The sequence below is a fragment of the Pseudomonas sp. UYIF39 genome (assembly GCF_029963765.1).
Classification (GTDB): Bacteria; Pseudomonadota; Gammaproteobacteria; order Pseudomonadales; family Pseudomonadaceae; genus Aquipseudomonas.
On record NZ_JALBYU010000010.1, the window covers coordinates 55,718 to 111,881 of the forward strand.

57 protein-coding genes (2 of these 57 cut by a window edge) are annotated in these 56,164 nt (G+C 59.6%); 44 read left to right on the forward strand and 13 right to left on the reverse strand.

Translation table 11 applies throughout. The features are described from left to right. From MO767_RS15700 to MO767_RS15770, 15 genes are all read left to right on the forward strand, one after another. Positions 1–600: the 3' portion of a TatD family hydrolase gene (locus tag MO767_RS15700; protein ID WP_282481247.1), read on the forward strand. The gene continues 186 nt to the left of window position 1, outside the view; the window shows 600 of its 786 coding nt (coding positions 187–786); its start codon lies off the left edge, out of view; the stop codon is at positions 598–600. A gap of 342 nt (positions 601–942) precedes the next feature. Further along, positions 943–1,581 carry a TetR/AcrR family transcriptional regulator gene (locus MO767_RS15705; RefSeq protein WP_007945721.1) on the forward strand — a complete coding sequence of 213 codons (639 nt, stop codon included), beginning with the start codon at positions 943–945 and terminating at the stop codon, positions 1,579–1,581. 139 nt (positions 1,582–1,720) lie between these two features. Continuing rightward, positions 1,721–2,689, forward strand: a complete 969-nt coding sequence (locus tag MO767_RS15710; protein WP_282481248.1) for a radical SAM protein — start codon at positions 1,721–1,723, stop codon at positions 2,687–2,689. 87 nt (positions 2,690–2,776) lie between these two features. Next, positions 2,777–3,385: a DUF4823 domain-containing protein gene (locus MO767_RS15715; protein ID WP_282481249.1), complete on the forward strand. Its 609-nt coding sequence runs from the start codon at positions 2,777–2,779 to the stop codon at positions 3,383–3,385. Positions 3,386–3,402: 17 nt separating this feature from the next. Then, complete coding sequence (locus MO767_RS15720; RefSeq protein ID WP_282481250.1) at positions 3,403–3,963, forward strand: DUF1285 domain-containing protein; 561 nt, start codon at positions 3,403–3,405, stop codon at positions 3,961–3,963. A 142-nt stretch (positions 3,964–4,105) separates the two neighbouring features. Further along, positions 4,106–4,822 (forward strand): FadR/GntR family transcriptional regulator, encoded by a 717-nt coding sequence (locus tag MO767_RS15725; protein WP_282481251.1) that lies wholly within the window; start codon positions 4,106–4,108, stop codon positions 4,820–4,822. Positions 4,823–4,847: 25 nt separating this feature from the next. Next, a complete protein-coding gene (locus MO767_RS15730; RefSeq protein ID WP_282481252.1) occupies positions 4,848–5,723 on the forward strand; it encodes an SMP-30/gluconolactonase/LRE family protein in 876 nt (291 codons plus the stop codon). A gap of 198 nt (positions 5,724–5,921) precedes the next feature. Beyond that, positions 5,922–6,740, forward strand: coding sequence for an SDR family oxidoreductase (locus MO767_RS15735; protein ID WP_282481253.1), 819 nt, complete (start codon positions 5,922–5,924; stop codon positions 6,738–6,740). A 114-nt stretch (positions 6,741–6,854) separates the two neighbouring features. After that, positions 6,855–7,859: a substrate-binding domain-containing protein gene (locus MO767_RS15740; protein ID WP_282481254.1), complete on the forward strand. Its 1,005-nt coding sequence runs from the start codon at positions 6,855–6,857 to the stop codon at positions 7,857–7,859. A gap of 64 nt (positions 7,860–7,923) precedes the next feature. Continuing rightward, entirely contained in the window at positions 7,924–9,468 is a 1,545-nt protein-coding gene (gene araG / locus MO767_RS15745) for an L-arabinose ABC transporter ATP-binding protein AraG (protein ID WP_282481255.1), read from the forward strand. 9 nt (positions 9,469–9,477) lie between these two features. After that, complete coding sequence (gene araH, locus MO767_RS15750; RefSeq protein WP_282481256.1) at positions 9,478–10,446, forward strand: L-arabinose ABC transporter permease AraH; 969 nt, start codon at positions 9,478–9,480, stop codon at positions 10,444–10,446. A gap of 211 nt (positions 10,447–10,657) precedes the next feature. After that, complete coding sequence (locus MO767_RS15755) at positions 10,658–11,371, forward strand: GntR family transcriptional regulator (protein WP_282481257.1); 714 nt, start codon at positions 10,658–10,660, stop codon at positions 11,369–11,371. Next, the gene (locus tag MO767_RS15760) at positions 11,368–12,366 is read left to right on the forward strand and encodes an ADP-ribosylglycohydrolase family protein (protein WP_282481258.1); all 999 of its coding nucleotides are present in this window, start codon (positions 11,368–11,370) and stop codon (positions 12,364–12,366) included. Before MO767_RS15755 ends, MO767_RS15760 begins: the two co-directional genes overlap by 4 nt. A 221-nt stretch (positions 12,367–12,587) precedes the next feature. Continuing rightward, positions 12,588–14,054, forward strand: a complete 1,467-nt coding sequence (locus tag MO767_RS15765; RefSeq protein WP_282481259.1) for a cytosine permease — start codon at positions 12,588–12,590, stop codon at positions 14,052–14,054. Further along, a complete protein-coding gene (locus tag MO767_RS15770; protein WP_282481260.1) occupies positions 14,047–14,976 on the forward strand; it encodes a PfkB family carbohydrate kinase in 930 nt (309 codons plus the stop codon). The genes MO767_RS15765 and MO767_RS15770 overlap by 8 nt, the downstream gene beginning before the upstream one ends. A gap of 45 nt (positions 14,977–15,021) precedes the next feature. Here MO767_RS15770 and MO767_RS15775 read toward each other — a convergent pair whose 3' ends face one another. The 3 genes from MO767_RS15775 to MO767_RS15785 form a co-directional block, all read right to left on the reverse strand. After that, positions 15,022–15,276 (reverse strand): hypothetical protein, encoded by a 255-nt coding sequence (locus MO767_RS15775; RefSeq protein ID WP_282481261.1) that lies wholly within the window; start codon positions 15,274–15,276, stop codon positions 15,022–15,024. A gap of 32 nt (positions 15,277–15,308) precedes the next feature. Next, positions 15,309–16,583 carry an MFS transporter gene (locus tag MO767_RS15780; protein WP_282481262.1) on the reverse strand — a complete coding sequence of 425 codons (1,275 nt, stop codon included), beginning with the start codon at positions 16,581–16,583 and terminating at the stop codon, positions 15,309–15,311. Between the two features lie 112 nt (positions 16,584–16,695). Beyond that, on the reverse strand, positions 16,696–17,349 hold the full coding sequence (locus MO767_RS15785; protein ID WP_282481263.1) for an HD domain-containing protein: 654 nt from the start codon (positions 17,347–17,349) through the stop codon (positions 16,696–16,698). Between the two features lie 143 nt (positions 17,350–17,492). Here MO767_RS15785 and MO767_RS15790 point away from each other — a divergent pair, with 143 nt between their 5' ends. The 6 genes from MO767_RS15790 (at position 17,493) to MO767_RS15815 (ending at position 23,365) form a co-directional block, all read left to right on the forward strand. Then, complete coding sequence (locus MO767_RS15790; protein ID WP_282481264.1) at positions 17,493–17,972, forward strand: GNAT family N-acetyltransferase; 480 nt, start codon at positions 17,493–17,495, stop codon at positions 17,970–17,972. A 192-nt stretch (positions 17,973–18,164) separates the two neighbouring features. Beyond that, positions 18,165–19,157 (forward strand): 2-dehydro-3-deoxygalactonokinase, encoded by a 993-nt coding sequence (locus MO767_RS15795; RefSeq protein WP_282481265.1) that lies wholly within the window; start codon positions 18,165–18,167, stop codon positions 19,155–19,157. Between the two features lie 19 nt (positions 19,158–19,176). Then, positions 19,177–19,797 carry a 2-dehydro-3-deoxy-6-phosphogalactonate aldolase gene (locus MO767_RS15800; protein WP_282481266.1) on the forward strand — a complete coding sequence of 207 codons (621 nt, stop codon included), beginning with the start codon at positions 19,177–19,179 and terminating at the stop codon, positions 19,795–19,797. Positions 19,798–19,843: 46 nt separating this feature from the next. After that, the gene (dgoD, locus tag MO767_RS15805) at positions 19,844–20,992 is read left to right on the forward strand and encodes a galactonate dehydratase (protein ID WP_008152275.1); all 1,149 of its coding nucleotides are present in this window, start codon (positions 19,844–19,846) and stop codon (positions 20,990–20,992) included. 198 nt (positions 20,993–21,190) lie between these two features. Beyond that, positions 21,191–22,501, forward strand: a complete 1,311-nt coding sequence (locus MO767_RS15810) for an MFS transporter (RefSeq protein WP_282481267.1) — start codon at positions 21,191–21,193, stop codon at positions 22,499–22,501. A gap of 60 nt (positions 22,502–22,561) precedes the next feature. Then, positions 22,562–23,365: an IclR family transcriptional regulator gene (locus MO767_RS15815; protein WP_008152270.1), complete on the forward strand. Its 804-nt coding sequence runs from the start codon at positions 22,562–22,564 to the stop codon at positions 23,363–23,365. Here the strand turns inward: MO767_RS15815 and MO767_RS15820 are convergent. Further along, a complete protein-coding gene (locus MO767_RS15820; protein ID WP_282481268.1) occupies positions 23,362–24,414 on the reverse strand; it encodes an NAD(P)-dependent alcohol dehydrogenase in 1,053 nt (350 codons plus the stop codon). The genes MO767_RS15815 and MO767_RS15820 overlap by 4 nt on opposite strands. Before the next feature lie 190 nt (positions 24,415–24,604). On the opposite strand from MO767_RS15820, the gene MO767_RS15825 reads away from it, so the two are divergent. Next, the gene (locus MO767_RS15825) at positions 24,605–25,495 is read left to right on the forward strand and encodes an AraC family transcriptional regulator (protein WP_282481269.1); all 891 of its coding nucleotides are present in this window, start codon (positions 24,605–24,607) and stop codon (positions 25,493–25,495) included. A gap of 51 nt (positions 25,496–25,546) precedes the next feature. On the opposite strand, the gene MO767_RS15830 is transcribed toward MO767_RS15825, so the two are convergent. After that, positions 25,547–27,211 carry an electron transfer flavoprotein-ubiquinone oxidoreductase gene (locus MO767_RS15830; RefSeq protein ID WP_282481270.1) on the reverse strand — a complete coding sequence of 555 codons (1,665 nt, stop codon included), beginning with the start codon at positions 27,209–27,211 and terminating at the stop codon, positions 25,547–25,549. 549 nt (positions 27,212–27,760) lie between these two features. Between MO767_RS15830 and MO767_RS15835 the strand changes: the two genes are divergently transcribed. The 10 genes from MO767_RS15835 (at position 27,761) to MO767_RS15880 (ending at position 37,180) form a co-directional block, all read left to right on the forward strand. Beyond that, complete coding sequence (locus tag MO767_RS15835) at positions 27,761–28,510, forward strand: electron transfer flavoprotein subunit beta/FixA family protein (RefSeq protein WP_056745417.1); 750 nt, start codon at positions 27,761–27,763, stop codon at positions 28,508–28,510. Next, positions 28,511–29,440 carry an FAD-binding protein gene (locus MO767_RS15840; protein WP_123364825.1) on the forward strand — a complete coding sequence of 310 codons (930 nt, stop codon included), beginning with the start codon at positions 28,511–28,513 and terminating at the stop codon, positions 29,438–29,440. 80 nt (positions 29,441–29,520) lie between these two features. Continuing rightward, positions 29,521–30,357 (forward strand): transporter substrate-binding domain-containing protein, encoded by an 837-nt coding sequence (locus MO767_RS15845; protein ID WP_282481271.1) that lies wholly within the window; start codon positions 29,521–29,523, stop codon positions 30,355–30,357. Positions 30,358–30,366: 9 nt separating this feature from the next. After that, the gene (locus MO767_RS15850; RefSeq protein ID WP_282481272.1) at positions 30,367–30,723 is read left to right on the forward strand and encodes a DUF4398 domain-containing protein; all 357 of its coding nucleotides are present in this window, start codon (positions 30,367–30,369) and stop codon (positions 30,721–30,723) included. Further along, positions 30,720–31,532, forward strand: coding sequence for an OmpA family protein (locus tag MO767_RS15855; RefSeq protein WP_282481273.1), 813 nt, complete (start codon positions 30,720–30,722; stop codon positions 31,530–31,532). The genes MO767_RS15850 and MO767_RS15855 overlap by 4 nt, the downstream gene beginning before the upstream one ends. A gap of 201 nt (positions 31,533–31,733) precedes the next feature. Next, positions 31,734–33,173: a PLP-dependent aminotransferase family protein gene (locus MO767_RS15860; RefSeq protein WP_008146981.1), complete on the forward strand. Its 1,440-nt coding sequence runs from the start codon at positions 31,734–31,736 to the stop codon at positions 33,171–33,173. Between the two features lie 89 nt (positions 33,174–33,262). Next, the gene (locus MO767_RS15865) at positions 33,263–33,736 is read left to right on the forward strand and encodes a translation initiation factor 2 (RefSeq protein WP_282481274.1); all 474 of its coding nucleotides are present in this window, start codon (positions 33,263–33,265) and stop codon (positions 33,734–33,736) included. Positions 33,737–33,899: 163 nt separating this feature from the next. Then, positions 33,900–34,154, forward strand: coding sequence for a YkgJ family cysteine cluster protein (locus MO767_RS15870; protein WP_056745406.1), 255 nt, complete (start codon positions 33,900–33,902; stop codon positions 34,152–34,154). Positions 34,155–34,195: 41 nt separating this feature from the next. Then, positions 34,196–34,801, forward strand: coding sequence for an START domain-containing protein (locus MO767_RS15875; RefSeq protein ID WP_282481275.1), 606 nt, complete (start codon positions 34,196–34,198; stop codon positions 34,799–34,801). A gap of 285 nt (positions 34,802–35,086) precedes the next feature. After that, positions 35,087–37,180, forward strand: coding sequence for an LTA synthase family protein (locus tag MO767_RS15880; protein WP_282481276.1), 2,094 nt, complete (start codon positions 35,087–35,089; stop codon positions 37,178–37,180). 61 nt (positions 37,181–37,241) lie between these two features. On the opposite strand, the gene MO767_RS15885 is transcribed toward MO767_RS15880, so the two are convergent. Then, positions 37,242–37,400, reverse strand: a complete 159-nt coding sequence (locus MO767_RS15885) for a DUF3309 family protein (RefSeq protein WP_172901242.1) — start codon at positions 37,398–37,400, stop codon at positions 37,242–37,244. Here MO767_RS15885 and MO767_RS15890 point away from each other — a divergent pair. The 4 genes from MO767_RS15890 (at position 37,393) to csrA (ending at position 39,232) form a co-directional block, all read left to right on the forward strand. After that, entirely contained in the window at positions 37,393–37,608 is a 216-nt protein-coding gene (locus MO767_RS15890) for a hypothetical protein (RefSeq protein ID WP_129437380.1), read from the forward strand. The genes MO767_RS15885 and MO767_RS15890 overlap by 8 nt on opposite strands. Before the next feature lie 71 nt (positions 37,609–37,679). Continuing rightward, a complete protein-coding gene (locus tag MO767_RS15895; protein WP_140894278.1) occupies positions 37,680–38,495 on the forward strand; it encodes an SDR family oxidoreductase in 816 nt (271 codons plus the stop codon). 65 nt (positions 38,496–38,560) lie between these two features. Then, positions 38,561–38,893 carry a YnfA family protein gene (locus MO767_RS15900; RefSeq protein WP_282481277.1) on the forward strand — a complete coding sequence of 111 codons (333 nt, stop codon included), beginning with the start codon at positions 38,561–38,563 and terminating at the stop codon, positions 38,891–38,893. A 153-nt stretch (positions 38,894–39,046) separates the two neighbouring features. Then, the gene (csrA, locus tag MO767_RS15905; protein WP_282481278.1) at positions 39,047–39,232 is read left to right on the forward strand and encodes a carbon storage regulator CsrA; all 186 of its coding nucleotides are present in this window, start codon (positions 39,047–39,049) and stop codon (positions 39,230–39,232) included. 5 nt (positions 39,233–39,237) lie between these two features. On the opposite strand, the gene MO767_RS15910 is transcribed toward csrA, so the two are convergent. The 5 genes from MO767_RS15910 to mnmC all read right to left on the reverse strand — a co-directional run bounded on the left by MO767_RS15910 (position 39,238) and on the right by mnmC (position 46,536). Then, positions 39,238–39,465 (reverse strand): YheU family protein, encoded by a 228-nt coding sequence (locus MO767_RS15910; RefSeq protein WP_025212539.1) that lies wholly within the window; start codon positions 39,463–39,465, stop codon positions 39,238–39,240. Positions 39,466–39,538: 73 nt separating this feature from the next. Further along, positions 39,539–40,729 carry an osmoprotectant NAGGN system M42 family peptidase gene (locus MO767_RS15915; protein WP_282481279.1) on the reverse strand — a complete coding sequence of 397 codons (1,191 nt, stop codon included), beginning with the start codon at positions 40,727–40,729 and terminating at the stop codon, positions 39,539–39,541. A gap of 179 nt (positions 40,730–40,908) precedes the next feature. Continuing rightward, the gene (gene ngg / locus MO767_RS15920) at positions 40,909–42,654 is read right to left on the reverse strand and encodes an N-acetylglutaminylglutamine synthetase (RefSeq protein ID WP_282481280.1); all 1,746 of its coding nucleotides are present in this window, start codon (positions 42,652–42,654) and stop codon (positions 40,909–40,911) included. Between the two features lie 3 nt (positions 42,655–42,657). After that, positions 42,658–44,430 (reverse strand): N-acetylglutaminylglutamine amidotransferase, encoded by a 1,773-nt coding sequence (locus tag MO767_RS15925; protein WP_282481281.1) that lies wholly within the window; start codon positions 44,428–44,430, stop codon positions 42,658–42,660. A gap of 123 nt (positions 44,431–44,553) precedes the next feature. Beyond that, entirely contained in the window at positions 44,554–46,536 is a 1,983-nt protein-coding gene (mnmC, locus tag MO767_RS15930) for a bifunctional tRNA (5-methylaminomethyl-2-thiouridine)(34)-methyltransferase MnmD/FAD-dependent 5-carboxymethylaminomethyl-2-thiouridine(34) oxidoreductase MnmC (protein WP_282481282.1), read from the reverse strand. A 160-nt stretch (positions 46,537–46,696) separates the two neighbouring features. Here mnmC and pap point away from each other — a divergent pair, with 160 nt between their 5' ends. Both pap and MO767_RS15940 read left to right on the forward strand, forming a co-directional pair. Then, positions 46,697–48,220 carry a polyphosphate:AMP phosphotransferase gene (gene pap / locus MO767_RS15935; RefSeq protein WP_282481283.1) on the forward strand — a complete coding sequence of 508 codons (1,524 nt, stop codon included), beginning with the start codon at positions 46,697–46,699 and terminating at the stop codon, positions 48,218–48,220. 101 nt (positions 48,221–48,321) lie between these two features. Next, on the forward strand, positions 48,322–49,506 hold the full coding sequence (locus tag MO767_RS15940) for a thiolase family protein (protein WP_282481284.1): 1,185 nt from the start codon (positions 48,322–48,324) through the stop codon (positions 49,504–49,506). Between the two features lie 122 nt (positions 49,507–49,628). On the opposite strand, the gene MO767_RS15945 is transcribed toward MO767_RS15940, so the two are convergent. Then, a complete protein-coding gene (locus MO767_RS15945; protein WP_282481364.1) occupies positions 49,629–49,823 on the reverse strand; it encodes a DUF6316 family protein in 195 nt (64 codons plus the stop codon). A 211-nt stretch (positions 49,824–50,034) separates the two neighbouring features. Between MO767_RS15945 and MO767_RS15950 the strand changes: the two genes are divergently transcribed. After that, a complete protein-coding gene (locus MO767_RS15950) occupies positions 50,035–50,994 on the forward strand; it encodes a DMT family transporter (RefSeq protein WP_282481285.1) in 960 nt (319 codons plus the stop codon). Positions 50,995–51,098: 104 nt separating this feature from the next. On the opposite strand, the gene MO767_RS15955 is transcribed toward MO767_RS15950, so the two are convergent. Continuing rightward, positions 51,099–52,493 carry a class II fumarate hydratase gene (locus MO767_RS15955; RefSeq protein WP_282481286.1) on the reverse strand — a complete coding sequence of 465 codons (1,395 nt, stop codon included), beginning with the start codon at positions 52,491–52,493 and terminating at the stop codon, positions 51,099–51,101. Positions 52,494–52,686: 193 nt separating this feature from the next. Between MO767_RS15955 and MO767_RS15960 the strand changes: the two genes are divergently transcribed. The 5 genes from MO767_RS15960 to MO767_RS15980 all read left to right on the forward strand — a co-directional run. Then, entirely contained in the window at positions 52,687–53,211 is a 525-nt protein-coding gene (locus MO767_RS15960; protein WP_046056536.1) for a DUF2059 domain-containing protein, read from the forward strand. A gap of 12 nt (positions 53,212–53,223) precedes the next feature. After that, positions 53,224–53,523, forward strand: a complete 300-nt coding sequence (locus MO767_RS15965) for a BolA family protein (protein ID WP_008151216.1) — start codon at positions 53,224–53,226, stop codon at positions 53,521–53,523. A 187-nt stretch (positions 53,524–53,710) separates the two neighbouring features. Next, the gene (locus tag MO767_RS15970; RefSeq protein ID WP_282481287.1) at positions 53,711–54,652 is read left to right on the forward strand and encodes a rhodanese-related sulfurtransferase; all 942 of its coding nucleotides are present in this window, start codon (positions 53,711–53,713) and stop codon (positions 54,650–54,652) included. Between the two features lie 3 nt (positions 54,653–54,655). Further along, a complete protein-coding gene (locus MO767_RS15975) occupies positions 54,656–55,294 on the forward strand; it encodes a DsbA family protein (protein WP_149629279.1) in 639 nt (212 codons plus the stop codon). Further along, a protein-coding gene (locus MO767_RS15980; RefSeq protein WP_282481288.1) for an ABC transporter ATP-binding protein crosses the window boundary here: on the forward strand, positions 55,287–56,164 show its 5' portion. Its footprint extends 940 nt past the window's final position; 878 of the gene's 1,818 nt are visible here — the first part of the coding sequence; the start codon lies at positions 55,287–55,289; the stop codon falls past the right edge of the window. Before MO767_RS15975 ends, MO767_RS15980 begins: the two co-directional genes overlap by 8 nt.

Genomic DNA, 56,164 nt, shown 5'->3' on the forward strand with positions numbered 1-56,164 from the left:
GTCGGTGTACATCCGCTGGACGTGCAGCCGGGCGCCGCGCCAGCACTGGATTGGCTGTTGCGCGAGCTCAACCACCCGCGTGTGGTGGCAATCGGTGAAACGGGCCTGGATTACCACTACGAGCCGGAAGCCGCGGAGTTGCAGCAGGAATCGTTTCGCCTGCATCTGCAAGCGGCGCAGCAGACAGGCAAACCGGTGATCATTCATACCCGTGGTGCCCGCGCCGATACGTTGAACCTCCTGCGTGAAGCGGCGCTGCCCCAGGCGGGCGTGCTGCATTGCTTTACCGAAGACTGGGACATGGCCAAAGCGGCGCTGGACATGGGGTATTACATTTCCTTGTCCGGGATTGTCACTTTCCGCAATGCCGATGCGCTGCGTGACGTAGCCAGTAAAGTGCCGGCTGACCGATTGCTGGTGGAAACCGACTCGCCTTACCTGGCTCCGATTCCGCATCGCGGCAAGCCGAACCTGCCGCAGTATGTGCGGGAAGTGGCAGAGTTTCTGGCGATGTTGCGAGGTGAGCCCTACGAGCGGTTTGCCGAGCAAACCACCGAGAATTTCAAGCGACTGTTTCCGCTGGCGCATGTGAAAGGTTAAATCGCAGGCAAAAAAAACCCGGGTTCTGGGGGGGGAATCCGGGTTAAGACCATTAGGAGTAAAACAAAGGCACGCGGTCCGTTGGTACCTATATCGGCGCAACACTTGGGGGAGATGTCTCGCCGACAGTTGAAGTATTGATCAGTATTGCGCCGAGTCCAGTTTACCGGCGCCGGTTTTTAAACAAATTTGGAATACGGGCGCTTCGGTTGAGTTCTCATCAATCTGCGGGGCTGCCGGAATTCATCAAGAAACACATATATGGTCGGATGATCCGTGCATTTTTGCGCAAGTTAGGCATAATACGCGGCTTCGAATTTTGACCCCTACAGACCTTTTCTTATGCACAAAGAACCTCGTAAGGTCCGTGAGTTTCGTCGCCGCGAGCAAGAAATTCTCGATACCGCGCTCAAGCTGTTCCTCGATCAAGGTGAAGACAGTGTCACCGTCGAGATGATTGCTGATGCCGTCGGTATTGGCAAAGGCACGATCTACAAGCACTTCAAATCCAAGGCTGAGATCTATCTGCGCCTGATGCTCGATTACGAGCGCGATTTGAACGAGCTGTTGCATTCGGCCGATGTCGACAAGGACAAGGAAGCCCTGTCCCGGGCCTACTTCGAATTCCGCATGCGCGACCCGCAACGCTATCGGTTGTTCGATCGCCTGGAAGAGAAGGTGGTCAAGGGCAATCAGGTGCCGGAGATGGTCGAGGAGCTGCACAAGATCCGCGCCTCGAACTTCGAACGCCTGACCCTGCTGATCAAGGGCCGGATCAGCGAAGGCAAGCTCGAAGATGTTCCGCCTTACTTCCATTACTGCGCATCCTGGGCGCTGGTGCACGGCGCCGTGGCGCTGTATCACTCGCCGTTCTGGAGCAATGTGCTGGAAGATCAGGAAGGTTTCTTCCAGTTCCTGATGGACATCGGCGTGCGCATGGGCAACAAGCGCAAGCGCGATAGTGACACCCCTAGCAGCTGAACCATTCAGTTGCCTTATTGCGCCATTATTTCGCTACGTGGTGCAGTACCGCAGGAATATACTCAGGCATAGGACTTGCTAAAACTTGATTTGTGAGTCAAGTTTTAGCGGTCCGAATATTCTTCCGCCGGAGTCATCCATGATCGTTGACCGTCAAGGCAGGCGTTTTCGCAATTTGCGAATCAGTCTGACTTCAGCCTGTAATTACGCTTGTACCTACTGTGTGCCCAACGGCAAGCGGTTGGTGGCTGCGCAGGATGAATTGTCGGCCGAGGCCATGGCACGTGGCGTGGCCTATCTGATTGAATCAGCGGGCATTGAGCGATTGCGCATCACTGGCGGCGAGCCGCTGGTCAGTCCCAAACTCGAAACTTTCATGACCGCTGTCGGGCAGATGGGCCTGGCGGACATCAGCCTGACCACCAATGGTCAGCTGCTGGCGAAAAAGCTGCCACTGCTGGTGGATGCCGGCATTCGTCGCATCAACGTTTCCCTCGATACCCTGGATGCCAGCGCCTTTCGCAGCATTGCCCGTGGCGGCGATCTGGCGACTGTGCTCGACGGTATGGATCAAGCCAGCGCCGCTGGCCTGAAGATCAAGGTCAATATGGTGCCGCTGCGTGGGCAGAACCTCGATCAAGTGATGCCGCTACTCGATTACTGTCTGGAGCGCGGCTTTGAGCTTCGCTTCATTGAGTTGATGCGTATGGGTCATCTGGCCAGCGATTCCAATGCGTTCCTGCAACAGTTTGTCAGCCTGCAGCAGTTGCTCAGCCTGATCGGCGAGCGCTACGAGTACCTTCAGGCCGATGCGCCAGTAGACGCCACCGCCGTGCGTTACGAAATTCCGGGGCAGGGCTACTTCGGCGTTATCGCCAACGAAAGCGTTCCTTTCTGCCGCACCTGTTCGCGGCTGCGCCTATCGTCCACGGGCTGGCTGCATGGCTGCCTGTCGTCGAGCAACCGCCACTATGTCGGCGACCTGCTGGACAAGCCGCGTCATCAGGCATTGCCTGCCTTGCAGCGACTCTTGATGAAAGCCTTGGGCGATAAGCAGGAAGTGGCATTTTCCGGTGGTGCGACCGTGATGAAAATCATCGGCGGCTAAACGCTGATCCTGCCACACCGAGCTGGCGCGGAAGCTGCATCCAATGGCCATTCGCCGGTTTTCCGTCACCGGCCTCTGGAGGGTAGGATGCGTAGCCTGGTTTTGCTGCTGGCCGTTTTGGCGCTTGGTGGCTGCATGAATGTCAGCGATCTGGCTGAAGGGACTCGCTACCACATGAGCGACGCGGGGTTGCTCGACCATAGCGACAGCCGCCGCGTGAATAACCTGCGCATCCAACCGGACTCATTCGTCTATATCGCCCAGGGCGCCTTTGTGCCGCCAGGCAGTACTGTCTACCCACGACCTAACGTGATCGCCGAAGTCGCCTTCGATGGCTTTGTCGAATACTTTCCCATGGTCCGCCGCGCCCGTGCCCCGGAAGGTCTTGATCAAGCCATGGGCGAAGCCCGTGCCGCCGGTGCCCATTACCTGCTCTATACCCGGTTCGCCAAGTCTGATGACCGTATCGGCAACTCGGACGAATGGCTCGATCAGGAAGCCCTGGATCGCCTCGGTATCGATGGTGGTGTCATTCAAATCATGTTGATCGAGACCAGCACCCAGTATTTGATTGATACTGCACGGATCCAGGGTCGTGGCGGTTTACTGACGTTCCACGACAAAAAGCCAGAAGACCTGATGGGCCCGCCGCTTGAACAATACGCGCGCGGCCTGCTGGGGCTCAGCGACCAGTAATTCAAAAGGAGAACGCCATGAGTGGCCCGCAAAAAGCCAACGATCTGTTGGGGCAAATCCCCAAAACCAAAGGCTTGCCGCCGGTCCACCTGTGGAATCCCGACTTCTGCGGCGACATCGACATGCGTATCGCCCGTGACGGCACCTGGTATTACCTAGGCACGCCGATCGGGCGCAAGCCGATGGTCAAGCTGTTCTCCACCATCATTCGTCGCGATGGTGACGATTACTTCCTCATCACCCCGGTCGAGAAGGTTGGCATCAAGGTCGACGACGCGCCCTTCGTGGCGATTGCCGTGGAGGTCGAAGGCGAAGGTGAAACCCAAGTCTTACGCTTTACCACCAATGTTGACGAGACCGCCGAGGCCGGCACCGAACACCCCATGCGCGTGGTGATCGACCCGGTCACGCAGGAGCCGGCGCCCTACGTGCATGTGCGCACCAACCTTGAAGCCCTGATCCACCGCAACGTGTTCTACCAACTGGTGGAACTGGCCGTCACCCGCGAGATCGACGGGCGACGCTGGCTGGGCGTGTGGAGCGCTGGCGAGTTCTTCCCCATTGGGCTTGAGCCCTAATCGATCAAAAATGTGGGAGCAAGCTTGCTCCCACATTTGTTTTGTATTGGCTCTAAAAATTCAAATTGACACTCAATCGTATGATGATTAGCGTGGACACCCATCGCGAACGGCTTTGTGCCGTCCCTGAATCGAGGTGTCCATGTCCAGCAGTTTTCATGCGTCGACGGTCGATTGGCTGGGTTGCTGGATCGCCACGGGGCAGGTCAAGCCAGGTGAGACGCTCAAGGTCGAAGCCGATCTGGGCGAGCAGCTCGGTGTCAGCCGCACCGTTATCCGCGAAGCCATCAAAACCCTGGTCGCCAAAGGCATGCTCGAAGTCGGGCCGAAGGTCGGCACGCGGGTGCTGCCAGTGCGCCGCTGGAACCTCTTCGATCCGCAAGTCGTAGGCTGGCTGTCGCGCAGCGGCTTGCCGGAAAACTTCGTCGACGACTTGCTCGATCTGCGCCGCACCATCGAACCCATGGCCGTTCGCTGGGCTTGCGAGCGCGCTACCGTCGAGCAGGTTAACGCCATCCTCCAGGCTTACAACGCATTGGAGCGGGCAGTGGACAGCGGCATTGATTACAACCGTGCCGACCAGTTCTTCCACGAGTGCATCCTCGCTGCCAGCCACAATCAATTTATCGAGCAAATGGTCCCGGCCCTTGGCGCGTTGCTGGCGGTGTCGTTCGAAGTGTCCGCCGCCGACCCGGACGAACTGCGCCGCACACTACCGATTCACAAAGACATGGCCGAGGCCATCTCCGCCCGGGATGCCGCGCGGGGAGTCTGGGCCTGCATGACCCTGATCGATAACGCCGACCTGGCCATCAAGCGCTTCTACCCGCAAGTCATGGCCGACAAGAAGGCCAGCTGATAACAATAAAAAAGCAGGAGGTTTCATGACGTGGACTGCGGTTACCGAACACCGGGCACGGCTGGGTGAAGGCCCGTTCTGGGACGCGCCGACCCAGGCGCTGTACTGGGTTGATATCGCCGGTCAGCAGGCGCTGCGGCTGATTGGCGCCAACGTGCAGATCTGGCAGATGCCCGAGCACGTCTCTGCGTTCATCCCCTGCGAAAGCGGCGATGCGCTGGTGACGTTGAACAGCGGCGTGTACCGACTCGATCTGGATTCCCCGGGCCTGGAGCCGCGACTGACCTTGTTCTGCGTCGCCGATCCGCAACCCGGCAATCGCGCCAATGAAGCCCGCTGCGATGCTCAGGGCCGACTCTGGCTCGGCACCATGCAAAACAACATTGGCGAGCAGGGCGAAGACGTGCCCATTGTGCGGCGTTCCGGTGGCCTGTTTCGCATCGATCGCGATGCTCGGGTGACGCCGTTGCTGCGCGGGTTGGGCATCCCGAACACGTTGCTGTGGAGCGACGACGCGACCACCGTGTATTTCGCCGACAGCCTCGACAACACGCTCTACCAGCATTTCATCCGCACCGACGGCAACCTCGACCCGGCCCACTTCTGGTTTGGGCCCCATGAACGCGGCGGCCCGGATGGTTCGGCAATGGATGCCCAAGGTTACCTCTGGAACGCCCGTTGGGATGGCAGCTGTCTGCTCAGGCTGACCCCGGACGGGCAGGTTGATCGGGTGATCGAGCTGCCAATCAGCCGTCCCACCAGTTGCGTATTCGGCGGTGAAGACCTGAAAACCCTTTACATCACCAGCGCCGCGAGCCCGCTCAACCATCCGCTGGACGGTGCGTTGCTGTCGATTCGAGTCGATGTGCCCGGAAAAGCCTGTACTCGGTTTGCGGGATAAATCCTAATATATGGGATGTAAAATTATATATTGAGATTATTTGGCGGTCGGGTTTATAGTCGGCTCCATCAGTTACACGCACTCACACTTAAAAAAACAAAACAGGTGAAGTGATGCAGCGATTTTCCAAAAAGCCTTTTGACCGGACATCGACAGATGCCCGGTTTTTGTCGTGCTTTCAAAAAGGAGTCTTGATCCATGGCTGAACCTCTTTCCTTGCCACCGGTGCCCGAACCGCCGAAGGGTGAGCGCCTGAAAAACAAGGTCGTGCTGCTGACCGGCGCCGCTCAGGGTATAGGCGAGGCGATTGTCGCGACCTTCGCTTCCCAGCAGGCCAAGCTGATCATCAGCGATATCCAGGGTGAGAAAGTCGAAAAAGTCGCGGCTCACTGGCGGGACAAAGGTTCTGACGTGCAGGCGATCAAGGCCGACGTATCCAACCAGCAAGACCTGCACGCCATGGCCAAACGGGCGATCGAGCTGCATGGTCGGATCGACGTGCTGGTCAATTGCGCCGGGGTCAATGTGTTCCGCGATCCGCTGGAAATGACCGAGGAAGACTGGCGCCGCTGCTTCGCTATCGATCTGGACGGTGCCTGGTATGGCTGCAAAGCGGTGCTGCCGCAAATGATCGAGCAGGGCATTGGCAGCATCATCAACATCGCCTCGACCCATTCCACTCACATCATTCCCGGCTGTTTCCCGTACCCGGTGGCCAAACACGGTTTGCTCGGCCTGACCCGCGCCCTGGGCATCGAATATGCGCCGAAGGGCATTCGCGTCAATGCCATCGCGCCGGGCTACATCGAAACCCAGTTGAACGTCGATTACTGGAACGGTTTTGCCGACCCGCATGTCGAGCGTCAGCGCGCTTTCGATCTGCACCCGCCACGTCGCATCGGCCAGCCGATTGAAGTCGCCATGACCGCTGTTTTCCTGGCCAGCGATGAAGCGCCGTTCATCAATGCTTCGTGCATCACCATCGATGGCGGTCGCTCGGTCATGTACCACGACTGAGTCAATCGGGTTTCAGGTGCTGAACTACGTCTGAAATCCAATCATCATACGATATGACTATTTGCAGTACCGGCTTTCAAATAACGCTCAAAAAAAATAACAAGGAGTCAGCTTATGAATCGTCGTCGTGGGATCCGTTCCCTGTGCTGTGCCGCTTTGGCGGTCACCGCGGTCAGCCTGAGCAGTACGTTGCTGGCGGCCGAGGAAGTGAAGATCGGCTTTCTGGTCAAGCAGGCGGAAGAACCCTGGTTCCAAACCGAATGGGCATTTGCCGAAAAGGCCGGGAAAGAGAAGGGCTTCACCGTCATCAAGATCGCCGTGCCAGACGGCGAGAAAACCCTCTCGGCCATCGACAGCCTCGCCGCCAACGGTGCCAAGGGCTTTGTGATCTGCCCGCCAGACGTATCCCTGGGACCTGCGATCATGGCCAAAGCCAAACTCAACGGTTTGAAAGTCATCGCAGTCGATGACCGCTTCGTTGATGCCAGCGGCAAGTTCATGGAACACGTTCCTTACCTCGGTATGGCCGCGTTCGAAGTCGGCCAGAAACAAGGCAACGCCATGGCCACCGAAGCGAAGAAACGCGGCTGGGACTGGAAAGACACCTACGCGGTGATCAACACCTACAACGAACTCGATACCGGCAAGAAACGCACCGACGGTTCGGTCAAAGCGCTGGAAGACGCCGGCATGCCCAAAGACCACATTCTGTTCTCGGCACTGAAAACCCTCGACGTACCGGGCAGCATGGACGCCACCAACTCGGCGCTGGTGAAACTGCCGAGCGCAGCGAAAAACCTGATCATCGGCGGCATGAACGACAACACCGTGCTGGGTGGCGTGCGCGCCACCGAAAGCGCCGGTTTTGCCGCGGCCAACGTGATCGGCATCGGCATCAATGGCACCGACGCCATTGGCGAATTGAAGAAGGCCAACAGCGGCTTCTTCGGCTCGATGCTGCCGAGCCCGCACATCGAGGGCTACAACACCGCCAGCATGATGTACGAGTGGGTCACCACCGGCAAAGAACCGCCGAAGTACACCGCGATGGACGACGTGACGCTGATCACTCGCGAGAACTTCAAGCAGGAACTGGAAAAGATCGGCCTCTGGAACTGAGGGCCGGTTGATTTCATCGGTGGCCCTGGCGACGGGGCTGCCTGATCTGTGTGAGAGGTGGGTTATGCACGCGCAATCAAAAACACAACAACATATTGCCGGCGGCAGTTTGCGCTTCAACGGGATCGGCAAGACCTTTCCCGGGGTGAAGGCGCTCGATGGCATCAGCTTCGTCGCCCACCCGGGGCAGGTTCACGCCTTGATGGGCGAGAACGGCGCCGGCAAATCGACCCTGCTGAAAATCCTCGGCGGTGCTTACACCCCGAGCAGCGGCGATCTGCAGATCGGCGAGCAGGCGATGGCCTTCAAGTCCACCGCCGACAGCATCGGCAGTGGCGTCGCGGTGATCCATCAAGAGCTGCACCTGGTCCCGGAAATGACCGTGGCAGAGAACCTGTTCCTGGGGCATCTGCCGGCCAGTTTCGGCCTGATCAATCGCGGCGCGTTGCGGCAACAGGCATTGGCCTGCCTCAAGGGGCTGGCCGATGAAATCGATCCGCAAGAGAAAGTAGGGCGCCTGTCCCTCGGTCAGCGGCAATTGGTGGAAATCGCCAAGGCCTTGTCCCGTGGGGCGCATGTGATCGCGTTTGACGAACCGACCAGCAGCCTTTCAGCGCGGGAGATTGATCGTTTGATGGCGATCATCGGTCGCCTGCGGGACGAAGGCAAAGTGGTGCTTTACGTCTCCCACCGCATGGAAGAAGTGTTCCGCATCTGCAACGCGGTGACGGTGTTCAAGGACGGTCGCTTTGTGCGCACGTTCGAGGACATGAGTGAACTGACTCACGATCAGTTGGTGACCTGCATGGTCGGTCGCGACATTCAGGACATCTACGATTACCGCCACCGCCAGCGTGGCGCGGTGGCGCTCAAGGTCGACGGTTTGCTGGGACCGGGTTTATGTGAGCCGGTGAGTTTCGAGGTGCACAAAGGCGAGATTCTGGGGCTGTTCGGTTTGGTCGGCGCCGGTCGTACCGAGCTGTTCCGCATGCTCAGCGGCCTTGAGCGCAACACCGCCGGACGCTTGGAATTGCGCGGTCATGAACTGAAGTTGCGTTCACCCCGCGATGCGATTGCCGCCGGGATTCTGCTGTGCCCCGAGGACCGCAAGAAAGAGGGGATCCTGCCGCTCGCCAGCGTCGCCGAGAACATCAACATCAGCGCCCGCGGCGCTCATTCCACCTTCGGCTGCTTGTTGCGTGGCCTGTGGGAGAAGAACAACGCGGACAAGCAGATCAAAGCGCTGAAAGTGAAGACCCCCAACGCGGCGCAGAAAATCATGTACCTGTCCGGCGGCAATCAGCAGAAGGCCATTCTCGGCCGCTGGCTGTCGATGCCGATGAAAGTCCTGCTGCTCGACGAACCGACTCGCGGCATCGACATCGGCGCCAAAGCCGAGATCTACCAGATCATCCACAACCTGGCCGCCAGTGGCATCGCGGTGATCGTGGTCTCCAGCGACCTGATGGAAGTGATGGGTATTTCCGACCGCATCCTGGTGCTCTGCGAAGGCGCGATGCGCGGCGAGTTGTCTCGCGCAGAGGCCAATGAATCCAACCTGCTGCAACTGGCTTTGCCGCGCCAACGCGCTGACGGCGTGGCGAACTGAGAGGTGACTATGACAATCCAAAACAACGCTTTGCCCACCCAGCGCAAACCTCTGGACCTGCGGCGCTTTCTCGATGACTGGGTGATGCTGCTGGCGGCCGTCGGGATCTTCGTGCTCTGCACCTTGCTGATCGACAACTTCCTCTCGCCATTGAACATGCGCGGCCTGGGCCTGGCGATTTCCACGACGGGGATTGCCGCTTGCACCATGTTGTATTGCCTGGCGTCCGGGCACTTCGATTTGTCGGTGGGATCGGTGATAGCCTGTGCCGGCGTGGTCGCAGCGGTGGTGATGCGCGACACCGACAGCGTGTTTCTCGGTGTGGTGGCGGCGCTGTTCATGGGGCTGATCGTTGGGTTGATCAACGGCATCGTGATTGCCAAGCTGCGGGTCAATGCGTTGATTACCACGCTGGCAACCATGCAGATCGTTCGCGGCCTGGCTTACATCTTCGCCAACGGCAAAGCGGTGGGCGTGTCGCAAGAGCAGTTCTTCGTCTTCGGCAATGGCCAGTTGTTGGGTGTGCCGGTGCCGATCCTGATCACCATCGCCTGCTTCCTGTTTTTCGGCTGGCTGCTGAATTACACCACCTACGGGCGCAACACCATGGCCATTGGCGGAAACCAGGAAGCGGCGCTGCTGGCCGGGGTCAACGTTGACCGGACCAAGATCATTATCTTCGCCGTCCACGGGCTGATCGGGGCGTTGGCCGGGGTGATCCTGGCGTCGCGCATGACGTCCGGTCAGCCGATGATTGGCCAGGGTTTTGAGCTGACGGTGATTTCTGCCTGTGTGCTGGGCGGGGTGTCGTTGAGCGGCGGGATCGGCATGATTCGGCATGTGATTGCCGGGGTGCTGATTCTGGCGATCATTGAGAATGCGATGAACCTGAAGAACATCGATACCTTTTACCAGTACGTGATTCGCGGTTCGATCTTGCTGTTAGCCGTGGTGATTGACCGCTTGAAACAGCGCTGAGATTTGTACCGATCTGACTGACGCCTTCACGCGAGCAAGCTCGCTCCCACATTTGGTCTGTGTCGCGCACAAAATATGTGTCCGCCGCAAAACCCTGTGGGAGCGAGCTTGCTCGCGATTGACCGCGCAGCGGTCACTATCGAACATCCTTCTGTCACTTCCCTCAAATATTCCTTGCTCGCTGTGACCCGTTTCGGTTATCAATTTGTACATGATTAGACAGGTACGATTTGACAAGAAACAACGGGTGGTCGACGAACTCATCCGGCGCATCGAAAGCGGCCTCATGGAGGACGGCTTTCTGTTGCCGGGCGAGCATCAATTGGCTCAAGAATTCAAAGTCAGCCGCGGCACGCTGCGCGAAGCCCTGGCTGAGTTGAAACGGCGCAACTACATCGCGACGCAAAGCGGGGTGGGTTCCATCGTCACCTTCGACGGTGTGGTGCTCGATCAGCGCAGCGGCTGGGCCCAGGCCCTGGCCGACAGCGGGGCGCTGATCAACACCGAAGTGCTGCGGCTGGAAGCGGTCACCCGTCCTGACCTGTTGCCGCGTTTCGGCACCGACCAATTCATCACCCTCGACCGTCGCCGCCGTTCCAACGAAGGCAAACTGGTCTCCCTTGAACGCTCATTGATGCCCGCCACCGGAGGCCTGGAAAGCCTGCCGCGGGTCGGCCTTATCGACAACTCCCTGACCATCACCCTGGCCGCTTATGGCTATATCGGCGAACGCGGCGATCAATGGATCGGCGCCGAACCCTTGAACGCAAAAGACGCTGAACTGCTCGGTCGTCCGGTCGGCACGGTGTTCCTCAAGGCCTTGCGCACCACCTACGACCGGCAAAACCGCTTCATGGAACAGGTCGAAAGCTTGCTCGACCCGGTGCATTTTCGCCTGCACCTGCAATTTGGAGAGTCCAAGTGACCGCGCTCAATCGAGCCCTCGGCGCGTTCTACGGATTGGCCCTGGGCGATGCGCTGGGCATGCCGACCCAATCCCTGAGTCGCGCCGAGATCAAGGTGCGCTTCGGCAAAATCACTGACCTGGAAGACGCAGGCCCCGATCAACCGATCGCCGCCAACATGCTCAAAGGCTCGATCACCGATGACACCGAACAGGCGATTCTGGTCGGCCAATTGCTGGTTGAAGGCGAGGGCCGGATCGAACCGTCGCTGCTTGCCCAACGGCTGATCGAATGGGAAGCCGCGATGCAGGCCAAGGGCTCGCAAGACTTGCTCGGCCCTTCGACCAAGCGTGCCATCGAAATGATCCTCGCCGGCCACTCGCCGGAAGAAGCGGGGCGCTACGGCACCACCAATGGCGCGGCAATGCGCATCACGCCGGTGGGGATTGCGGCGGATGTCGCCAACCCTGAGCGATTCATCAACGCTGTCGTGCAGGCGTGCCAGGTCACCCACAACACCACGCTGGGCATTTCCAGCGCGTCGGCGGTGGCGGCGGTAGTCTCGGCCGGTATCAACGGCATGGACCTGGGCGAGGCGTTGAACCTCGGCCAGCAAATCGCTCAGCAAGCTGAAAGCCACGGTTACTGGGTGGCTGGCGGACGCATCGCCTCGCGCATCAGCTGGGCGCGGACCATCAGTGTCGACAGCGACAAGGCATTGCTGGCGGATTTGATGTACGACGTGATCGGCACTTCGGTGGCTTCGCAGGAGTCGGTGGTGGTCTCGTTTGCCCTGGCCCAGCAAGTGGCCATCGGTGAAATGAACGCGTTCGAAGCACTGTGCATGGCCGCGAGCCTTGGCGGCGACACCGACACCATCGCGGCGATTCTCGGTGCCATGCTCGGCGCCTGCCTGGGCCTTGAGAGTTGGCCGGCGGCGTTGATCGACAAGGTCAAAACTGTCAATGATCTGGAGCTGGAACCTCTTGTGAAAGGACTCCTTGCCCTGCGTTGACAGCACTGACGCCATCGCGAGCAAGCTCGCTCCCACAGGTACAGCGTGTACCTGAAGACTTGCACTATCCCTTGTGGGAGCGAGCTTGCTCGCGATGGGCGCGCCGCCTACTTGAATTTTTCACCGCAACGGAAAGCACAAACACGGCCAGGACCGCCGGGACGTTATGTCGACTTCCGCAATTGCCCACAACCACAACAAAGGCAACAGGAGCATTTCACATGAATTCATCAAACGCCGGGCAAAGTGCCGGGCAACTGGAAACCCGTGGCATCGAGCCTGTGCCGGAAGCGGAGTGCAACGGTCATCCGCTGCAACTGTTCTGGGTCTGGTTTGCCGCCAACATCTCCATCCTCGGCCTGCCGCTGGGCGCGACCCTCGTAGCCTTTCGCGGCTTGGCGATCTGGCAGGCGATCATCGTCGCGATCTTGGGTGCCGCCGGTTCCTTCGCGGTGGTCGGGATCATCTCCATTGCCGGTCGCCGTGGCCGCGCACCGAGCCTGACGTTGTCGCGAGCGATCTTCGGTGTACGCGGCAATATCGGGCCGACCCTGGTCTCGCTGATGTCGCGTCTGGGCTGGGAAACCGTCAACACCACCACCGCCGCATTCGTGTTGTTGTCGCTGTGCTCGATCCTGTTCGGCTCGCCGGTGGAAGCCAAAAGCGCACCCGTGCTGACGTTGATCTTCATTGCGATTTTCGTACTGCTGACCCTGTCGGTGTCGGGTCTCGGTCACGCCACCTTGCTGGTGATCCAGAAGTGGGCCACCTACGTGTTCGGCGCGCTGAACATTTTGGTCGGCGGTTTCCTCTGCGCCACCATCGACTGGAGCGCGGTGTTCAACGCCACGCCCGCACCGCTTAGCGCGATGATCATCGGCGTCGGCACCATGGCTGCCGGCACCGGGATTGGTTGGGCCAACGCCGGTGCCGACATGTCGCGCTACCAGCACCGCAGCGTCAAAGCCGTGCGCCTGGTGGCGTCGGCGGCGTTCGGTGCGGGGATCCCGCTGGTGTTGCTGATCACCCTCGGCGGCCTGCTGTCGGTGGGCAACAATGACCTGGCCTCGGCCACTGACCCGATCATTGCCATCCGCGACATGCTGCCGACCTGGATGGCCGTGCCGTACCTGATCACCGCGTTCGGTGGGCTGCTGCTGTCGAACAACCTGTCGGTGTACTCCGCCGGTTTGACCACGCTGACCCTCGGCCTGAAGGTCAAGCGCGTCTACGCGGTGGTGGTGGACATCGTCGCGATCTTCGCCGGTTCGATCTATTTCATGCTGATCGCCGACAGTTTCTACGGCCCGTTCATTACCTTCATTTCGCTGCTGGCCGTGCCGATCACCGCGTGGGTCGGGATCTTCGTCGTCGACCTGATTCACCGTCATTACTACAGCCCCAAAGACCTGTTGGACGTCAGCCCGAGCAGCGCTTACTGGTACAGCGGCGGTGTCGAGTGGCGCGCCTTCGGTGCGTGGGCATTGGCGATCGTGCTGGGTTTCAGCTTCACCACCATCGGCACGACCGAGCAAACCGTCTGGTTCCGCGGTTTCTTGTCCGACTCCTGGCTGGGCCATAACGGCCTCGGCTGGATCGTGACGTTCCTGGTGGCGGGTGGCATTTATTTTGTACTCGGTGGCGCCAAGGATCGCCGCGCCGCGTTGACCGAGAACGCTCATGCCTAGATTGCTGCACACCGGCCAGGTCATGATCGACCTGGTCATGGCCGTGAATAAACTGCCGCATTCGGGCGGCGATGTGCTGGCGCAATCCGCCAGTTTCGAGGCTGGCGGCGGCTTCAATGTGATGGCTGCCGCCCAGCGCAATGGTTTGCCGGTGGTTTACCTCGGCCGCCATGGCACCGGGCGTTTCGGTGATCTTGCCCGTGAAGCGATGAAGGCTGAAGGCATTCGGATCGGCATCACGCACCGCGCCGAACGGGATACGGGATTGTGCGTCGCGTTGACCGAAGCGTCAGCCGAGCGCAGTTTCATTTCCTATATCGGTGCCGAAGGTGAACTGACTGCCGAGGATCTGGCCAGCGTGCCGGCCGAGGCGGGTGACTATGTCTACGTCAGCGGCTACAGCCTGCTGCATGGCGGCAAAGCCCAGGCGCTGGTGGATTGGGTGCTGGATTTGCCGCGAGGAATCAACGTGGTTTTCGATCCGGGCCCGCTGGTGGATTCGCCGGATGAACCGTTGATGCAAGCCTTGCTGTCACGCATCGATCTGTGGACCAGCAACAGTGTTGAGGCGGTGAAGTTTACCGGTGCGTCGGACATTGCCGAGGCCTTGAGCCGGTTGGCCGATCATCTTCCGGCCGACGTCTTGATGGTGGTGCGGGACGGCCCACAAGGGTGCTGGATCAGCCAGCGTGGAGACCGCCAGCATGTGCCGGCTTTCAAGGTTGCGGCGGTGGACAGCAACGGCGCGGGGGATGCGCATGCCGGGGTATTTGTGGCCGGGTTGGCGCAAGGATTGTCGGCGAGTGAGGCGGCGCTGCGGGCTAATGCGGCGGCTGCGTTGGCGGTCACTCGATGGGGGCCGGCGACTTCGCCGGGGACTGCTGAGGTGGATACGTTGATCAGCCAGGCGTTCGGTGGCTGATCGGCCGCCTATCGCGAGCAAGCTCGCGATGGGGCCCTCAGCCGTTTAGATATCCAGCTTGCGCGCCGCCTCAACCCCTGCAGCACTGAGTTTGATCGGCAAGTTCAACGAGTGCTCACCGGCCTCGTTGCAGATCACATGACCATGCTGGATCAATCCACGATCCTGCAGCGTGGCGAGGGTGCTGGCCACGACTTTCTCCCCCCGGTAATTGTCCAGGACCTCTTTGCCCAAACCACCTGGATGGGCATGCAGCAGACGGGTCAGGACTTCTGTCTCAAGGTTTTTATCGACGTTCATGGTTACCTCTTCATGGATGTGGATAGGTCCATTTAATTGGAGTCCTTACTTGAGTTGGTCCGCCCCCGATTTGGATTGGTGCCTGATGAACGACGAACGGTCCAGGCCTGCTGCAACGCTATGCTGGTAACGGCTCGGCGCCAAACCAGCCGGCCGACGCTGATCAGCCAATTCAGTACAGCAACCACCAATACCGTGAGCAGCAGCGTCGCCATCCCCTGTTCCACGATGATTTTTCCGGCCAGCAACGGAAAGCCAAACACGCCGATAAAGTAAGACAGGCTGAACAGCAGCAAGGATTGCGCGGTGGTGCCGTTCGGCGCCTCGTTGGCCGCCAGGCCGTTGATCACCGAATAGGTCAGCCCGTAACCGACCCCGAGCATCACCGCCGCCAGCACGTAGCTGAACCCGTCGTCGACGACAAACCCGAACATCAGGATTGAGCCCATCATCAAGCCCGACAGCAGGCAGGACGCCCGGAACGGGTCGCGCTTGACCACGAAACCGGCGATCAGCATGCGGCTGCTGATCGCTGCGCTCATGAAACCGAGGAAGAACAATGAATAGTCGAGTGAACGTGCCGCCGCGTAGCTGGTTTGAAAACTCGACAGACCGCCGAAAACGCAACCGCCAAGCCCGACCATGATGATCGGAAACACTGCTCTGGACGACAGCACTTGCGCCGCTGCACGCCAGGAAATTCGCGACACCGCTGCCGAGTGGGCTGACGCATTTTTCAGCTGCGAATCCAACCGCCAGAACAGCAACACGCCGATCAGGCTGGCCAGCGCCGCGAGGTAAAACGCCGCGGTGATCGGATAGCCGAGGGCACTGGCAGCGCGACCTAACAAGGGACCGCTGCCGATCCCGGTCATCATGCTGCCCGACAGCAGCGCAAAGTATTTTGCGCGTTGGGCAGGCGTGACCAGACTCGCCACGATGATCGGCCCGAGGGTGTAGAACACGCGCCAACCCAGCCCCAGCAACAGCCCGAAAAACAACAGCAAATTGCCGAAGCCTGGCGCCAAGGCGAAGCCCAGGCTGGCGGCCACCAGCAGAATGCCGAACAACGCAATCGAGCGCGCCGCCCCGAGCAGGTCGGACAAGTGCCCGGAAACAATAACGGCGACAAAGGTGCTGAGCATCGCCGCCGAAATCACACTGCCGGCATCGTGCTCGTTGCCGCCGCGGGAACCGATCAACAACGACAGTAAAAAGGTCGAGCCATAGGACAGCGACAGCAAGTAGCTGGCCAGGCAAAACAGGCCGAACAATCTGCTTGAGACTTGGGGTGTTGCGCTAGGCATGACGCGGTTCCTTGGCCCGATAGAAGAGAGCTTCATCTATCTATCACGCACGGCGTCGATGTCAGGTATGTGGTTATCGATTTCAGGGTTAGCGCTGGCCGGAGTAATGCGTTTAGCAGACGCCTATTTCTTCCTTGAACAGCTCCATGAAGCCCTTCAGGCGCTCGTGACGAATCTGCGCCAGACGCTGGCCGGTGGTCGTCTGGAATCCGTCCGCCAGGTGCAGCAGTTTGGTCTGGAAATGGTCGAGGCAAAAACGTTTGTCATCGTATTCTCGTGCCTTCGCCTCAGGATCTTGCGGGTCGTACAACGCGCTACCCATACGTCCGGCGATGTAAAAGGTGCGCGCCACACCGAGCATGCCGAGGGAATCGAGGCGGTCGGCGTCCTGCACGATTTTCGCTTCGAGCGTGGTCGGCGCGATGTTGGCGGAAAAACTGTGCGCTTCGATGGCGTGGGCAACCGCGCTGACTTTTGCGTCTGGCCAGGCCATGTCCGTCAACAATTTCGATGCCTTCTCGGCGGCCAGCCGCGACGCCTGAGAACGCAGCGGCGAGTTCTTCTCCACCGCCACGCAATCGTGCAAAAGCACTGCCGCCAGCAGCACCTCAAGATCGCCACCTTCTTCAGCATGGAGTATTCGCGCGTTGTGCCAGACCCGCTGCAAGTGCGACAGATCGTGAGCGCCGTCCTCTGAGGGTTCCAGCGCGTGGGGCAGCAGTTGCGCAGCGAGGAGTTGCAGTGGTGCGAAAGCATTAGTGTTCATAAACATCCTGTTAAGTGAAAACGTCTTTTGCAGTGACATAGCCCTGGTACACATGCTCCATGGATCAGCTTTGAATTTCCAGTGTGACGAGCGCCGCTCGCCGACTTAGTATGGCGTTTTCCATTTTTGACGAAGGCACGTCCATGACGATCGAGATCCGCCCGGCGACCCCGAGCGATGCACCGCAAATCCTCGGGTTCATCACTGAACTGGCCGACTACGAACGTGCCCGTCACGAAGTCATCGCCAGCGTCGCCGACATCGAGCGCAGCCTGTTCAGCGAAGGCGCCACCGCTCACGGGCTGATCTGCTTGCGGGATGGCTCGCCAATCGGCTTTGCGGTGTTCTTCTTCAGTTACTCCACGTGGCTCGGCAGCAACTGTCTGTACCTCGAAGACCTCTACATCACCCCCGAACAACGCGGTGGCGGCGCGGGTAAAACCTTGCTGCGTCACCTGGCGAAAATCGCCTGCGCCAATGATTGCGGTCGATTTGAGTGGAGCGTGCTGGACTGGAACAAACCGGCGATCGAGTTCTACAACTCGTTGGGCGCGCAGCCGCAGGAAGAGTGGGTTCGGTATCGGATGGATGGGGCGGTATTGCGGGAGTTTGCCGAGGGCTAGATCCCAACCGGCGTCTATTAAAGATCGCAGCCTTCGGCAGCTCCTACACCTATCCGTAGGAGCTGCCGAAGGCTGCGATCTTTTTTTGACTTCGTCCCAACATATGGGAGTGATATTTATATATTGAGATTTTTATGCGTCCGGGTTTATAGTCCAGCTCACTCACTGCCAATAAACAAAACAGGTGAAGCGATGCTGGCGCAATTGATCGCGCTCGATTGGGGGACAACCTCATTACGTGCTTACAAACTCGCCGCGGGTGACCAGGTGCTCGAACAGCGTTCGCTGTCGTCGGGGATCATGCAGCTGCCCAGGACGCCGCGAATGATCGCGGGTCAGGAATGTACCGACGGTTTTGAACTGGCCTTCGATGAGGCTTGCGGTGACTGGCTCGACGCGCAGCCCGATTTGCCGGTGATTGCATGCGGCATGGTCGGCAGCGCACAAGGCTGGCTCGAAGCGGCTTACCGCGATACGCCGGCAAACGTCGCCAATCTCGGAATCTCCCTACAAACGGTGCGCAGTCTTCGCGGTGTCGATGTGCACATTGTGCCGGGCGTGATTCAGCGTTCGCGCCTGCCGAATGTGATGCGTGGCGAAGAAACCCAGGTGCTTGGCGTTCTACAAAACTTGCCGGGCGAGGCGGGCAACGATCTGTTGATCGGCTTGCCGGGCAGTCATTCGAAGTGGGTGGAAGTGGCCGACGGCTGCATCGTGCATTTCGATACCTTCATGACCGGCGAAGTCTTCGCGGTGCTCAGCGAACACAGCATTCTCGGGCGCACTCAGCAAAAGGGCGCGTCCTTCGATGGCCAAGCCTTTGATCGTGGTGTGCAGGTGGCCCTGTCGACGGATGGCGAGATCGGTCCGTTGTCGACATTGTTCAGTGCCCGCAGCCTCGGGTTGACTGGCGAACTTAGCGCCACTGCCCAACCGGATTACTTGTCCGGCTTGTTGATCGGCCATGAGCTGTCGGCGCTGGCCAGCGTCCAGCGACGCCGACGCAACAGCGTTCATCTGCCTTCGATCATTCTCATCGGTAACTCTCAACTCTGTGCCCGCTACAGCCGAGCCCTCGACGCCTGTGGTTTTGCCCGGGTGACCCTGGCCGAACAAGCCACCGAACGCGGCTTGTGGCAGTTGGCGGTTGCCGCCGGACTGATCACACCCAACCCATCCCGTTAAACCTGACTGGAGGTCTGACATGCTCAAGCAAGCATTGGCGCAAAACGGTCTGATTGCGATTTTGCGTGGCCTGCGCCCGCAAGAAGCGGCAGCCATCGGCGAAGTGCTTTACGCCGCCGGATTTCGCGTCATCGAAGTGCCGCTTAATTCCCCTGAACCGTACGAAAGTATCCGCATCCTGCGCAGTACCTTGCCCGCCGATTGCCTGATCGGCGCGGGCACCGTGTTGACGCCGGAACAGGTTGAGCAAGTGAAAGCGGCAGGCGGTCAGGTGATCGTCATGCCGCACAGCGATGCCAAGGTGTTGCGCGCAGCGAAAGCGGCGGGGTTGTTCCTGTCGCCAGGTGTGGCGACGCCGACTGAGGCCTTCGCAGCATTGGCCGAAGGGGCGGACGTGCTGAAGATGTTCCCGGCCGAGCAGATGGGCCCGGCAGTCGTCAAAGCCTGGCTCGCGGTGCTGCCTGCGGGAACGATTCTGGCGCCGGTCGGCGGGATCACGCCGGACAACATGCAGGTGTTTGTCGACGCGGGCGTCAAAGGCTTCGGCCTCGGTTCCGGCTTGTTCAAACCGGGCATGACGCCAGAGGAAGTGGCGGTAAACGCCAAGGCATATGTCGCTGCATGGAACGCTCTGCGTTAAGACTTTTTGGCGCCGAGCGCGCTACATCTATAAGAGAGACAAAAAGATGAAAATCACCAAACTGACCACCTTCATCGTTCCGCCGCGCTGGTGCTTCCTCAAAGTCGAAACCGACGAGGGCGTGACCGGCTGGGGCGAACCCGTGGTCGAAGGCCGCGCTCACACCGTCGCTGCCGCTGTTGAAGAATTGTCCGACTACCTGATCGGCAAAGACCCACGCAACATCGAAGACATCTGGACCGTGCTCTACCGCGGCGGCTTCTACCGGGGCGGCGCAATCCACATGAGCGCGCTGGCCGGTATCGACCAGGCGTTGTGGGACATCAAGGGCAAGGCCTTGGGTGTGTCGGTCAGCGATCTGCTGGGCGGTCAGGTGCGGGACAAGATTCGCGTCTATTCGTGGATCGGCGGCGACCGGCCGGCGGACACCGCTCGCGCTGCGAAAGAGGCCGTCGAACGTGGTTTCACTGCGGTGAAAATGAACGGCACCGAAGAGCTGCAATTCCTCGATTCCTTCGAAAAAGTCGACCTGGCCCTGGCCAACGTCGCCGCCGTGCGCGATGCGGTGGGCCCGAACGTCGGCATCGGCGTGGACTTCCATGGCCGGGTGCACAAGCCCATGGCTAAGGTGCTGATGAAGGAACTCGACCCGTACAAACTGATGTTCATCGAAGAGCCGGTGCTTAGCGAAAACTACGAAGCGCTGAAAGAATTGGCGCCGCTGACCAGCACGCCGATCGCTCTTGGCGAGCGGCTGTTCTCTCGCTGGGATTTCAAACGTGTGCTCAGCGAAGGTTACGTCGACATCATCCAGCCGGACGCGTCACACGCCGGCGGTATCACCGAAACCCGCAAGATCGCCAACATGGCCGAAGCCTACGACGTGGCGCTGGCGCTGCATTGCCCGCTTGGCCCGATTGCACTGGCGGCGTGTTTGCAGCTGGATGCGGTTTGCTACAACGCGTTCATCCAGGAACAGAGCCTGGGTATTCATTACAACGAGAGCAACGACCTGCTGGATTACGTGAAAGATCCACGTGTGTTCGACTACGACAAAGGCTTCGTGAAAATCCCGAATGGTCCGGGCCTGGGGATCGAGATCAACGAGGAATATGTGATCGAACGTGCGGCCGTCGGCCACCGCTGGCGTAACCCGATCTGGCGCCATGCCGATGGCAGCTTTGCTGAGTGGTGAGTTCTCCCTGACCCACCGCAAATCCCTGTGGGAGCCAACCTGCTGGCGATTTGGTCGGCACCCCCAGCATTCTTGGTGACTGACACACCGCTATCGCCAGCAGGCTGGCTCCCACAGTTTGATCTCCATGGATAGGGAGATTTGCGGCAAACCCCGATTTCACATCGACCTCAATAAACATAAGAAGAGGCATTCCCCATGCAACCGCAAACCCTCACCGGGCAGGCGTCGTTGGTGACGCCCAGTCGCAAGCGTTTTTTCATCATGGTGCTGCTGTTTATCACCGTGGTGATCAACTACCTGGACCGCAGCAACCTGTCTATCGCCGCCCCGGCGCTGACCAGCGAACTGGGCATCGATCCGATTCACGTCGGGCTGATTTTCTCGGCATTCGGCTGGACCTACGCCGCCATGCAAATCCCCGGCGGCTGGCTGGTGGATCGGGTTCCACCGCGGATTCTTTACAGCGTCGCGCTGCTGCTATGGTCGATCGCCACGGTCATGCTCGGCTTCGCCGCCAGCTTCATCGCACTGTTTGTGTTGCGCATGGCAGTCGGTGCACTGGAAGCGCCGGCGTACCCAATCAACAGCCGTGTGGTCACCACCTGGTTCCCCGAGCGCGAACGCGCCACGGCCATTGGTTTCTATACCTCAGGGCAATTCGTCGGCCTGGCGTTCCTGACGCCGGTAATGGCCTGGCTGCAGCATCAATATGGCTGGCACATGGTGTTTGTCAGCACCGGTGCGGTGGGCATTCTCTGGGCGGTCATCTGGTACGCGGTGTATCGCGAGCCACGGGATTTCAAAGGCACCAATGACGCCGAAATCGAGCTGATCCGCGAGGGCGGCGGGCTGGTGGATATCCAGGCTGAACAAGCCAAAGTCAAAGCCAAATTCAGCTGGACCGACCTCGGCATCGTGCTGACCAAGCGCAAGTTGTGGGGCATTTATCTCGGCCAGTTCTGCCTCAACTCGACGTTGTGGTTTTTTCTGACGTGGTTCCCGACCTACCTGGTGAAATATCGCGGCATGGACTTCATCAAGTCCGGCCTGTTGGCGTCGCTGCCGTTTCTCGCCGCCTTCGTCGGTGTGCTCTGTTCGGGGTTCTTTTCCGACTGGCTGATCCGCCGCGGCTACACCGTGGGTTTCGCCCGCAAGTTGCCGATCATTGGCGGCCTGCTGATTTCCACTTCGATCATCGGCGCCAACTTCGTCGAGTCGACACCGCTGGTGATTGCCTTCCTCGCGTTGGCGTTCTTCGGTAACGGGCTGGCGTCGATCACCTGGTCGCTGGTTTCAACGTTGGCCCCGGCGCGATTGCTCGGGTTGACCGGTGGGGTGTTCAACTTCATCGGCAACCTGTCGGCGATTACCACGCCGATCGTCATCGGTTTCCTCGCCACTGGTGATTCGTTCGCTCCCGCGATCACCTATATCTCGGTTCTGGCGTTGATTGGCGCGCTTTCCTACATCTTGCTGGTCGGCAAAGTCGAGCGTATCAAGTTGTAGTGGCGGCATTCGGGCGACCATAATGCCGCCCGTTCACTCGCTCAACGGTAAAGGCTGGATATGCAGGAAGACGCCCCAAAAATCGCCAAGGACGCCGCACCGACCGGCACCCAGACACTGCTTCGTGGACTGGGTGTGGTTCAGGCCGTGGCAAGTGGCGCCCGTGATCTCAAGGAGATCGCCCGGTTGATCGGCACGACGCGCAGCACCACTCATCGTCTGGCCAGTTGCCTGGTGGACGAGCGTTACCTGCGCGTGGTGCCGCAAGTCGGTTATCTGTTGGGGCCGAAGCTGATCGAGCTGGGTTTCCAGGCGCGGGAAGAATTGCCGCTGGTCACATTGGCCGGGCCGTATCTGGATGAGTTGTCGGCATTGACCGGCGACACCATTCACCTGGCGATTCGTGAAGGTGACGAAGTGCTGTACCTGCACAAAAATCCGGGGCGCAATGGCCCGGAAATGCGTTCGCGGGTCGGCCATCGCATGCCGTTGGCGCGCACCGGGATCGGCAAGGCGTTGATGCTCGATGACACGCAGGAAGAATGGCAGCGGCTGTACGAAGTCAGCTTGCCGGCGGGTGGGAAAAATCAGTTCTGGCCGCAGCACCCGGAGCAGTCCTGGGAGCAGTTTCAGCAGCGCATGGTCGAGTATGTGGCGGGCGGTTATGCGTTCGATCTGGAAGATAACGAACCGTCGATCCGCTGTGTGGCGGCGCCGATCCGTGATGCCAGCAAGCGCATCGTTGCCGGCATCAGCATCGCCAGCACCGTGCCGTATATGCCGCTGGAGAAAATGGCCGAGCTGATTCCCCTGATCAAAGGGGTCACAGCCCGGCTGTCGGCGGAGCTTGGCGCTAAGGTTTAGACCTTCAGCGTGGCCATGTCGATGACGAAGCGATACTTCACATCACCGGCGATCATTCGGGCATAAGCCTCGTTGATTTGGCGGATGTCGAGCATTTCAATGTCGCAGGTGATGTTGTGCTCGGCGCAGAAATCCAGCACTTCCTGGGTTTCGGCGATGCCGCCGATCAGCGAGCCGGCCAGCACGCGACGGCCCAATACCAGTTTGGCGGCGTGGACCGGTGGATCGACCGGTTCGATCAGGCCCACAAGAATGTGCACGCCGTCGAAACGTAGCGTATCGAGGTAGGGGTTGAGGTCGTGCTGCACCGGAATGGTGTCCAGCAGGAAGTCGAAATGTCCTGCGGCGGCCTTCATCTGTTCGGCATCGGTGGACACGATCACGTGGTCCGCACCTTGGCGACGACCTTCTTCAGCCTTGCTCGCCGAGCGGGTGAACAGCGTCACTTCCGCGCCCATGGCTTTGGCGAACTTGATGCCCATGTTGCCGAGGCCGCCCATGCCGAGAATTCCGACCTTGTCGCCCGCCTTCACGCCGTAGTGCTTGAGCGGCGAATAGGTGGTGATGCCGGCACACAGGATCGGCGCGGCGCTGGCCGGGTCGAGTTTCTCGGGGATGCGTACCACGAAGTGTTCGCTGACCACGATGCTGTCGGAATAGCCGCCCATGGTGTTGCTGCCATCGACACGGTCCGGGGTGGCGTAAGTCATGGTCGGACCTTCGAGGCAGTATTGCTCGAGGTTGGACTGACAGGCTTCGCAGCTGTGGCAGGAATCGACCATGCAGCCGACGCCGACCAGATCGCCGATTTTGTGTTTCGTGACGTTCGCACCAATGGCGGTAACTTTGCCTACGATCTCGTTGCCGGGCATCAGCGGATAAACAGCAATACCCCACTCGTTGCGTGCCTGATGGATGTCGGAATGGCAGACGCCGCAGTAGAGAATATCGATCGCAACGTCGTCGGGCCGTGGGCTGCGACGTTCGAATTTCACGGGGGCGAGGGGAGTGGTGGCCGACTGGGCGGCGTATCCGATGGCGGTGTACATGATGAACCTCGCAAAAGTTGTAACGGGTGAGGTGGCGCATTCTGGGCGCCGCACTGGCCACCGGCCATGGCGATTCCTCCGGGTGTCATGCCTAATCCTCCGGCATCAGCCTTCAATGGGTCGCATTGGCCATCAGACCTGCGATGATGCTTGCATCCCTGTTTCCGCGACTTTTTTGTGAAGAGCCCCCATGTTGTTGACCCGTCATCTCGATGCCAATGCCACGCTGGTTTCGCTGATTCAGCCTTTGACTAATCGCGATGGTTTCGCGCCCACGGCGTTGCCGGGTGTGCAGGTTTTGCGGGCCAGTTGTGATGTGGCTCGCGGTCCGCAGATTTACGAGCCGAGTCTGGTCATCATCGCCCAAGGCAGCAAGTTGGCGTATCTGGGGCCGCGTACGCTGGAGTACGGCGCCGGGCATTATTTGATTCAGGCATTGCCGGTGCCGTTCGAATGCGAGACGTTTTCAGCCCCCGATGGCCCGATGCTGGGCGTTTCGATTGCCATTGATCGGGTGTTGCTCGGTGAGTTGGTGTTGGCCATGGGGCTGGTGCCGGGGCGCGGTATTCCTGCGCAGACACCCGAGTCGATGACCTCGGCAGTGCTCGACGATGGGATGCGTGGTTGCGTGGAGCGGCTGTTGCGTTGCCTGCACGATCCGCTGGAATGCCAGATCATGGGGCCGGCGCGGTTGAGGGAATTGTTGTTCGTTGCTTTGCGTGGTCCGCAAGCTGATGTGTTGCGTGCGTTGGTGGAACAGCAGGGGCAGTTCGCCCGGATCGCAGCCTCGCTCAGTCATTTGCACGCGCATTACACCGAACCGCTGAACGTCGAGACGCTGGCCAGTTGCGCGAACATGAGTGCGTCGACCTTCCATGAGCATTTCAAACGCAGCACGTTGTTGTCGCCGGTGCAGTATTTGAAGCGTTTGCGCTTGCTCAAGGCGCAGACGTTGCTGCTGGCCGAAGGTTTGGGTGTGGCGCAGGTGGCGCATCGGGTCGGGTATCAAAGTACGTCGCAGTTCAGTCGCGAGTACAAGCGCTATTTCGAGCGTAATCCCGGCGACGAACGCGCTGCCTGACAGACAACAAAAAGGCCCCCGTTCGGGAGCCTCGATGTTCAGGCGTTCGACTTACATGTTCGGGTAAGTCGGGCCGCCAGAGCCTTCCGGCGCCACCCAGGTGATGTTCTGTGCAGGGTCCTTGATGTCGCAGGTCTTGCAGTGAACGCAGTTCTGGGCGTTGATCTGGAAGCGCTTCTCGCCATCTTCCTTGGTCACCACTTCGTACACGCCAGCCGGGCAGTAACGCTGGGCAGGCTCATCGTAGAGTGGCAGGTTCTTGACGATCGGGATGCTCGGATCGGTCAGCTTCAGGTGGCACGGCTGCTCTTCTTCATGGTTGGTACCCGAGATGAACACCGAGCTGAGTTTGTCGAAGCTGATTTTGCCGTCCGGTTTCGGGTAGTCGATCTTCTTGCAGTCGGCCGCGAGCTTGAGGCATGCGTAATCCGGCTTGGTGTCGTGCAGGGTGAACGGCAGTTTGCCGCCGAGGATATTCTGGTCGAACCAGTTGAAACCCGCACCGATGATCGGACCGAACTTGTGCATTGCTGGACCGAAGTTACGGGTGGCGAACAGTTCTTCGTACAGCCAACTGCTCTTGAAGTTGTCGACGTAGTTGGTCAGCTCGTCTCCGCCTTCGGAGTCGGCGAACAGGCGATCAGCCACCGCGTCGGCCGCGAGCATGCCGGACTTCATCGCAGTGTGGCTGCCCTTGATCTTGGCCACGTTCATAGTGCCCAGGTCGCAACCGATCAGCGCGCCGCCCTTGAATACCATCTTCGGCAACGAGTTGATGCCACCTTTGGCCAAAGCGCGGGCGCCGTAGCTGATGCGCTTGCCACCTTCCAGATATTGCTTGAGCACAGGGTGGTGCTTGAGGCGCTGGAATTCATCGAATGGTGACAGGAAAGTGTTGCTGTAGGAGAGATCGACGATCAGGCCGACAACCACCTGGTTGTTTTCCAGATGATAGAGGAACGAGCCACCGGTGTTCTCGTTGCTCATGATGTCCAACGGCCAGCCGGCGGTGTGCACCACCAGACCTGGCTGATGTTTGGCCGGGTCGATTTCCCAGATTTCTTTCAGGCCGATGCCGTAGTGCTGGGCGTCGGCGTCGCTGGCCAGGTTGAAGCGCTGGATCAGTTGCTTGCCGATGTGCCCGCGGCAACCTTCGGCGAACAGCGTGTACTTGCCACGCAGTTCCATGCCTGGGGTGTACAGGCCTTCTTTCGGCTGACCTTCGCGGTCAACGCCCAGATCACCGGTGATAATCCCGCGAACCACGCCGTTCTCGTCGAATAGCGCTTCCTGAGCGGCGAAGCCGGGGTAGATTTCCACACCCAGGTTTTCGGCCTGTTGGGCAAGCCAGCGGCACAGGTTGCCCAGGGAGATGATGTAGTTGCCTTCGTTGTGCATGGTCTTGGGCACAAAGAAGTCAGGCACCTTGGTGGCGGTTTCTGCGCTTCGCAGCACATAGATGTCATCGCGCACGACCGGCGTATTCAGCGGCGCGCCGAGTTCTTTCCAGTCAGGGAACAATTCGTTCAGGGCCCGTGGTTCGAACACGGCGCCGGACAGGATGTGAGCACCGACTTCGGAGCCTTTTTCGACCACGCAGACGCTGATTTCCTTACCGGCTTCGGCGGCCTTCTGCTTCAATCGGCAGGCGGCGGAAAGACCAGCGGGGCCGGCACCGACGATGACCACGTCGAATTCCATGTATTCGCGTTCCACAGGTTATCTCCTACTCAAGGCTCAACAGTTTTTTTTCTAATTGGAGGTTTGGTGTCGCATCCATGAATTCCTGCGCAATGCAGGAAGAGGACAATCGATGAGCCACCTTTCTCTCTAAGGTGGCGCATTATATCTACACCACTCCTAGCGTCCAATACAAACGTTTGTTTGAATCGGCTCAAAGCCAGAGAAATCAAAGTCACGCGGCTTATGACTGGCCATTTTGCCGTATTGACCGGAATAGGTGTTCCGGTCAAGATACGGTCGGTTTTGCGCTCGCCGTAGGCTGACTGTTGGTTTCAAGAGCACCTCTAAAAACAGGGCGATGGCAGTACCAGGTGATGCGTAGCGCAGGTTCTGGCGCGCAGTTTACACGCCGCGATAATGAATGACTCGTCAGTCACCACTGACGAACGGTCATCTTCATCGTGAGCGCTTGTCACTTGACACCTTTACCAGCGTTTTTAGAGGTGCCCTTGCGCCGATGAGCATCAAACCGCCAGGTTCGCCTAGGCGACTTCCTTTTCACCGGAGAGTAACGAGGAATCCATGAAGGTTCTTGTAGCTGTCAAACGCGTTGTGGATTACAACGTCAAGGTTCGCGTCAAGGCGGACAATTCCGGCGTTGACCTCGCCAACGTCAAGATGTCGATGAACCCGTTCTGCGAAATCGCAGTGGAAGAAGCCGTACGCCTGAAAGAGAAAGGTGTTGCGACTGAAATCGTCGTCGTCTCCATCGGCCCGTCCACCGCTCAAGAGCAACTGCGCACCGCGCTGGCTCTGGGTGCCGACCGTGCCATCCTCGTCGAATCCGCTGAAGACCTGACTTCGCTGGCCGTTGCCAAGCTGCTCAAGGCTGTTGTCGACAAGGAACAGCCTCAGCTGGTGATCCTTGGCAAACAAGCCATCGACAGTGACAACAACCAGACTGGCCAGATGCTCGCGGCATTGAGCGGCTACGGTCAGGGCACGTTCGCGTCCAAAGTCGAAATCAGCGGCGACACCGTTGCCGTGACTCGCGAAGTTGACGGCGGCGCGCAGACGGTTTCCCTGAAACTGCCGGCCATCGTCACCACCGACCTGCGTTTGAACGAGCCGCGCTATGCGTCCCTGCCAAACATCATGAAAGCCAAGAAGAAGCCTCTCGAAGTGCTGACTCCGGACGCTTTGGGCGTTTCCACCGCCTCCACCAACAAGACCGTGAAAGTCGAAGCGCCAGCTGCACGCAGCGCGGGTATCAAGGTCAAGTCGGTGGCTGAACTGGTCGAGAAACTGAAAAACGAAGCGAAGGTAATCTAAATGACTATCTTGGTTATTGCTGAACACGACAACAAAGTGCTGGCCCCGGCCACGCTGAACACTGTGGCTGCCGCCGTCAAAATCGGTGGTGACATCCACGTTCTGGTAGCAGGTCAGGGCGCTGGCGCCGTGGCTGAAGCTGCTGCGAAAATCGCTGGCGTGGCTAAAGTGCTGGTGGCCGATAACGCCGCCTACACTCACCAACTGCCGGAAAACGTTGCTCCTCTGGTTGCCGAGTTGGGCAAGGGCTACAGCCACATTCTGGCTGCCGCCACTTCCAACGGCAAAAACATCCTGCCGCGCGTTGCCGCTCAGCTGGACGTTGACCAGATCTCCGAGATCATCTCGGTCGAAAGCGCTGACACTTTCAAGCGCCCGATCTACGCCGGTAACGCCATCGCAACCGTTCAATCGAACGCTGCAGTCAAAGTCATCACCGTTCGTGCTACCGGTTTCGACCCGGTGGCGGCTGAAGGTGGTTCGGCGGCTGTTGAAGCTGTTGCAGCTGCTCACGATGCGGGTATTTCCAGCTTCGTCGGCGAAGAACTGGCCAAGTCCGATCGTCCGGAACTGACCGCTGCCAAGATCGTCGTCTCCGGCGGCCGCGGCATGCAGAACGGCGACAACTTCAAACACCTGTACGCCCTGGCTGACAAGCTGGGCGCTGCCGTCGGTGCTTCCCGCGCCGCGGTCGACGCAGGTTTCGTACCCAACGACATGCAGGTCGGTCAGACCGGCAAGATCGTTGCTCCACAGCTGTACATCGCGGTCGGTATCTCCGGCGCGATCCAGCACCTGGCCGGCATGAAAGACTCCAAAGTGATCGTTGCGATCAACAAGGACGAAGAAGCGCCGATCTTCCAGGTGGCCGATTACGGCCTGGTGGCGGACCTGTTCGAAGCAATCCCCGAGTTCGAGAAGCTGGTCTAATCCAGCAGCCTGACTTATAAAGAGCCCGACCTTTTGGTCGGGCTTTTTTTTGTTCCGGATTTGAGTGGGAGAGTGTCGCCATGGATCTGCGCCGCGTTTACGGCTGGTCTTTGCTAATGGGGCTGACGGTGTTACCGGCGTTGTCCGTCGCCGCGGGCAAGTGCGAGCGCCTGGTGGTGACCGGCAGCCCGGACGCGCCGCCGTACCTGTGGCAAGACCCGCAAAACCCCAAGCACCTGATCGGCGCCAGTGCTGACCTGTTGCAGCAAGTGGCGGGGGAGCTGGGGATCAAGATCGAACTGCTTTACGCAGGCAAACGCTCCCAGGCCCTGGACGAAGTGCGCAGTGGGCGAATGGACATGCTGGCAGATGCGTCATTGACGGTCAGTGAGCTGGACACTCTGGATTACATTCATCCTCCGTTACTCGAAAACGATTACCTGGTCTGGACCCGCAAAGACTCTACGCTGGTCTACAACGCAGCGCAGGACCTTCACGGTCATCCCGGCGCATTGTCGGAAAAGTCTCGAGTGACTGCGGCATTCGGCACGTTCGCCGAGCAGCAATTGACCCTCGCCCGTACGCCTAACCTGACCCAGGCCTTTCAGAAATTGCTGCTGGGCGAGGTGGAGTTTGTCCTCGCGGGAGGCTACTCGGGCATGGCCGCCGCGCAGACGCTGAGCATGGCCAACGACCTGATCGCCCGTCCACAACCGATCGACAAACCGGGCCTGTTCCTCGCGGTTTCCCACAACTCCGCCTGCAACGATCCGTGGTTGCGCGGACAGCTGGCCAAAAAGATGACAGAATTGCCCGCGTCCGGACTGACGGAAGCCGTGCTGCAACGCAATATCGAGCGCTGGAAGGCGCAACTCTTACAGCCGCAGCAACAACCTGTCAGTACCCCAAAACAGTAAGGATTTTTAGTGAGTATTCGACCTCTTTTCGCTGCCCTGGCCGTTCTGGCTCTGGCGGGTTGTGCAGCCGATCCGGCGCCGAATGAACAAATGCGCCTGACCGAGCAGGCACTCGAACAGGCCAAGGCTGTTGGCGCGACCGCCGTCGACGTGCCGGAAATGAAACTGGCCGAAGACAAGTTCAACCGCGCCAAGGGCAACATGAACGACCAATCCTTCAAGAACGCGCGCATGCGGGCCGAACAGGCCGAGCTGGACGCGCGTCTGGCCGAAGCCCGGGTTCTGACCCTCAAGAGCGAGGAGCAGTTGAACGTGCTCAACACCCGCATCACTCGCCTGCGCAAGCAACTGGGAGATGCCCAATGAGCCTCAAGACCAAAGCCCTGGGCGGTTTGATCCTGGCGGGCTGCGCCAGCCTCTATGGTTGTGCCGGTCAACACAGTGGGGCCGCGTTGCAGCAGGCCAGTACTGACTTCCAGAAGGTCAAGGAAGACTCCAGCGTGCTGCGTATCGCGCCCAAGGACGTGATACGCGCTGGTGAATCGCTGGCCCGTGCCGATCGTCTGTCCAGCTACTGGGGCAGTGGCACAGACGTGCAGCATTACGCTTACCTGAGTGAGCGCTATAGCGAAATCGCGCGCGAACACACCAATCAGGTGCTCAACGAAGAACGTGCGGCGAAGCTCGAACTGGACCGTCAGCGCCTGCAACTGGCTCTGCGCGAATCCAAACTGCTCAGCGTGCAGCAGCAGGGCAAGTGGCTCGAAGAACAGATTGTCGCGCTGGCGACCACCCAGACCGACCGTGGCCTGGTGATGACCTTGGGCGACGTGCTGTTCGACACCGGCGAAGCGGAGTTGAAAAACTCGGCGAACCGCGTGGTGTTGAAGATCGTGCAGTTCCTGCAGCTCAACCCCAAGCGCGTTGTGCGCATCGAAGGCTACGCCGACAGTACCGGCGGCAAGCAGGAAAACCTCAAGCTGTCCCGTGACCGTGCGCAATCGGTGGCAGACGTGCTGATGGATTTGGGCATCGACGATAAACGTATTCAGGTCGAAGGCTACGGTGATGAATATCCGGTCGACGTGAACGCCTCCGAACGGGGACGTGCGCAGAACCGTCGGGTAGAAATTGTGTTCTCTGACGAAAAAGGCCAGCTCGGCGCTGCCCGCTAAGGGATGCGTCACTGGAAAACCCGGCCTGCCAGACAGCGCCGGGTTTTTTTACGCCTGGTGATCAACTCACAAAACAGTACAGTTTTTGCTGACACTGCACTGTACGGTCGACTATTGTGGCAACTGTCCCAGTACACTTCTAAACTGTTCCGGTATTGTTTCACACAAGAATAAAATGCCCGTGAAATCGAGTGCTGCGTCATGACCAATCTCTTGCTCTACCAACGTATTGCTCAACAGCTGGCCGAAGACATCCGTCGTGGCGTCTATCAACCGGGGGAGCGTGTGCCTTCTGTGCGCAAGATGAGCTCGCAGCTCAACGTCAGCCATGCGACGGTGTTGCAGGCTTACGCCAACCTTGAGGATCAGGGGCTGATCCGCGCTCGGCCGCAGTCCGGTTATTACGTGCACCAGACCCCGGCACTGACCGCGCCGACACCGGACATCGCCCGGGTCGAGCGTCCAGGTCTAGTCACTCGCAGCAGCATTATCCAACAAGTCCTGGTCGAATCCCGCCGCGAGGGTGTGTTTCCCTTGGGCGCGGCGGTACCGAGCGTTGATTATCTGCCGGTGCGGGCGCTGCATCAGCAACTGGCCAAAGTCACCCGTTTCCATAGCCCGCGGGCGTTCAGCTACATGTTCAGCCCGGGGTTCGAACCGTTGCGCCGACAAGTGGCGATCCGCATGCGCGATGCCGGCGTGGTGGTCGATCCGTCGGAAGTGGTAATTACCCACGGCTGCGTTGATGCCTTGCAGATGTCCCTGCGAGTGCTGACCCGCCCAGGCGACCTGATCGCCGCCGAATCGCCGACCTACTACGGTTTGCTGCAACTGGCTGACCTGCTGGGCCTCAAGGTCATCGAGATCCCGAGCGATCCGGCCACCGGTATGAGCCTTGAAGCTTTGCAGCTGGCGGCCAACCAGTGGTCGATCAAGGCGCTGGTGCTGACCACTCGTCTGAGCAATCCATTGGGCGGCACCATGCCCGAAGAGCGGCAAAAGCAACTGCTGCGCCTGGCCTCGGATTTCGATATCCAGATTGTCGAAGACGATATCTACGGCGAACTGATGTTCGAGCAGGGTCGCACCAAATCACTCAAAGCCTACGATCGGCTGGATCGGGTGATCTATTGCTCAAGCTTCTCCAAAACCCTGTCGCCGGGCGTACGGATCGGCTGGATGATTGCCGGCAAGTACCAGCAGGAAATCCAGCGTTTGCAGACCTTCAGCACCCATTCGGCCTGCAGCGTCACGCAGATGGGCATTGCGGCCTATCTGGAGAACGGTGGTTACGACCGGCATTTGCGCTACATCCGTCAGGAGTACCGCAAGAACCTCAGCGCTTTCCAGTTGGCGGTGCAGCAATACTTCCCGGAAGGCACGCAGATGACCCGGCCGACCGGCGGCTTCATTCTGTGGGTCAGCCTGCCGGGGCGGGTCAACACGCAGGAGCTGCACGTTCGCGCGTTGCAGCAGGGCATCAGCATCGCGCCAGGGCTGATTTTCAGTAACACCGAGCAGTTCAACCACTGCATTCGGCTGAACTGCGGTACACCCTGGAACCGTGAAGCCGAACGTGCATTGATGACCCTGGGCATGCTCGCCACTCAGCTCTGTCAGGAGATGGTCGGCGGCTTTTGAGGGGGCGGGCAGGTTGTTCCTGTCCGTGCTTGTCTTGTTGCGTGCAACAGGCGAGCATATGGCCTCCTGCCGTTTGCGCTGTTGGGTCCATGAAATCGATTTTCCCCGCCGTTTGGCTATCGCTCTGCCTGCTAATGACCTTCCAGGCGGAAACCGTCATGGCCGCTTCCGTTCAGGAAAAACCGACAGCCAGCGCCACGTCGAAAAAGCCGGCTCCCGCTAAAAAAGCCACGCCGGTCAAAAAGAAAGCGGCCGCGGTGAAAAAGCGACCGCCGATTGCCTCCAAATCCAAGCCCGCGAGTGAGGTCGTGAAAACCAAGCTTCCTTCGCCCAACCTGGATTTGAGTTTGCCCCAAGGCATGGCCGAAGAACTGAAACCGATCGGTACGGTACCGTTGCCCAGACACGATGCGGTGTTGCCGCAAATGTTCGGTGACAAGGCTGGCGGCTCTCCGTTTCAGCTCAACGGAAGGCTGATCAATAACGAAATGCAGTTGCAACGGCGGAACGAAGATCGCCGTGAAGTCGAAGGCGCAGCCCTGGAGTTCGAGTTCAAACGATAATTCCTTACCGTTCGAGACCCGCTGGCCAGGCGCTTTGTCGGAGACTGATCAGTCACGCTCGTTTAAGCGAAAAAACCCGGGTCCAGGCAATTTTAAACAAGCGTTTTAGCGGTTACTCTGTGCCACGTCCTTTAACACATCGTCCATCGAGGAGCTCGTCGTCATGAAGTGCCGTGAAGGCTGTGGCGCCTGTTGCATTGCCCCTTCCATCAGTTCACCGATTCCCGGCATGCCCAATGGCAAACCCGCCGGAGAACGTTGCGTACAACTCTCTGTCGATAACCTGTGCGGCATTTTCGGCAAACCGGAACGTCCTGCAGTGTGTTCGGCGTTCGAAGCCGACATCGAAGTCTGCGGAAGCAGCAGCGACGAAGCGATCAAATTGCTGGGTTGGTGGGAGCAAATGACGGCGGCGTGATGTGTTCAACGAACGGATCTTCAACAATAAGGAATAAGACTATGGGTTCGCTGCAACGTATGGCTGTGCTGTGTGGTTTGACGGTTTTGCTCGCCAACACGGCTGCTCAGGCCGAAGACTGGAAAGTCGCCAAGGAACAGGACGGCATCAAGATCTCCTTGAGCGAGGTGGCCGGCTCCGATTACAAGGCCTACCGTGGTGTCACGCTGATGAAGACCACTGTGGCCAAACTGCGTGCATTGCAGGAAGACGTGCCGGGGGCCTGCGCCTGGATTCACGAATGCAAGACCCAGAAATTGCTCAAACACGAAGGTGATCAGAGCTGGACCTACACTCAGTTCAATACTCCTTGGCCGGTTACCGAGCGTGATTCGGTGCTGCATGTAACCACCATCGAAGGGGCTGATGGCAGCCTGACCCGTAAGCTTGAAGGTGTGCCGAAGTACATTCCTGAAGAAAAAGGCTTTGTGCGGGTGACCAAGGTCGACGGTTTCTGGAAGTTCGTGCCTAAGGGCGACCAGATTGAAGTGACCTATCAGGTGCACACCGAGCCGGGCGGCAGCATACCGTCTATGGTCGCCAACAAGTTTGTGGTTGATGCGCCATTCAATACCTTGAAAGCTCTGAAAGAGCGCGCCGAGAAGTAACAGCGCTGCTCTTTTGATCAAACGCCCCGACTGGTTCGGGGCGTTTGCATTTTGTAGTAAGGACGCTGCTTTATTTTGTTTCCGAATATGCGTTGCACGAAATTTTCACAAAGCCTCCAAGACAATTCGCCCGCGCCAACATCCGGGCAGTAATCAATGGCAATGCGGCGGTTGATCGTGCAACATTTGCGCACCGTGCAAGCCCCGGGGCCGAGTACTGGCCAACAGAGGGCAAGGCGCAGCTGTTTTTTTGAAACTTCAACTTCCAATGGGTCCTAAAACGACATGGCAATCCCGGACGCCCTGAATCAGCAGCGAGCTTCTAGTCGCCTGCTGCAACCGACCGTCAAATCGCATCTGGCCTACACGCTGCTGTGTGCCCTGGTCATGATGGTCATGTTCAGCCTGCTGCGCGTTGCGCTGCTGGTTTACAACCGCGAGATGATCCTCGACACCCCGGCCTCGACCTTTCTCGAAGCGTTCGCCAACGGTCTGCGTTTCGACCTGCGCCTGGTGGTCTACCTCAGCATTCCATTGCTGCTGGCGCTATTCAGTGCCCGGGCGATGGCCGCACGCGGATTCTTCCGGTTCTGGCTGACCATTGCCTCGAGCATCGCCCTGTTCCTCGGCCTGATGGAGATGGACTTCTACCGCGAGTTCCACCAGCGTCTCAACGGCCTGGTCTTCCAATATGTAAAGGAAGACCCGAAAACCGTGATGAGCATGCTCTGGTACGGTTTCCCGGTGGTTCGCTACCTGCTGGCCTGGGCCGTGGGCACGTTGATCCTGACCCTGGCGTTCAAGGGCGCCGACCGCGCCACCCGTCCTCGGGGTCCATTCAGTGGCGGCAGCATTGGCACGCGCCAGATCGCCCCGTGGTATGCACGCATCATGGTGTTCGTCGTCTGCCTGATGGTTTGTGTGGTGGCCGCTCGAGGCACCCTGCGCCAGGGCCCGCCACTGCGTTGGGGTGACGTCTACACCACCAACTCGAACTTCGCCAACCAGTTGGGCCTCAACGGCACCTTGTCGCTGGTCGCCGCGGCCAAGAGCCGCATGTCCGAAGATCGCGACAACGTCTGGAAGGCCACCTTGCCACAGCCTGAAGCGCAGAAGATCGTGCGTGACATGCTGGTGATGCCGGACGAAAAACTGGTGGATGCTCAGACCGCCGCCGTACGTCGCGACTACACGCCACCAGCCGACAAGACCCTGCCGATCAAGAACGTCGTCGTGATCCTGATGGAAAGCATGGCCGGCCACTCGGTGGGCGCCTTGGGTGCACCGGGCAATATCACGCCGTACCTCGACAAACTGTCGAAGGAAGGCCTGCTGTTCGACCGCTTCTTCTCCAACGGCACCCATACCCACCAGGGTATGTTCGCCACCATGGCCTGCTTCCCGAACCTGCCGGGTTTCGAATACCTGATGCAGACGCCGGAAGGCAGCCACAAGTTGTCCGGCCTGCCGCAATTGCTCAGTGCCCGTAAATATGACGACGTGTACGTCTACAACGGCGACTTCGCCTGGGACAACCAGTCGGGTTTCTTCAGCAACCAGGGCATGACCAACTTTATTGGTCGTAATGACTTCGTGAACCCGGTGTTCTCCGATCCGACCTGGGGCGTGTCCGACCAGGACATGTTCGACCGTGGTCTGGTAGAGCTCAAGGCGCGGGAAAACGGCAAGCCGTTCTATGCGCTGCTGCAAACCCTGTCCAACCACACGCCTTACGCCTTGCCGACACCATTGCCGGTTGAGCGCGTGACCGATCGCGGTAGCCTGAACGAGCATTTGACCGCCATGCGTTATGCGGACTGGGCGCTGGGCCAGTTCTTTGAAAAGGCCCGCAAGGAGCCGTATTTCAAAGAAACGCTGTTTGTGATCGTCGGCGACCACGGTTTTGGCAACGAGCGCCAGATCACCGAAATGGACCTGGGCCGCTTCAACGTGCCGATGCTGATGATCGCGCCGGGCATCCAGGAAAAATTCGGCCAGCTTGACCATACCGTGGGCACGCAGATCGACATCGTGCCGACCATCATGGGCCGCATTGGTGGCGAAGTGCGTCATCAGTGCTGGGGCCGTGATTTGCTCAACTTGCCTGAAGGCGACACCGGTTTTGGCGTGATCAAGCCATCGGGTAGCGAGCAGACCACCGCCATCATCACGGCAGATCAGATCCTGGTGCTGCCGAAAGAAAAGGAAATGGCACCGAAGATGTACCAGTACGAACTGGGCGCGACACCTCACGCCGAGATCGTTCCGGATGCACCGCGTACCGCTGAGCTGAAACTCAAGCTCGAAGCGTTCCTGCAAACGGCGACCAAGAGCCTGATCGACAACACCGCCGGTGTGGTTGACAGCAAGCCGGACTAAGTCTTGATGCAATAAAAAAGAGGCCCTTGAAAAGGGCCTCTTTTTTTTGCCGGTTAAACCTTTATATCTTGCCGAGCAACAGCAGGATCAACAGCACCACCAACACGACGCCGATGATACCCGACGGGCCATAACCCCAACTTCTGGAGTGCGGGAACACTGGTAAACCACCAATCAGCAAGAGGATCAGGATTACGATAAGAATTGTGCCCATGTCTATTTCCTTGTTGGAAGTGTTCTGGAATACCTGGCGTTTAACTGTCAGCCGGGATGCTATAAAACCAGGCTGCTTACAAAATCCGACTGTCGCGCATGAAAGAAAATTCCAAGTTTTTTTAATGTTTTTCGAAGAAAGGCTTATTTCGTTTTTTGTTGTACTAGTTGGTTCAGTGTTTGCCACGGTTTGCTCGGGCCATTCAGCAATCTGATGGAGCGTGGGTCCGGCAATATCCTTCGCTACACTCGGCCCATCTTCCCCGGAACAACAAGGCTGTTTGCTATGCAAAATCGCATGATGATCACTGGTGCGGGCTCAGGCTTAGGTCGCGAAATCGCGCTGCGCTGGGCGCGTGAAGGCTGGCAGCTGGCCTTGTCGGATGTCAGCGAACCCGGTCTGCAGGAAACCCTGAAATTGGTTCGCGAAGCCGGCGGCGACGGTTTTATCCAGCGTTGCGACGTGCGCGATTACAGCCAGCTGACCGCTTTCGCCCAAGCCTGCGACGAGAAACTCGGTGGCATCGATGTCATCGTCAACAACGCCGGCGTTGCCTCGGGCGGGTTCTTCAGTGAACTGTCCCTGGAAGACTGGGACTGGCAGATCGCGATCAACCTGATGGGCGTGGTCAAGGGCTGCAAGGCCTTCCTGCCGCTGCTGGAAAAAAGCAAAGGCAAAATCATCAACATCGCGTCGATGGCCGCCCTGATGCAAGGCCCGGCCATGAGCAACTACAACGTGGCCAAGGCTGGCGTGGTGGCGTTGTCCGAAAGCCTGTTGATCGAGCTGGCGCAGGAGGAAATCGGCGTGCACGTGGTGTGCCCGTCGTTCTTCCAGACCAACCTGCTGGACTCCTTCCGTGGACCGACGCCGGCCATGAAAGCCCAGGTCGGCAAGTTGCTGGAAAGCTCGCCGATCACCGCGGCCGACATTGCCGACTACATCTATCAGCACGTCGCCGCCGGCGAATTCATGATTCTGCCCCACGAACAGGGCCGCATGGCCTGGGCGCTCAAGCAGAAGAACCCGCAATTGCTCTACGACGAAATGACCGTCATGGCCGACAAAATGCGCGCCAAGGCCAAACAAACCGCAGGTTGAGCTTGCCCCCTACACAACACCGTCGTTAGGGTGGCCGCCATCGGCCATCCTCACGAGACGTTTGCATGCTCAATTACCTGTGGTTTTTTCTCGCCGCGCTGTTCGAAATTGCCGGCTGTTTCGCCTTCTGGATGTGGCTGCGCCAGGGTAAAAGCGCCTGGTGGGTCGTGCCAGCTCTGCTCAGTCTGACCTTGTTTGCGCTGCTGCTGACCCGCATCGAAGCGACCTACGCCGGTCGCGCCTATGCCGCTTACGGTGGCATCTACATCATCGCGTCGATCGGCTGGCTGGCGGTGGTCGAGCGGATTCGTCCGCTGGGCTCGGACTGGCTCGGCGTGGCGCTGTGTGTGATCGGGGCCACCGTCATCCTTTTCGGCCCACGCTTCTCCGTTTCCTGAAGGATCGGTCCTTCAATCAATGGATTTGTCAGACGTTTCCTTAGGAAGCGTTCGTCCTGCGCTGTAGGGTGGGACTGATTGTCTGTCAGCGCATTGAAGAGCTGCTGCACGCGAGGCATCTTCAGGGTCCGATAACCCTGAAGGATGAATGTCATGCTTGTACTCAGTCGCGTTGTGGGCGAATTGATTTCCATCGGTGACGACATTTCCGTGCGCATTGTCGCGGTCAACGGCAACACTGTGCGCTTCGGAGTCGAAGCGCCGCAGAACGTCAGCGTGCACCGGGCGGAGGTCTACGACCGCATCCAGGCCAAACGGGCAAAAAACAAAGGGCGCTGAAGGCCTCAGTCGAACAGGTGCTTGGGCACATCATGCTTGAGCATCAACTGGCATTGCTCACTGTCCGGATCGAAGACAATCAGTGCCTGGCCCTTGGTCAATGCCTGGCGAACACGCAGAACACGGGTTTCCAGCGGCGTATCATCGCCGTTGTCCGTACCGTCGCGGGTCACGAAATCCTCGATCAGACGGGTGAGGGTGTCGACTTCAAGTTGGTCGTGGGGGATCAGCATAGGCACCTCGGCTAAACAATGGCGCGATGCTACGGCGGTTCAACGCACAGAGCCAGTAGGAGCTGCGTTCGCTTTAGTTCTCCGACCGCTGCCCCACCAGACTATCCACCGACGGCACCCGCGTATCGCTTTCCATCTGCGTCTCATGTTCGATCTGATGACTGAACCGGTCCAGCGACCCCTTGGCAGGCTGAGCATCGCTGGCAAACACCGGCGGACTCAGAATGTAGGCGCCGAGCAGGCGGCTGAGGGCGGCGAGACTGTCGATGTGGGTGCGTTCGTAGCCGTGAGTGGCGTCGCAGCCGAAGGCGAGCAGGGCGGTGCGAATGTCATGCCCGGCAGTGACCGCCGAATGGGCATCGCTGAAGTAATAGCGGAACAGGTCACGGCGTACCGGTAACTCGTTCTCACTGGCCAGGCGCAGCAGATGCCGCGACAGGTGATAGTCGTACGGCCCACCGGAATCCTGCATTGCCACGCTTACCGCGTGTTCACTGGAGTGTTGGCCTGGCGCGACCGGGGCAATGTCGATGCCGACGAATTCGCTGACGTCCCACGGTAACGCCGCCGCCGCGCCACTGCCGGTTTCCTCGGTAATGGTGAACAGCGGATGACAGTCGATCATCAGCTCTTCGCCGCTGTCGACGATCGCTTTCAATGCCGCCAGCAACGCCGCTACACCGGCCTTGTCATCGAGATGTCGGGCGCTGATGTGGCCGCTTTCGGTGAATTCCGGTAAAGGGTCGAAGGCGACGAAATCACCGACGCTGATGCCCAGCGAGTCGCAATCGGCACGCGTAGCGCAATAGGCGTCCAGGCGCAGTTCGATGTGATCCCAACTGATCGGCATTTCATCCACGGCGGTATTGAACGCATGCCCGGAAGCCATCAGCGGCAGCACGCTGCCTCGGATCACGCCGTTGTCGGTAAACAGACTGACCCGGCTACCTTCGGCAAAACGGCTGGACCAGCAGCCCACAGGCGCCAAGGTCAGACGGCCGTTGTCCTTGATCGCGCGAACCGCGGCGCCGATGGTGTCCAGGTGAGCGGAGACCGCCCGGTCGGGGCTGTTTTTCTTGCCCTTGAGGGTGGCGCGGATCGTGCCGCGGCGGGTCATCTCAAAGGGAATGCCCAGCTCTTCAAGCCGTTCGGCGACGTAACGCACGATGGTGTCGGTGAACCCGGTCGGGCTGGGAATCGCGAGCATTTCCAGCAGGACTTTTTGCAGGTAATTCAGATCCGGTTCCGGAATTTTGCTGGTCATGGAAACTCCTGATGAATTGGCGACATCGATGGTTTCGATGAAGGGAAAGAATCGTTGTTGTCTGTCAGGGCCCCATCGTCGGAACGCCGCCCCGAGCAAGCTCGCTCCCACAGGGGAATGCGGTCAAATGTGGGAGCGAGCTTGCTCGCGATGGCGATGGAACCAGCAACACATTAATGTCAGGCCGCCGGCTGACTATGCGGAAACAACAAATCCACAAACCGCTCGGCCGTCGGCTGCGGTTCATGGTTGGCCAGGCCTGCGCGCTCATTGGCTTCGATAAACACGTACTCCGGTTGATCGGCAGCGGGCACCATCAGGTCGAGCCCGACCATCGGAATGTCCAGCGCCCGTGCCGCCCGCACTGCCGCGTCCACCAGCGTCGGATGCAGGATCGCAGTGACATCCTCAAGAATGCCGCCGGTATGAAGGTTCGCCGTACGCCGTACGAACAGATGCTCACCGGCCGGCAGAATACTGCTGTAGTCATAACCCGCCGCTTGCAAGGTGCGCTCGGTTTCATGATCCAGCGGGATTTTGCTTTCACCGCTGGTAGCCGCCTGACGACGCCGGCTCTGGGCTTCGATCAGCGCACCGATGGAATGCTGACCATCGCCCACCACTTCTGCCGGTCGGCGAATAGCCGCGGCGACCACCTCAAAACCGATCACCAGAATCCGCAAGTCGAGACCTTCGTGAAAACTCTCCAGCAGCACTCGACTGTCGAACTGGCGGGCGGATTCGATGGCTTGCTGGACCTCTTCGATGGTCCGTAAATCCACCGCGACGCCTTGGCCCTGTTCGCCATTCAGCGGTTTGACCACCACCCGTTCGTGCTCATCGAGAAACGCCAGATTGTCATCGGCATTACCGGCCAGTTGCTGCGACGGCAGGTTCAAACCGGCGGCCTTGAGCACTTTGTGCGTCAGGCTTTTGTCCTGGCACAAGGTCATGCTGATGGCGCTTGTCAGATCGCTGAGGGATTCACGGCAACGTACGCGGCGACCACCATGGATCAAGGTGAACAGACCGGCATCGGCGTCATCGACGTGCACTTCGATGCCGCGACGGTGAGCTTCCTCGACGATGATCCGTGCATAAGGATTGAACTCGGCCTCGGGACCAGGCCCCAGAAACAACGGCTGATTGATGCCGTTTTTGCACTTGATCGCGAAGGTCGACAGGTTGCGAAACCCGAGCTTGGCGTAAAGACTTTTCGCCTGATGGTTGTCGTGCAGTACTGACAGGTCCAGGTAACTCAGCCCACGGCTCATGAAGTGCTCGATCAAATGCCGCACCAGCACTTCACCGACACCCGGACGCGAACATTGCGGATCGACCGCCAGGCACCACAGGCTGCTGCCGTTCTCTGGATCGTTGAACGCCTTGTGATGGTTGAGGCCCATGACGCTGCCGATGATCGCGCCGCTGTCCTCATCTTCGGCCAGCCAATACACCGGGCCACCCTGATGACGCGGGGTCAGCAAGTTGGCGTCGATCGGCAACATGCCGCGCAACTGATACAACTGATTGATCGCCTGCCAGTCCGCGTCGCTCTGGGCCCGACGGATGCGAAAGCCGCGAAACACCCGAGTCGACTGGCGGTAATCACTGAACCACAGGCGCAAGGTGTCGGACGGGTCGAGAAACAGTTGAGCCGGCTCCAACCCCAACACTTGCTGAGGCGCAGCCACGTACAGGGCGATGTCGCGTTCACCGGTGTGCTCTTTGAGCAGCTCTTGGGCCAGGCTCGCCGCATCCGGGAAGGTATGGCCGATCAGCAACCGGCCCCAACCGCAATGCACGGCGATCGGTGCGGCGCCCAATTCGCTGCCGTCTTCGGCCAGGCGTGCCTGCAAACGTTCGTAAGAGGGCGCCTGACCGCGCAACAAGCGTTGGCTGTGAGCCGTGGCGTGGGGTTTCATCGATCAGATTCCTTGTTCGCTGAGCCACAGGTTCAGGGCCGCCAATTGCCACAGCTTGGAGCCGCGCAATGGGGTCAACTGGCCTTGCGGATCGGTCAGCAGGCGGTCGAGCATCTCTGGCTTGAACAGGCCGCGATCCTGACTCGGATCGAGCAGCAGTTCGCGCACCCAATTCAGCGTATCGCCCTGCAAATGCTTCAGACCCGGCACCGGGAAGTAACCTTTCTTGCGATCGATTACTTCACTCGGAATCACCAGTCGCGCCGCTTCTTTCAAGACTTGCTTGCCGCCATCCGGCAGTTTGAATTTGCCCGGCACGCGGGCCGACAATTCCACCAGGCGATAGTCCAGAAACGGCGTGCGCGCTTCCAGGCCCCAGGCCATGGTCATGTTGTCGACGCGTTTGACCGGGTCGTCCACCAGCATGATCGTGCTGTCCAGACGCAGGGCCTTGTCCACCGTTGCATCGGCGCCGGGCTGTGCGAAATGTTCTTTGACGAAGTCACCAGCGGCGTCATTCGCTGTCAGCCATTTCGGCTGCACGGTGGCGGCGTAGTCGTCGTAACTGCGGTCGAAAAACGCATCGCGATAGGCGGCGTACGCATCATCGGCACCGTCGACTTGTGGATACCAGTGATAACCGGCGAACAACTCGTCTGCACCCTGGCCGCTCTGCACCACTTTGCAATGCTTGGCCACTTCGCGGGACAGCAGATAGAAAGCAATGCAGTCATGACTGACCATCGGTTCGCTCATGGCGCGGAACGCTGCGGGCAATTGCTCGATGATCTCTTTTTCGTCAATGCGCAGTTGGTGATGCTGCGTGCCGTAGTGCTTAGCGATCAGGTCTGAATACTGGAACTCGTCGCCACGCTCGCCGCCGGCATCCTGGAAACCGATGGAGAAGGTCGACAGGTTTTCAACACCGACTTCACGCAACAGACCGACCAGCAGGCTCGAATCGACACCGCCCGAAAGCAGAACACCCACATCGACTGCCGCACGTTGACGGATCGCCACCGCGTCACGGGTGCTGTCGAGTACACGGTCGCGCCAGTCTTCGAGTGTCAGATTCATCTCGTCGGCGTGTGGTCCGTAGGGCAAGGTCCACCAGGTTTTCTGCTCAGTGGTGCCGTCCGCTTCGATGCGCATCCAGGTCGCCGGTGGCAGTTTTTCGATGCCGGCCAGCAAGGTGCGCGGCGCCGGGACCACGGCGTGGAAATTCAGATAATGATTGAGCGCCACCGGATCGAGGATCGGGTTGATGTCGCCGCCCTTGAGCAGTGCCGGCAGCGTCGAGGCAAAGCGCAGGCGCTGACCGGTGCGCGACAGGTACAGCGGCTTCACGCCGAGGCGGTCGCGGGCGATGAACAGACGTTGGGCATCGCGCTCCCAAATGGCGAAGGCGAACATGCCATTGAGCTTGGGCAGCAGCGCTTCGCCCCAGGCGTGATAGCCCTTGAGCAGCACTTCGGTGTCACCGCCGGAATAGAAGGCATAACCGAGGCTTTCAAGCTCGGTGCGCAGTTCCGGGAAGTTGTAGATCGCGCCGTTGAAGGCCAGGGACAAGCCCAGTTGGTTGTCGACCATCGGCTGCGCCGAGCCGTCCGACAGGTCCATGATTTTCAGGCGACGATGGCCCAGCGCAATCGGCCCCTGGCTGTGGAAGCCCCATGCGTCAGGGCCGCGAGGGGCCAGGTGATGGGTGATTCGTTCAACGGCCGCGAGGTCCGCAGGTTGATGATCAAAGCGTAACTCGCCAGCTAATCCGCACATAAAGTCCTTACCGGTTTTTCCGTTGGGGAGGGTCAATCGATACCGCGCCAAAACGGCGGGTACTCAGAAACTGACCCGGCTGAATCCCCGGAGTTTTAGACCGATAAGTTATAAGGAGCGCCGTCAGACTTTTCCGCGGACCAACTGGCGCACGGCGAAACGGTTGGGATGGCAGGCCTCGGCGACCGTTCTGGGCAGGGGCAGAGGTTCGTTTTCGATCCATGCCGCCAGCAACTCACCCGACAGTGGCGCGGTGATCAGGCCGCGCGAACCGTGGCCGCTGTTGACGTAAAAACCCTCAAGCCAGGGGCAGGGTATGTCCGGTACTTGCCGGGCGTCCTTGCTCAGTACGGCGTAGGCACCGGCGAAGGCTGCTGGTTCGGCCAACGGACCAACGATCGGCAGGTAGTCCGGACTGGTGCAGCGGAACGCGGCGCGTCCTTCAAGCTGTTGCGGGTCCAGTTCCTGTGCGTGCAGGCGCGTGGCCAGGTCGGGGGAGATTTCCTCGAGCAAGGCCAGGTTGCCGAGGTGTTCGGCTAGGGTTGGGGTCAGGTCATCGCTCTTGAAGTCGAAGCTGGCGCCGAGGGTGTGTTCGCCCAGTCGAGCGGGCGCCACATAGCCTTCGGCACAGACGACGGTGGCCAGGCTCTGGCTTTCAGCTGTTTGCGCCAGTCGGGTGATCTGGCCACGAATGCGTTTGAGGGGCAGTTCGGCGCTGTGCGGGAAACGCTTGATCTCGGCGGCGCCGGCCAGGATCACCACGGGGGCGCTGGCCAGAAAATCATCACCGTCCCAGGCCTGCCACTGATCATCAACCTTGCGCAGTTCCAGTACATCGCGATGGGGCAGCCACTGGATGTTCGTCGAGGACGCCTGCCAATGGCACAACGCAGGGGGATGAACCCAGCCACCTTGCGGGAAAAATAATCCGCCGTGTTCCAGGGCGATCCCGGCCTTGACCTGGGCTTGCGGTTGATCGAGCAATTGCACCAGGTCTGGCGAAAAGGCGGCGGCCAATTGCGCTTGACGCTCGGCTTCCTTGGCGTTGAAGGCCAGTTGCAAGACCCCGCAATCGTCCCAGTCGACGCCCCGTTGCAACTGTTCAAGCACGCGTCGGGTGTGACCGAAACCACTGACAATCAACTGCGACAACGCGGTGCCATGGGCCGAAAGCTTGAGGTACAGCACGCCCTGTGGATTGCCCGAGGCTTCCTGCGCCAGCGCATCGTGACGCTCCAGCAGACTGACTTGCCAACCCCGCGCCGCGAGACTGGCGGCCGTGGCGCAACCGGCCAGGCCGGCGCCGATCACCAGTGCCCGACGTTCGCCGGTCAGTGGCGTCGGGCGCGCGAACCATGGTTTGGCCACGGCGGGCGCCGGGACTTCTTCAGGCCAGCCGAGAAACACGCCCCGCAGGATTTCCCATTTGTGGCCGATGCCTGGCGTGCGCTTCATCTTGAAACCCGCCGCATTCAGTAGGCGACGCACCCAACCGGTGCTGGTGAAGGTGCTGATGGACGAGCCGGGGGCCGCCAGACGCGCCAGTTCGGCGAACAGCTCGGCGGTCCACATGTCAGGGTTTTTCGCCGGGGCAAAACCGTCGAGAAACCAGGCGTCGATCTGCGCGTCCAGTTGCGGCAATTGTTCCAGGGCATCGCCGATCAGCAGGGTCAGGGTCACGCGGCCGTTGTCCAGCACCAGGCGCTGGAAGCCTTGGTGGATTGCGATGTATTGCGTCAGCAGTTGATCGGCAAACGGTTTGAGCTCCGGCCACAAGGCCAAGGCACGCTGTAGATCGGGCAGACTCAGCGGGTACTTTTCGACACTGACAAAATGCAGCCGCGCCCCGGCCACCGCGTGCTGTTCGAACAGCTGCCAGGCGCAAAGGAAATTCAGCCCGGTGCCGAAACCGGTTTCGCCAATCACCAGTCGACCGCCAGCCGGCAACGCAGCGAAGCGTTCACGCAAGGCGTTCTGCTCGAGGAATACGTAGCGGGTTTCGTCCAACCCCGACAGATCGGAAAAGTACACATCATCGAACACCCGCGAACGCGGGAGCCCTTGGTCGTCCCAGTCGAGCTGGGCGTGGGGCAATACAGGTTTCATGGCAGGCTCGGCAACGGCAAGGCGGCCATTCTAGCCGATCACCGGAGCGGTGCTTGATCCATGGCAACGTCCGAGCCAGCTCGAACGGTGAGAATGGGATTTCTCCCACGCAGGCGAGGTCAATCCGTTAGTCTTGCTCAATCCTGGAAGGAGCCGTCCCATGTTCGAATCCGCCGAAATCGGTCACGCCATCGACAAAGAAACCTACGACGCCGAAGAGCCGGCCCTGCGTGAAGCCTTGCTCGAAGCGCAGTTCGAACTTCACCAGCAGCGCCGCTTTCCGGTGATCATTCTGATCAATGGCATCGAAGGTGCCGGCAAGGGCGAGACGGTCAAGTTGCTTAACGAGTGGATGGACCCACGCTTGATCGAGGTCCGCACGTTCGATCAGCAGACCGACGAAGAGCTGGCGCGGCCACCGGCCTGGCGCTACTGGCGGATGCTCCCGGCCAAGGGCCGCATGGGGATTTTCTTCGGCAACTGGTACAGCCAGATGCTGCAAGACCGGGTTAATGGTTTGTTCAAGAACCCGGTGCTGGATCAGGCGATCAACCAGTCCGAGCGCTTTGAAAAAATGCTCTGCGACGAAGGCGCACTGATCTTCAAGTTCTGGTTCCACCTCTCCAAGAAGCAAATGAATGCGCGACTCAAGGCCCTGGCGGATGACCCGCTACACAGTTGGCGCATTAGTCCGCTGGACTGGCAACAATCGAAAACCTACGACAAATTCGTGAAATACGGCGAACGCGTGTTGCGCCGTACCAGCCGCGACTATGCGCCTTGGCATGTGATCGAAGGGGTGGACCCTCATTACCGAAGCCTGACGGTGGGCAAGATCCTGCTCGAAGGCCTGCAAAATGCCCTGAACCGCCCCGAGGTTCCTCACGACAAGGTCAATGCCGCGCCGTTGCCCACCCATGTCGATCAGTTGAGCCTGCTCGACAGCCTGGATTTGACCCAGAGTCTGGACAAGGACGATTACGAAGAACAATTGATTACCGAGCAGGCGCGATTCTCCGGCCTGATGCGCGACAAACGTATGCGTCGGCACGCCTTGGTGGCGGTGTTTGAGGGGAATGATGCGGCAGGCAAGGGCGGAGCGATCCGCCGGGTTGCGGCAGCCCTCGATCCCCGCCAGTACAGCATCGTGCCAATTGCCGCGCCCACCGAAGAGGAACGGGCGCAGCCTTATCTGTGGCGATTCTGGCGACACATCCCGGCCAAGGGCAAGTTCACGGTGTTCGATCGTTCGTGGTATGGGCGGGTGCTGGTGGAACGCGTCGAAGGCTTCTGCCCGCCGGCTGACTGGTTGCGGGCCTACAGTGAAATCAATGATTTCGAAGAGCAGATCGCCGAGGCCGGGGTGATTGTGGTCAAGTTCTGGCTGGCCATCGACAAGCAGACGCAACTGGAGCGTTTCCAGGCCCGGGAAGCAATTCCCTTCAAGCGTTTCAAGATCACCGAAGATGACTGGCGCAATCGTGACAAATGGGACGACTACCGCGCGGCGGTCGGTGACATGGTCGATCGCACCAGCACCGAGATATCGCTCTGGACACTGGTGGAAGCCAATGACAAGCGCTGGGCGCGGGTCAAAGTCCTGCGCACCATCAATCTGGCGCTGGAAGAGGCTTTCGAAAAGTCCGACAAACACAACAAGAAAGTGAAACAGCACAAGAAGTGAACGATGGTTGCGCATACGCGGGGTGAATGATTGTCGCGGTCGGTAATGCAGTGGACTTATGCTCGGTTCACTCTCAACCGACAACAACAATGAGGTATGCCATGCGTGAAGTGGTGATCGTCGACAGCGTGCGGACCGGCCTGGCCAAATCCTTTCGCGGCAAGTTCAACCTGACCCGTCCGGACGACATGGCGGCCCACTGCGTCAATGCACTGCTGGCGCGCTCGGGCATCGATCCAGCCAGCGTCGAGGACTGCATCGTCGGTGCCGGTTCCAACGAAGGTGGCCAGGGCTTCAACATCGGTCGCAACATCGCGGTGCTGTCGCGCCTGGGCACCGGCACTGCCGGCATGACCCTCAACCGCTTTTGCTCGTCGGGCTTGCAGGCGATTGCCATCGCCGCCAACCAGATTGCTTCGGGTTGCAGCGACATCATCGTCGCCGGTGGCGTCGAGTCCATCAGCCTGACCATGAAAAGCATCAATACCGACAACCTGATCAATCCGCTGCTCAAAGAGCAAGTGCCCGGCATCTATTTCCCGATGGGCCAGACCGCCGAAATCGTCGCTCGTCGTTACGACGTCAGTCGCGAAGAACAGGATCTGTACGCACTGCAAAGCCAGCAACGTACCGCTCAGGCTCAGGCCGATGGATTGTTTGACGATGAAATCGTGCCGATGGCGGTGAAGTATCGCGTTGAAGACAAGGCCACCGGTCAGGTGCAGATTCTTGACGGCATCGTCGATCACGATGACTGCAATCGCCCGGGTACCACCCTGGAAAGCCTGGCGGGATTGAAACCGGTGTTTGCCGAAGACGGTTCGGTGACGGCAGGCAATTCTTCGCAGCTGTCCGATGGCGCATCGATGACGCTGGTGATGAGCCTGGAAAAAGCACTGCAACTGGGGTTGAAGCCCAAGGCGTTCTTCCGTGGTTTCACCGTGGCCGGTTGCGAGCCGGATGAAATGGGCATCGGCCCGGTGTTCTCGGTGCCGAAGTTGCTCAAGGCCAAGGGTTTGCAGGTTGCCGACATTGATCTGTGGGAACTCAACGAAGCGTTCGCCTCGCAATGCCTGTACAGCCGCATTCGGCTGGAGATCGATAACGACAAGTACAACGTCAATGGCGGTTCGATTTCCATTGGCCATCCGTTCGGCATGACCGGTTCGCGTCAGGTCGGGCATCTCGTGCGTGAATTGCAGCGCCGCAACGTGCGTTACGGCATCGTCACCATGTGTGTGGGTGGCGGGATGGGGGCTACCGGATTGTTTGAGGCCGTGCGTTAAATCCGTAAGATTTGTGTTGCCTGGTTAACCGCTATCGCGAGCAAGCTCGCTCCCACAGGGATCTGATGTGCGGCATAGATCCAATGTGGGAGCGAGCTTGCTCGCGATAGCGGCGCCGCAGTCTATAGGCTCATCCGCAAAAGCAGCATCCGCTCGATATAAGCCTGTACCTCCCGCGCCAACTTCTCCGGGTTTTCAAACGGCCCCTCCATGGTGTTTTCCCGGGTGCTGAAATACAACTCCCCATTCACGCGACACACCCGGTCACAGCGAAAGTGAGTGGCGGGGGCATTGTCCTGGGCGCGCTTGCCGTACATGGCGATCTCCTGAGGAATGTTCCTGTTGGCGAATACCGTGAGCTTATGCATGAACCACTTGCAACGCCTGGCCAGCCGATCGACGGCATAGCGCCAATTTAATGATGCGACCTGCACAGTTTCATTCGCGGCCAATGCCCAACTGTCCCTGTGTGCCGAGCGACGCTAAGCCTAGAATGACCGTTCTCGCCACTGGGCTTCGGGGTTCGCAATGCACATTTCATCGGGTCGCTGGGTTTATGGTCTGTTCCTGGCCTTGGTGACCGCGCTGCTGTGGGGAATCCTGCCGATCAAACTCAAGCAAGTGCTATTGGTGATGGACCCGGTGACGGTGACCTGGTTTCGACTGATCGTATCCGGCGGGTGCCTGTTCATTTTTCTGGCAGCGACCAAACGCCTGCCGAGCCGCAAGGTGCTCGGGCCGCGGGGTGGCTGGTTGGTGTTGATGGCGGTGCTCGGCCTGGTGGGCAACTACGTGCTGTACCTGATGGGCCTGAACCGGCTTAGCCCCGGCACCGCGCAGCTGGTGGTACAGATGGGCCCGATCATGTTGCTGATCGCCAGTCTGTTTGTGTTCAAGGAACGGTTCAGCGTGGGGCAGGGGATTGGCCTGCTGGTGCTGTTGATCGGTTTTGCCCTGTTTTTCAATCAGCGGCTGGTCGAGTTGCTGACCTCGCTGACCGATTACACCGCCGGCGTGTTGTTGGTGCTGCTGGCGTCCACGGTCTGGACGTTCTACGCCTTGGGCCAGAAGCAATTGCTCACGGTGTGGAATTCGTTTCAGGTGATGATGGTGATCTATCTGTTCTGCGCGCTGTTGTTGACGCCGTGGGTGCATCCGCTGGAAGCGCTGCAACTGAGTCCGCTGCAAGGCTGGCTACTGCTGGCGTGCTGCATGAATACGCTGATCGCCTATGGCGCGTTTGCCGAGGCTCTGGCCCATTGGGAGGCGTCGCGGGTCAGTGCGACGCTGGCGATTACGCCGTTGGTGACGTTTGCTGCGGTGGCTGTGGCGGCGTGGATGTGGCCGGAGTTTGTGCATGCCGAGACGATCAATGGTCTGGGTTATGGCGGGGCGGTGCTGGTGGTGCTGGGGTCGGCGCTGGTGGCGTTGGGGCCTTCGCTGATTGCCGGGCTCAGAGCCCGTCGCGTCAGGATTGCAGCAGGGTAATCCGCGTCATCGTTCTTCGCGAGCAAGCTCGCTCCCACAGAAGGATACGATCCAATGTGGGAGCGAGCTTGCTCGCGATGACTGACTGTCAGTCACCGCAGATCTCAACCCTTGGCGCCCGCCTCCAACATATTTTCCGGCCTTACCCAGGCATCAAACTCTTCATCCGTCAGATACCCAAGTTGCAACGCCGCCTCACGCAGGGTCAGCCCTTGCGCGTAAGCCTTTTTGGCGATTTCCGCCGATTTGTCATAACCAATGTGCGGATTCAGCGCTGTCACCAACATCAACCCACGCTCCAGATGTTCAGCCATTTTCTCTGCATCCGGTTCCAGACCGGCGATGCAATGCTGCTGGAAGTTGCTGCAGCCATCGCCGAGCAGGCGGATCGATTGCAGCAGGTTGTAGATGATCACCGGTTTGAACACGTTCAGTTGCAGGTGCCCCTGACTCGCTGCAAACCCAATGGTGACGTCATTACCCAATACCTGACACGCCAGCATCGACAGGGCTTCGCACTGGGTCGGATTGACCTTGCCGGGCATGATCGAGCTGCCCGGTTCGTTGGCCGGCAGTTTGACTTCGGCGAGACCTGCTCGCGGCCCGGAGCCCAGCAGGCGCAGGTCGTTGGCGATTTTCATCAGGGTCACGGCGAGGGTTTTCAGCGCGCCGGACAGCGTGGTCAGCGGCTCATGGCCAGCCAGGGCGGCGAATTTGTTGGGTGCGGTGACGAACGGCAGGCCGGAGAGGGCTGACAGCTCGGCAGCGATCGCTTCGCCAAAACCGTGGGGTGAATTCAGCCCGGTGCCGACCGCGGTGCCGCCCTGGGCCAGTTCACAGACGGCCGGCAACGCGCTGCGGATCGCCCGCTCGGCGTAATCCAGTTGCGCGATGAACGCCGACAGTTCCTGACCGAAGGTGATCGGCGTCGCGTCCATCATGTGGGTGCGGCCGGTCTTGACCAGTTTCATGTGCCGCGCGGACAGCTCGGCCAATCCGCCTGACAGTTCGTTGATAGCCGGCAGCAGTTGCTGTTGCACTGCCTGGGCTGCCGCGATGTGCATGGCGGTGGGGAAGCAGTCGTTGGAGCTCTGGGAGCGGTTGACGTGATCGTTAGGGTGAACCGGCGACTTGCCGCCACGAGCATTACCGGCCAGTTCGTTGGCCCGACCGGCGATCACTTCGTTGACGTTCATGTTGCTCTGGGTGCCGCTGCCGGTCTGCCAGACCACCAGCGGGAACTGGTCGTCATGGCTGCCGTCGAGTACTTCGTCGGCGGCCTGTTCGATCAGCCGGGCGATGTCGGCGGGCAGGTCACCGTTGCGGTCATTGACCCGCGCCGCGGCTTTTTTGATCAGCGCCAGGGCATGCAGCACCGCCAGCGGCATGCGTTCGTTGCCGATCGCGAAGTTAATCAGCGAGCGTTGCGTCTGAGCGCCCCAGTAGGCTTCATCCGGGACTTCCACCTGGCCAAGGCTGTCGGTTTCGATACGGCTCATCATGCACACTCCTGTAGGTCTGATAGCGCAGTTTAGGCCGTGATCGCCAGCCGTGGTTCCATCAGTCTGGAATTTGACCGTTCAACCCCTCTAAATCAGGCCCGACAAGGCTTGGGGTTGAGTGACACACTTTTTTAGGCGCAGAATGGCCGTCCTTGGGGTAATGACCTCGCCTGCTAGAAAAGGAAACTCGATGACTCGTCTTCGTGCCATCTGTACCGCGGTTGCACTGGTTTGCGCCAGCGGCCCTGTTTTTGCCGATACCGCCAGCCACAACGCCAGTGCCGAAGCTTTCCTGACCCTGGCGCACGCTGACAAATTGGGCACCCCGGTGTACATGCAAGTGCAGCAAATGTTCGCTCAACGCTTTGTACAAACCAAAGCACCTGAATCGAAAAAGGCCTTGCTGGAAACCTACCAGGCCAAAGCCAACGCTGCCCTGGACCAAGCCATTGGCTGGAACAAGCTGAAGCCGGACATGGTCAAGCTCTACACCACCAACTTCAGCGAATCCGAGCTGAAAGACCTGGTCGCGTTCTACCAGTCGCCACTGGGCAAGAAAGTCCTGGAAAAAATGCCGCAGTTGACTCAGCAATCGGCCCAGATGACTCAAGCCAAGCTGGAAAGCGCCGTGCCTGTGGTCAACAAACTGCTGGCTGACATGACGGCCGAGCTGGAGCCTAAAGGCGCCGCCGCTCCAGCCAAGAAAAAGCCTTAAGCGGAGTTCGGTATGACCATGCAACAACGCATCGAATCGACGCTGGGCCTGTTGCAGCCGCAGCATCTGCAAGTGCTGGATGAAAGCCACATGCACAGCCGTGGGTTGCAGACCCACTTCAAGGCCGTGGTGGTCAGCCAGCAATTCGAAGGGCTCAACCGCGTCAAGCGTCACCAGAAAGTCTACGGCACGCTCGGCGAGCTGATGGGCGAGTTCCATGCGTTGGCGCTGCATACCTACACGCCAGAGGAATGGGCACAGATCGACGCGGCCCCGGCCTCGCCGACCTGTGCTGGCGGCAGCAAGCATTGATGTGATGGATGAGGGTTGTTGTGGCGAGGGGATAAATCCCCTCACCACAGGGTTTGTGCCAAGTCTGCAGATCACAGTCCTAAAATCACACCATTTTTGCTAGAATCCGCAACGCGCCGCTTACCCGGCGCGTTTTTTTTCGCATCCGGTTCACCCCTTACGAGGGTAGCCACCTGGAGAATCACCCATGACACAACAGATTGTCGTGGCGGCACTGTATAAGTTCGTCACCCTGGAAGATTACGTCGCCCTGCGCGAGCCACTGCTGCAAGCGATGGTCGACAACGGCATCAAAGGCACGCTGCTGATCGCCGAAGAAGGCATCAACGGCACCGTGTCCGGCAGCCGCGAAGGCATTGACGGGCTGATGGCCTGGCTCAAGAACGACCCACGCATGGACGACATCGACCACAAAGAGTCGTACTGCGACGATCAGCCGTTCTATCGCACCAAGGTCAAACTCAAGAAAGAAATCGTCACCCTCGGCGTCGAAGGCGTGGACCCGAACAAGAAGGTCGGGACTTATGTCGATCCAGAGAACTGGAACGCGTTGATCAGTGACCCGGAAGTGCTGTTGATCGACACCCGCAACGACTACGAAGTCTCGATCGGCACCTTCGAAGGTGCTATCGACCCGAAGACCACCAGTTTTCGCGAGTTCCCCGACTACATCAAAGCCAACTTCGACCCGGCCGTGCACAAGAAAGTCGCGATGTTCTGCACCGGCGGCATTCGTTGTGAAAAGGCGTCGAGCTACATGCTCAGCCAGGGATTCGACGAGGTCTATCACCTCAAGGGCGGCATTCTGAAGTACCTCGAAGAGGTGCCGCTGGAAGAAACCAAATGGCAGGGCGACTGCTTCGTGTTCGACAACCGTGTGACTGTGCGCCACGACCTCAGCGAAGGCGACTACGATCAATGTCATGCCTGTCGTACACCGATCAGCGTCGAAGACCGCACATCCGAGCACTACGTGGCCGGCATCAGTTGCCCGCATTGCTGGGATAAGCTGAGCGAGAAGACCCGTCGCAGTGCCGTCGACCGGCAAAAGCAGATCGAACTGGCCAAGGCTCGCAACCTGCCTCACCCGATCGGCTACAACTACAAGCAAACTCCTTCCGAGGCTTGAACCATGTCTGTGCAACGCCTGCTCTATGTGATGGACCCGATGTGTTCCTGGTGCTGGGGCTTCGCGCCGGTGGCCAACGCGCTGGTCGAGCAGGCGCAAGCAGCGGGGGTGGACGTGCACCTGGTGGTGGGCGGTCTGCGTACCGGCAGCGGTTCCGCGCTGGAGCCGACCACCCGGCGCTACATCCTTGAGCATTGGCAGGCGGTCACCGAGGCGACTGGCCAACCGTTCAAGCTGGAAGGCGCGTTGCCCGACGGGTTTGTCTACGATACCGAACCTGCCTGTCGGGCGCTGGTGACCGCGCGCAACCTGGCGCCGGATTGCGCGTGGAAACTGCTCGGGCTGATTCAGCACGCGTTTTACGCCGAAGGTCGCGACGTCACTCACGCCAGTGTTCTGGTTGAGCTGGCGGAGCAGGCCGGTTTGCCGCGCATCGAGTTCGCCGCCGCGTTCGACCGTGCCGATCAGCACGCTGCGACGGCGGCCGATTTCACTTGGGTCCAGGACCTGGGCATTGCCGGTTTCCCTACCTTGCTGGCTGAGCGTGATGGTCAATTGGCGCTGTTGACCAATGGCTATCAGCCGCTCAGCGTATTGTCTCCGTTGCTCGGCCGCTGGCTGGAGCGCGCTGCCTGTGCATGATCTGCCCGACGACGCGCCACCTGCTTCGCGTGTCGACCGTCTGAGCTGGGCGGAAATCCGTCGCCTGGCGCTGCATCACAAAAAATCCCTGTGGATCGCCAACGGTGTGGCGGTGTTGGCAACCCTGTGTAGCGTGCCAATTCCCTTGCTCCTGCCGTTGCTGGTGGACGAAGTGCTTCTGGGCCACGGTGACGCCGCGCTGAAGATCATGAACCACGCGCTGCCCGACGGCTGGCAGAAAGCGGCGGGTTACATCGGCTTGATGCTGCTGGTGACGCTGGGACTGCGTTGCGCTGCATTGCTGTTTAACGTGGTGCAGGCGCGGTTGTTCGCGGCGCTGGCCAAGGACATCGTCTACCGCATTCGCGTGCGGCTGATCGAACGGCTCAAGCGCATTTCGCTGGGTGAATACGAAAGCCTGGGCAGCGGCACGGTCACCACCCACCTGGTGACCGACCTGGACACGCTGGACAAATTCGTCGGCGAAACTCTCAGTCGTTTCCTTGTGGCCATGCTGACCCTTTTCGGCACCGCCTCCATCCTAATGTGGATGCACTGGAAGCTGGCGTTGCTGATCCTGCTGTTCAACCCGTTGGTGATCTATGCCACGGTGCAGTTGGGCAAACGGGTCAAGCACCTGAAGAAACTCGAGAACGACAGCACATCGCGCTTTACCCAGGCACTCACCGAAACCCTCGATTCCATTCAGGAAGTGCGTGCTGGCAACCGTCAGGGCTTTTTCCTTGGGCGCCTGGGTCAGCGCGCCCGGGAAGTGCGCGATTACGCCGTGAATTCGCAGTGGAAAACCGATGCCTCGAACCGTGCCAGCGGCTTGTTGTTCCAGTTCGGCATCGATATTTTCCGTGCGGC

Excerpts from the sequence above, each read along its gene's own strand:
- MO767_RS15705 (WP_007945721.1), top strand. The coding sequence starts at position 943 with ATGCACAAAGAACCTCGTAAGGTCCGTGAGTTTCGTCGCCGCGAGCAA.
- MO767_RS15710 (WP_282481248.1), top strand. The coding sequence starts at position 1,721 with ATGATCGTTGACCGTCAAGGCAGGCGTTTTCGCAATTTGCGAATCAGT.
- MO767_RS15715 (WP_282481249.1), top strand. The coding sequence starts at position 2,777 with ATGCGTAGCCTGGTTTTGCTGCTGGCCGTTTTGGCGCTTGGTGGCTGC.
- MO767_RS15720 (WP_282481250.1), top strand. The coding sequence starts at position 3,403 with ATGAGTGGCCCGCAAAAAGCCAACGATCTGTTGGGGCAAATCCCCAAA.
- MO767_RS15725 (WP_282481251.1), top strand. The coding sequence starts at position 4,106 with ATGTCCAGCAGTTTTCATGCGTCGACGGTCGATTGGCTGGGTTGCTGG.
- MO767_RS15730 (WP_282481252.1), top strand. The coding sequence starts at position 4,848 with ATGACGTGGACTGCGGTTACCGAACACCGGGCACGGCTGGGTGAAGGC.
- MO767_RS15735 (WP_282481253.1), top strand. The coding sequence starts at position 5,922 with ATGGCTGAACCTCTTTCCTTGCCACCGGTGCCCGAACCGCCGAAGGGT.
- MO767_RS15740 (WP_282481254.1), top strand. The coding sequence starts at position 6,855 with ATGAATCGTCGTCGTGGGATCCGTTCCCTGTGCTGTGCCGCTTTGGCG.
- araG (WP_282481255.1), top strand. The coding sequence starts at position 7,924 with ATGCACGCGCAATCAAAAACACAACAACATATTGCCGGCGGCAGTTTG.
- araH (WP_282481256.1), top strand. The coding sequence starts at position 9,478 with ATGACAATCCAAAACAACGCTTTGCCCACCCAGCGCAAACCTCTGGAC.
- MO767_RS15755 (WP_282481257.1), top strand. The coding sequence starts at position 10,658 with ATGATTAGACAGGTACGATTTGACAAGAAACAACGGGTGGTCGACGAA.
- MO767_RS15765 (WP_282481259.1), top strand. The coding sequence starts at position 12,588 with ATGAATTCATCAAACGCCGGGCAAAGTGCCGGGCAACTGGAAACCCGT.
- MO767_RS15770 (WP_282481260.1), top strand. The coding sequence starts at position 14,047 with ATGCCTAGATTGCTGCACACCGGCCAGGTCATGATCGACCTGGTCATG.
- MO767_RS15775 (WP_282481261.1), bottom strand. The coding sequence starts at position 15,276 with ATGAACGTCGATAAAAACCTTGAGACAGAAGTCCTGACCCGTCTGCTG.
- MO767_RS15780 (WP_282481262.1), bottom strand. The coding sequence starts at position 16,583 with ATGCCTAGCGCAACACCCCAAGTCTCAAGCAGATTGTTCGGCCTGTTT.
- MO767_RS15785 (WP_282481263.1), bottom strand. The coding sequence starts at position 17,349 with ATGAACACTAATGCTTTCGCACCACTGCAACTCCTCGCTGCGCAACTG.
- MO767_RS15790 (WP_282481264.1), top strand. The coding sequence starts at position 17,493 with ATGACGATCGAGATCCGCCCGGCGACCCCGAGCGATGCACCGCAAATC.
- MO767_RS15795 (WP_282481265.1), top strand. The coding sequence starts at position 18,165 with ATGCTGGCGCAATTGATCGCGCTCGATTGGGGGACAACCTCATTACGT.
- MO767_RS15800 (WP_282481266.1), top strand. The coding sequence starts at position 19,177 with ATGCTCAAGCAAGCATTGGCGCAAAACGGTCTGATTGCGATTTTGCGT.
- dgoD (WP_008152275.1), top strand. The coding sequence starts at position 19,844 with ATGAAAATCACCAAACTGACCACCTTCATCGTTCCGCCGCGCTGGTGC.
- MO767_RS15810 (WP_282481267.1), top strand. The coding sequence starts at position 21,191 with ATGCAACCGCAAACCCTCACCGGGCAGGCGTCGTTGGTGACGCCCAGT.
- MO767_RS15815 (WP_008152270.1), top strand. The coding sequence starts at position 22,562 with ATGCAGGAAGACGCCCCAAAAATCGCCAAGGACGCCGCACCGACCGGC.
- MO767_RS15820 (WP_282481268.1), bottom strand. The coding sequence starts at position 24,414 with ATGTACACCGCCATCGGATACGCCGCCCAGTCGGCCACCACTCCCCTC.
- MO767_RS15825 (WP_282481269.1), top strand. The coding sequence starts at position 24,605 with ATGTTGTTGACCCGTCATCTCGATGCCAATGCCACGCTGGTTTCGCTG.
- MO767_RS15835 (WP_056745417.1), top strand. The coding sequence starts at position 27,761 with ATGAAGGTTCTTGTAGCTGTCAAACGCGTTGTGGATTACAACGTCAAG.
- MO767_RS15840 (WP_123364825.1), top strand. The coding sequence starts at position 28,511 with ATGACTATCTTGGTTATTGCTGAACACGACAACAAAGTGCTGGCCCCG.
- MO767_RS15845 (WP_282481271.1), top strand. The coding sequence starts at position 29,521 with ATGGATCTGCGCCGCGTTTACGGCTGGTCTTTGCTAATGGGGCTGACG.
- MO767_RS15855 (WP_282481273.1), top strand. The coding sequence starts at position 30,720 with ATGAGCCTCAAGACCAAAGCCCTGGGCGGTTTGATCCTGGCGGGCTGC.
- MO767_RS15860 (WP_008146981.1), top strand. The coding sequence starts at position 31,734 with ATGACCAATCTCTTGCTCTACCAACGTATTGCTCAACAGCTGGCCGAA.
- MO767_RS15865 (WP_282481274.1), top strand. The coding sequence starts at position 33,263 with ATGAAATCGATTTTCCCCGCCGTTTGGCTATCGCTCTGCCTGCTAATG.
- MO767_RS15870 (WP_056745406.1), top strand. The coding sequence starts at position 33,900 with ATGAAGTGCCGTGAAGGCTGTGGCGCCTGTTGCATTGCCCCTTCCATC.
- MO767_RS15875 (WP_282481275.1), top strand. The coding sequence starts at position 34,196 with ATGGGTTCGCTGCAACGTATGGCTGTGCTGTGTGGTTTGACGGTTTTG.
- MO767_RS15880 (WP_282481276.1), top strand. The coding sequence starts at position 35,087 with ATGGCAATCCCGGACGCCCTGAATCAGCAGCGAGCTTCTAGTCGCCTG.
- MO767_RS15890 (WP_129437380.1), top strand. The coding sequence starts at position 37,393 with ATGTCTATTTCCTTGTTGGAAGTGTTCTGGAATACCTGGCGTTTAACT.
- MO767_RS15895 (WP_140894278.1), top strand. The coding sequence starts at position 37,680 with ATGCAAAATCGCATGATGATCACTGGTGCGGGCTCAGGCTTAGGTCGC.
- MO767_RS15900 (WP_282481277.1), top strand. The coding sequence starts at position 38,561 with ATGCTCAATTACCTGTGGTTTTTTCTCGCCGCGCTGTTCGAAATTGCC.
- csrA (WP_282481278.1), top strand. The coding sequence starts at position 39,047 with ATGCTTGTACTCAGTCGCGTTGTGGGCGAATTGATTTCCATCGGTGAC.
- MO767_RS15910 (WP_025212539.1), bottom strand. The coding sequence starts at position 39,465 with ATGCTGATCCCCCACGACCAACTTGAAGTCGACACCCTCACCCGTCTG.
- MO767_RS15915 (WP_282481279.1), bottom strand. The coding sequence starts at position 40,729 with ATGACCAGCAAAATTCCGGAACCGGATCTGAATTACCTGCAAAAAGTC.
- ngg (WP_282481280.1), bottom strand. The coding sequence starts at position 42,654 with ATGAAACCCCACGCCACGGCTCACAGCCAACGCTTGTTGCGCGGTCAG.
- MO767_RS15925 (WP_282481281.1), bottom strand. The coding sequence starts at position 44,430 with ATGTGCGGATTAGCTGGCGAGTTACGCTTTGATCATCAACCTGCGGAC.
- mnmC (WP_282481282.1), bottom strand. The coding sequence starts at position 46,536 with ATGAAACCTGTATTGCCCCACGCCCAGCTCGACTGGGACGACCAAGGG.
- pap (WP_282481283.1), top strand. The coding sequence starts at position 46,697 with ATGTTCGAATCCGCCGAAATCGGTCACGCCATCGACAAAGAAACCTAC.
- MO767_RS15940 (WP_282481284.1), top strand. The coding sequence starts at position 48,322 with ATGCGTGAAGTGGTGATCGTCGACAGCGTGCGGACCGGCCTGGCCAAA.
- MO767_RS15945 (WP_282481364.1), bottom strand. The coding sequence starts at position 49,823 with ATGTACGGCAAGCGCGCCCAGGACAATGCCCCCGCCACTCACTTTCGC.
- MO767_RS15950 (WP_282481285.1), top strand. The coding sequence starts at position 50,035 with ATGCACATTTCATCGGGTCGCTGGGTTTATGGTCTGTTCCTGGCCTTG.
- MO767_RS15955 (WP_282481286.1), bottom strand. The coding sequence starts at position 52,493 with ATGAGCCGTATCGAAACCGACAGCCTTGGCCAGGTGGAAGTCCCGGAT.
- MO767_RS15960 (WP_046056536.1), top strand. The coding sequence starts at position 52,687 with ATGACTCGTCTTCGTGCCATCTGTACCGCGGTTGCACTGGTTTGCGCC.
- MO767_RS15965 (WP_008151216.1), top strand. The coding sequence starts at position 53,224 with ATGACCATGCAACAACGCATCGAATCGACGCTGGGCCTGTTGCAGCCG.
- MO767_RS15970 (WP_282481287.1), top strand. The coding sequence starts at position 53,711 with ATGACACAACAGATTGTCGTGGCGGCACTGTATAAGTTCGTCACCCTG.
- MO767_RS15975 (WP_149629279.1), top strand. The coding sequence starts at position 54,656 with ATGTCTGTGCAACGCCTGCTCTATGTGATGGACCCGATGTGTTCCTGG.